The organism is Streptomyces sp. NPDC096193 (assembly GCF_040302905.1).
Taxonomy (GTDB): Bacteria; Actinomycetota; Actinomycetes; order Streptomycetales; family Streptomycetaceae; genus Streptomyces.
This window is the reverse complement of the sequence record NZ_JBEOSJ010000009.1, coordinates 144917-201071: the sequence shown is the minus strand read 5'-3', so window position 1 is coordinate 201071 and position 56155 is coordinate 144917. Positions and strand designations below refer to the sequence as shown.

50 protein-coding genes, 2 tRNA genes, 3 pseudogenes and 1 riboswitch (1 of these 56 only partly in view) are annotated in these 56155 nt (G+C 70.3%); of the genes and pseudogenes, 14 read left to right on the top strand and 41 right to left on the bottom strand.

What is annotated here, in order from left to right; translation table 11 throughout:
* From ABTX78_RS16295 to ABTX78_RS16270, 6 genes and pseudogenes are all read right to left on the bottom strand, one after another.
* A protein-coding gene (locus ABTX78_RS16295) for an amidohydrolase family protein (RefSeq protein ID WP_352207491.1) crosses the window boundary here: on the bottom strand, positions 1-1508 show its 5' end (the start). Its footprint begins 1642 nt before the window's first position; the window shows 1508 of its 3150 coding nt (coding positions 1-1508); its start codon is at positions 1506-1508; its stop codon lies beyond the left edge, outside the window.
* Between the two features lie 148 nt (positions 1509-1656).
* Positions 1657-2316 (bottom strand): response regulator, encoded by a 660-nt coding sequence (locus tag ABTX78_RS16290; protein WP_502993885.1) that lies wholly within the window; start codon positions 2314-2316, stop codon positions 1657-1659.
* Positions 2317-2644: 328 nt separating this feature from the next.
* Positions 2645-4315, bottom strand: coding sequence for an AMP-binding protein (locus tag ABTX78_RS16285; protein ID WP_352207438.1), 1671 nt, complete (start codon positions 4313-4315; stop codon positions 2645-2647).
* Between the two features lie 26 nt (positions 4316-4341).
* Entirely contained in the window at positions 4342-4929 is a 588-nt protein-coding gene (locus ABTX78_RS16280; protein WP_352207437.1) for a lytic polysaccharide monooxygenase auxiliary activity family 9 protein, read from the bottom strand.
* Positions 4930-5051: 122 nt separating this feature from the next.
* Positions 5052-6191, bottom strand: a pseudogene (locus ABTX78_RS16275) (SPFH domain-containing protein); the annotation flags it as partial.
* Between the two features lie 95 nt (positions 6192-6286).
* Positions 6287-7609: a peptidoglycan-binding protein gene (locus tag ABTX78_RS16270; RefSeq protein ID WP_352207436.1), complete on the bottom strand. Its 1323-nt coding sequence runs from the start codon at positions 7607-7609 to the stop codon at positions 6287-6289.
* 192 nt (positions 7610-7801) lie between these two features.
* Here ABTX78_RS16270 and ABTX78_RS16265 point away from each other — a divergent pair.
* A tRNA-Lys gene (locus ABTX78_RS16265) sits at positions 7802-7875 on the top strand.
* 55 nt (positions 7876-7930) lie between these two features.
* Here ABTX78_RS16265 and ABTX78_RS16260 read toward each other — a convergent pair.
* From ABTX78_RS16260 to ABTX78_RS16200, 13 genes are all read right to left on the bottom strand, one after another.
* Complete coding sequence (locus tag ABTX78_RS16260) at positions 7931-8629, bottom strand: class F sortase (RefSeq protein ID WP_352207435.1); 699 nt, start codon at positions 8627-8629, stop codon at positions 7931-7933.
* 1 nt (position 8630) lies between these two features.
* Positions 8631-9209, bottom strand: coding sequence for a hypothetical protein (locus ABTX78_RS16255; RefSeq protein ID WP_352207434.1), 579 nt, complete (start codon positions 9207-9209; stop codon positions 8631-8633).
* 128 nt (positions 9210-9337) lie between these two features.
* The gene (locus ABTX78_RS16250; protein WP_352207433.1) at positions 9338-10117 is read right to left on the bottom strand and encodes an HAD-IIA family hydrolase; all 780 of its coding nucleotides are present in this window, start codon (positions 10115-10117) and stop codon (positions 9338-9340) included.
* 79 nt (positions 10118-10196) lie between these two features.
* Entirely contained in the window at positions 10197-11735 is a 1539-nt protein-coding gene (locus ABTX78_RS16245) for an alkaline phosphatase family protein (RefSeq protein ID WP_352207432.1), read from the bottom strand.
* A gap of 133 nt (positions 11736-11868) precedes the next feature.
* Positions 11869-12927 (bottom strand): 2-aminoethylphosphonate ABC transporter substrate-binding protein, encoded by a 1059-nt coding sequence (locus ABTX78_RS16240; RefSeq protein WP_352207431.1) that lies wholly within the window; start codon positions 12925-12927, stop codon positions 11869-11871.
* 15 nt (positions 12928-12942) lie between these two features.
* On the bottom strand, positions 12943-13740 hold the full coding sequence (locus ABTX78_RS16235; protein ID WP_352207430.1) for an ABC transporter permease: 798 nt from the start codon (positions 13738-13740) through the stop codon (positions 12943-12945).
* Complete coding sequence (locus ABTX78_RS16230) at positions 13727-14614, bottom strand: 2-aminoethylphosphonate ABC transporter permease subunit (RefSeq protein WP_352207429.1); 888 nt, start codon at positions 14612-14614, stop codon at positions 13727-13729. Before ABTX78_RS16230 ends, ABTX78_RS16235 begins: the two co-directional genes overlap by 14 nt.
* Positions 14598-15671 carry an ABC transporter ATP-binding protein gene (locus ABTX78_RS16225; protein ID WP_352207428.1) on the bottom strand — a complete coding sequence of 358 codons (1074 nt, stop codon included), beginning with the start codon at positions 15669-15671 and terminating at the stop codon, positions 14598-14600. Before ABTX78_RS16225 ends, ABTX78_RS16230 begins: the two co-directional genes overlap by 17 nt.
* Positions 15668-16345, bottom strand: a complete 678-nt coding sequence (locus ABTX78_RS16220; RefSeq protein ID WP_352207427.1) for a phosphonatase-like hydrolase — start codon at positions 16343-16345, stop codon at positions 15668-15670. Before ABTX78_RS16220 ends, ABTX78_RS16225 begins: the two co-directional genes overlap by 4 nt.
* A gap of 5 nt (positions 16346-16350) precedes the next feature.
* The gene (locus tag ABTX78_RS16215; RefSeq protein WP_352207426.1) at positions 16351-17472 is read right to left on the bottom strand and encodes a TIGR03364 family FAD-dependent oxidoreductase; all 1122 of its coding nucleotides are present in this window, start codon (positions 17470-17472) and stop codon (positions 16351-16353) included.
* Positions 17473-17680: 208 nt separating this feature from the next.
* Positions 17681-18445 (bottom strand): GntR family transcriptional regulator, encoded by a 765-nt coding sequence (locus ABTX78_RS16210; protein ID WP_352207425.1) that lies wholly within the window; start codon positions 18443-18445, stop codon positions 17681-17683.
* Between the two features lie 30 nt (positions 18446-18475).
* On the bottom strand, positions 18476-19357 hold the full coding sequence (locus ABTX78_RS16205; protein WP_352207424.1) for a hypothetical protein: 882 nt from the start codon (positions 19355-19357) through the stop codon (positions 18476-18478).
* A 111-nt stretch (positions 19358-19468) separates the two neighbouring features.
* Positions 19469-20962, bottom strand: a complete 1494-nt coding sequence (locus ABTX78_RS16200) for an ROK family transcriptional regulator (protein ID WP_502993884.1) — start codon at positions 20960-20962, stop codon at positions 19469-19471.
* A 57-nt stretch (positions 20963-21019) separates the two neighbouring features.
* On the opposite strand from ABTX78_RS16200, the gene ABTX78_RS16195 reads away from it, so the two are divergent.
* Positions 21020-22105, top strand: a complete 1086-nt coding sequence (locus ABTX78_RS16195) for a Gfo/Idh/MocA family oxidoreductase (protein WP_352207488.1) — start codon at positions 21020-21022, stop codon at positions 22103-22105.
* Positions 22102-22584 (top strand): heme-degrading domain-containing protein, encoded by a 483-nt coding sequence (locus ABTX78_RS16190; protein WP_352207423.1) that lies wholly within the window; start codon positions 22102-22104, stop codon positions 22582-22584. The genes ABTX78_RS16195 and ABTX78_RS16190 overlap by 4 nt, the downstream gene beginning before the upstream one ends.
* Before the next feature lie 304 nt (positions 22585-22888).
* On the opposite strand, the gene ABTX78_RS16185 is transcribed toward ABTX78_RS16190, so the two are convergent.
* The 5 genes and pseudogenes from ABTX78_RS16185 to ABTX78_RS16165 all read right to left on the bottom strand — a co-directional run bounded on the left by ABTX78_RS16185 (position 22889) and on the right by ABTX78_RS16165 (position 26526).
* A complete protein-coding gene (locus tag ABTX78_RS16185) occupies positions 22889-23749 on the bottom strand; it encodes a fumarylacetoacetate hydrolase family protein (protein ID WP_352207422.1) in 861 nt (286 codons plus the stop codon).
* Between the two features lie 126 nt (positions 23750-23875).
* Entirely contained in the window at positions 23876-24613 is a 738-nt protein-coding gene (locus ABTX78_RS16180) for a YidC/Oxa1 family membrane protein insertase (RefSeq protein WP_352207421.1), read from the bottom strand.
* A 327-nt stretch (positions 24614-24940) separates the two neighbouring features.
* Positions 24941-25264: a DUF6412 domain-containing protein gene (locus ABTX78_RS16175; RefSeq protein WP_352207487.1), complete on the bottom strand. Its 324-nt coding sequence runs from the start codon at positions 25262-25264 to the stop codon at positions 24941-24943.
* Positions 25265-25504: 240 nt separating this feature from the next.
* Positions 25505-25663: pseudogene (locus ABTX78_RS16170) on the bottom strand (DUF3311 domain-containing protein); the annotation flags it as partial.
* Positions 25664-25722: 59 nt separating this feature from the next.
* A complete protein-coding gene (locus ABTX78_RS16165) occupies positions 25723-26526 on the bottom strand; it encodes a class E sortase (RefSeq protein WP_502993883.1) in 804 nt (267 codons plus the stop codon).
* Positions 26527-26637: 111 nt separating this feature from the next.
* Between ABTX78_RS16165 and ABTX78_RS16160 the strand changes: the two genes are divergently transcribed.
* Both ABTX78_RS16160 and ABTX78_RS16155 read left to right on the top strand, forming a co-directional pair.
* Positions 26638-27651: an SEC-C metal-binding domain-containing protein gene (locus ABTX78_RS16160; RefSeq protein WP_352207420.1), complete on the top strand. Its 1014-nt coding sequence runs from the start codon at positions 26638-26640 to the stop codon at positions 27649-27651.
* Between the two features lie 57 nt (positions 27652-27708).
* The gene (locus ABTX78_RS16155; RefSeq protein ID WP_352207419.1) at positions 27709-30849 is read left to right on the top strand and encodes a DEAD/DEAH box helicase; all 3141 of its coding nucleotides are present in this window, start codon (positions 27709-27711) and stop codon (positions 30847-30849) included.
* A 108-nt stretch (positions 30850-30957) separates the two neighbouring features.
* Here ABTX78_RS16155 and ABTX78_RS16150 read toward each other — a convergent pair whose 3' ends face one another.
* Both ABTX78_RS16150 and ABTX78_RS16145 read right to left on the bottom strand, forming a co-directional pair.
* Entirely contained in the window at positions 30958-31461 is a 504-nt protein-coding gene (locus ABTX78_RS16150) for an HNH endonuclease (RefSeq protein WP_352207485.1), read from the bottom strand.
* Positions 31462-31473: 12 nt separating this feature from the next.
* Positions 31474-31895 (bottom strand): annotated as a pseudogene (locus ABTX78_RS16145) (YDG/SRA domain-containing protein); the annotation flags it as partial.
* 260 nt (positions 31896-32155) lie between these two features.
* On the opposite strand from ABTX78_RS16145, the gene ABTX78_RS16140 reads away from it, so the two are divergent.
* The gene (locus tag ABTX78_RS16140; protein ID WP_352207418.1) at positions 32156-33010 is read left to right on the top strand and encodes an excalibur calcium-binding domain-containing protein; all 855 of its coding nucleotides are present in this window, start codon (positions 32156-32158) and stop codon (positions 33008-33010) included.
* A gap of 442 nt (positions 33011-33452) precedes the next feature.
* Here ABTX78_RS16140 and ABTX78_RS16135 read toward each other — a convergent pair whose 3' ends face one another.
* Positions 33453-34946: a DUF445 domain-containing protein gene (locus ABTX78_RS16135; RefSeq protein ID WP_502993882.1), complete on the bottom strand. Its 1494-nt coding sequence runs from the start codon at positions 34944-34946 to the stop codon at positions 33453-33455.
* A gap of 401 nt (positions 34947-35347) precedes the next feature.
* Between ABTX78_RS16135 and ABTX78_RS16130 the strand changes: the two genes are divergently transcribed.
* Complete coding sequence (locus ABTX78_RS16130; RefSeq protein ID WP_352207417.1) at positions 35348-36583, top strand: GDSL-type esterase/lipase family protein; 1236 nt, start codon at positions 35348-35350, stop codon at positions 36581-36583.
* A 208-nt stretch (positions 36584-36791) separates the two neighbouring features.
* On the opposite strand, the gene ABTX78_RS16125 is transcribed toward ABTX78_RS16130, so the two are convergent.
* The 4 genes from ABTX78_RS16125 to ABTX78_RS16110 form a co-directional block, all read right to left on the bottom strand.
* Positions 36792-37490, bottom strand: a complete 699-nt coding sequence (locus tag ABTX78_RS16125; RefSeq protein ID WP_352207483.1) for a DUF1707 SHOCT-like domain-containing protein — start codon at positions 37488-37490, stop codon at positions 36792-36794.
* 62 nt (positions 37491-37552) lie between these two features.
* Positions 37553-38527 carry an ABC transporter ATP-binding protein gene (locus ABTX78_RS16120; RefSeq protein ID WP_352207482.1) on the bottom strand — a complete coding sequence of 325 codons (975 nt, stop codon included), beginning with the start codon at positions 38525-38527 and terminating at the stop codon, positions 37553-37555.
* A gap of 149 nt (positions 38528-38676) precedes the next feature.
* Positions 38677-39453 (bottom strand): ABC transporter permease, encoded by a 777-nt coding sequence (locus ABTX78_RS16115; RefSeq protein WP_365938220.1) that lies wholly within the window; start codon positions 39451-39453, stop codon positions 38677-38679.
* A gap of 31 nt (positions 39454-39484) precedes the next feature.
* The gene (locus ABTX78_RS16110; protein ID WP_352207415.1) at positions 39485-40285 is read right to left on the bottom strand and encodes an ABC transporter permease; all 801 of its coding nucleotides are present in this window, start codon (positions 40283-40285) and stop codon (positions 39485-39487) included.
* Between the two features lie 227 nt (positions 40286-40512).
* Here ABTX78_RS16110 and ABTX78_RS16105 point away from each other — a divergent pair, with 227 nt between their 5' ends.
* Positions 40513-42915, top strand: coding sequence for a transglycosylase domain-containing protein (locus ABTX78_RS16105; RefSeq protein ID WP_352207414.1), 2403 nt, complete (start codon positions 40513-40515; stop codon positions 42913-42915).
* Positions 42916-42969: 54 nt separating this feature from the next.
* On the opposite strand, the gene ABTX78_RS16100 is transcribed toward ABTX78_RS16105, so the two are convergent.
* The 3 genes from ABTX78_RS16100 to ABTX78_RS16090 form a co-directional block, all read right to left on the bottom strand.
* Positions 42970-43290, bottom strand: a complete 321-nt coding sequence (locus ABTX78_RS16100) for a DMT family transporter (RefSeq protein ID WP_352207413.1) — start codon at positions 43288-43290, stop codon at positions 42970-42972.
* A 32-nt stretch (positions 43291-43322) separates the two neighbouring features.
* Positions 43323-43393: riboswitch (guanidine-III (ykkC-III) riboswitch) on the bottom strand.
* An 81-nt stretch (positions 43394-43474) separates the two neighbouring features.
* Positions 43475-43831, bottom strand: coding sequence for a GroES family chaperonin (locus ABTX78_RS16095; protein WP_313946124.1), 357 nt, complete (start codon positions 43829-43831; stop codon positions 43475-43477).
* Positions 43832-43874: 43 nt separating this feature from the next.
* The gene (locus tag ABTX78_RS16090; protein ID WP_352207412.1) at positions 43875-44195 is read right to left on the bottom strand and encodes a DUF3618 domain-containing protein; all 321 of its coding nucleotides are present in this window, start codon (positions 44193-44195) and stop codon (positions 43875-43877) included.
* A gap of 126 nt (positions 44196-44321) precedes the next feature.
* Here ABTX78_RS16090 and bcp point away from each other — a divergent pair, with 126 nt between their 5' ends.
* The 4 genes from bcp (at position 44322) to ABTX78_RS16070 (ending at position 47723) form a co-directional block, all read left to right on the top strand.
* Positions 44322-44789: a thioredoxin-dependent thiol peroxidase gene (gene bcp, locus ABTX78_RS16085; protein ID WP_352207411.1), complete on the top strand. Its 468-nt coding sequence runs from the start codon at positions 44322-44324 to the stop codon at positions 44787-44789.
* A gap of 138 nt (positions 44790-44927) precedes the next feature.
* A complete protein-coding gene (gene proP, locus ABTX78_RS16080) occupies positions 44928-46424 on the top strand; it encodes a glycine betaine/L-proline transporter ProP (RefSeq protein ID WP_352207410.1) in 1497 nt (498 codons plus the stop codon).
* A 164-nt stretch (positions 46425-46588) separates the two neighbouring features.
* Positions 46589-47590 carry an HNH endonuclease signature motif containing protein gene (locus ABTX78_RS16075; protein ID WP_352207409.1) on the top strand — a complete coding sequence of 334 codons (1002 nt, stop codon included), beginning with the start codon at positions 46589-46591 and terminating at the stop codon, positions 47588-47590.
* 49 nt (positions 47591-47639) lie between these two features.
* Positions 47640-47723 (top strand) — tRNA-Leu (locus ABTX78_RS16070).
* A gap of 72 nt (positions 47724-47795) precedes the next feature.
* Here the strand turns inward: ABTX78_RS16070 and rdgB are convergent.
* The 4 genes from rdgB to ABTX78_RS16050 all read right to left on the bottom strand — a co-directional run bounded on the left by rdgB (position 47796) and on the right by ABTX78_RS16050 (position 49994).
* Positions 47796-48398, bottom strand: a complete 603-nt coding sequence (rdgB, locus tag ABTX78_RS16065; protein ID WP_352207408.1) for an RdgB/HAM1 family non-canonical purine NTP pyrophosphatase — start codon at positions 48396-48398, stop codon at positions 47796-47798.
* Between the two features lie 8 nt (positions 48399-48406).
* Positions 48407-48793, bottom strand: coding sequence for a DUF8711 family protein (locus ABTX78_RS16060; RefSeq protein ID WP_352207407.1), 387 nt, complete (start codon positions 48791-48793; stop codon positions 48407-48409).
* A gap of 104 nt (positions 48794-48897) precedes the next feature.
* Entirely contained in the window at positions 48898-49632 is a 735-nt protein-coding gene (gene rph / locus ABTX78_RS16055; RefSeq protein ID WP_313946117.1) for a ribonuclease PH, read from the bottom strand.
* Positions 49633-49718: 86 nt separating this feature from the next.
* The gene (locus tag ABTX78_RS16050) at positions 49719-49994 is read right to left on the bottom strand and encodes a PTS sugar transporter subunit IIB (RefSeq protein WP_352207481.1); all 276 of its coding nucleotides are present in this window, start codon (positions 49992-49994) and stop codon (positions 49719-49721) included.
* A gap of 197 nt (positions 49995-50191) precedes the next feature.
* Here ABTX78_RS16050 and ABTX78_RS16045 point away from each other — a divergent pair, with 197 nt between their 5' ends.
* Both ABTX78_RS16045 and ABTX78_RS16040 read left to right on the top strand, forming a co-directional pair.
* Complete coding sequence (locus tag ABTX78_RS16045) at positions 50192-51451, top strand: PTS transporter subunit EIIC (RefSeq protein WP_352207406.1); 1260 nt, start codon at positions 50192-50194, stop codon at positions 51449-51451.
* A 259-nt stretch (positions 51452-51710) separates the two neighbouring features.
* Entirely contained in the window at positions 51711-52979 is a 1269-nt protein-coding gene (locus ABTX78_RS16040) for a PTS transporter subunit EIIC (protein WP_352207405.1), read from the top strand.
* 109 nt (positions 52980-53088) lie between these two features.
* Here the strand turns inward: ABTX78_RS16040 and ABTX78_RS16035 are convergent, their stop codons facing one another.
* The 3 genes from ABTX78_RS16035 to ABTX78_RS16025 form a co-directional block, all read right to left on the bottom strand.
* A complete protein-coding gene (locus tag ABTX78_RS16035; RefSeq protein ID WP_352207404.1) occupies positions 53089-53511 on the bottom strand; it encodes a universal stress protein in 423 nt (140 codons plus the stop codon).
* A gap of 1 nt (position 53512) precedes the next feature.
* Complete coding sequence (locus ABTX78_RS16030) at positions 53513-55021, bottom strand: APC family permease (RefSeq protein WP_352207403.1); 1509 nt, start codon at positions 55019-55021, stop codon at positions 53513-53515.
* A 113-nt stretch (positions 55022-55134) separates the two neighbouring features.
* A complete protein-coding gene (locus tag ABTX78_RS16025; RefSeq protein WP_352207402.1) occupies positions 55135-55887 on the bottom strand; it encodes an MBL fold metallo-hydrolase in 753 nt (250 codons plus the stop codon).
* Positions 55888-56155: the final 268 nt, after the last annotated feature.

Below are 56155 nucleotides of genomic sequence, written 5' to 3'. Positions count from 1 at the left end.
CGGTTGAGCCGGTTGCGGTCGCAGTAGGCGAGATGGCGGCCGTCGGGCGACCAGCTGGGAGGGCCGGGCAGTCCGCCGCCGCCCATCGGCGCGGCCAGCGTCTCCTCGGTGCCGGCGGCCAGGTCGCGGACGACGAGGTTGCCCGCGACGTCGAGGCAGGCGAGGCGTCCGCCGTCCGGGGAGAGGGCGGGATGCACCCGGCCGCCGCCCGCCAGCACGGTGTCCGCGCCGGACGCGAGGTCGTGGCGGCGGACGGTGTTCAGCCCGCCGTCGCGGTCGTCGACGTACACCAGCGAAGTGCCGTCGGGCGCCCAGGCCGGGCCCTGGAGGTAGGTGTTCGGGTCGGCCTGCACCACCTTGCGGGGCCGGGAGCCGGCCGAAGTCCCCTGGATCCACAGGGCGTTGAGCGAGACGAAGGCGACGGAACGCCCGTCCGGGGAGAGCTTGGGCAGATGGATGCCGCGTACGGGACGGGCGCCGCGGGGCTCGAAGTCGTACGCCTTGACCCGGTAATCGGGGCGGTCGACGGGGAGGGTGGCGCTGAATCCGATGTGTTCGGCGGGAGCGTCGCGGTGCGGCCGTACGACGGTGAAGCGGCCGCCGACCGTGAGGAGCAGCCGTTCGTCGTCCAGCCAGCGCGGCGGGACGCCCGCGATCTCGCCGTCCACGGCGGCCGGTCTGCCGTCCACCACGAGGACCATCCGCTCGTACCGCGTGGCGGAGCCGATGGCCCGCAGCCAGGCGCGGCGGCCTGCCGGGGAGACGGCGGGGGTGAGCAGGTTGCCCGGTTCGGTCTCGGTGTGTTCGACGGTCACCTCGCCGCCGGTGGCGGGGACGGCGGCGAGTGTGCGGGCTCGGAGGACACCGGAGTCGAGGCGGGCGCGGACGAAGACGACGCGGGCGACGTCCGGCGACCAGACGGGGTCGTAGTCCTCCCAGGGCACGTCGGGGTTGTCCTGGCCGGGCAGGCCGGTGAGCCGGGTGAGCCGTCCCGTGCGGACCTCGACGGACCAGATCCGGTACGGACTGCCGGTGACCGGGTCGCCGCCGCGTTCCGAGGAGAAGACGATCCGGGTGCCGTCCGGCGACCAGGAGGGGGCGCGGTCGTCCCACGGTCCTTCCGTGAGCTGCCGCAGGCCCGACCCGTCCGCGGCCATCGTCCAGATGTGGAATTGGCCCCCCTGGTAGCAGGCCATGGCGACCCGCCGGCCGTCCGGGGAGCAGACGGGACGGCCCGGCTCCAGGTCGGGCCGGGTGAGTGCGGTCGCCGGGGACCCGTCCGCGGGGACGGACCAGAGGATGTTCTGCACCTCGGCGACGAGACGTCCGCCGGACGCGGGTGCGGCGGCGCCGTTGGTGGCGGCCGTGAAGTGCAGCCCGGTCGTCGGGGCCGCCGTCGCCGTGCCGGCCGCCTGTACGACGGGTGCCGCGCCGGCGGTGTCGAGGGAACCCGCGGTCCCGGTCGCCGCCAGCACGGCGGCGGTCTGGAGGAACTGACGGCGGTGCATGGGCGGTACGGACGGATCGGCTGGCACGGGCGGCACGGCGGGCTCCCAGGTCTCGGAGATCTGGGACCTTCCCCGGGGCATCATCGGCCACTCCGGTATTACGCCAATGCGCCCTGAAACAGACGGGGCGCACGGTGTCGTACGGGGCTCATGAGCTCAGGAACGCGAGGACGGCGAGCACCTGGCGGTGGGTGTCCTCGGCCGGCGGCAGGTCGAGTTTGGCGAGAATGCTGCCGATGTGCTTGCCGACCGCCGCCTCGGTGACGACCAGCGCGCGGGCGATGGCCGCGTTCGACCTGCCCTCCGCCACCAGCGCGAGCACCTCGCGCTCGCGCGGTGTGAGCGCGGCCGGCGGGTCCCGGCGGCGGCGCAGCAAGTGCCGTACGACCTCGGGGTCGACGACCGTGCCGCCCTCGGCGACACGGGTGAGCGCGTCCAGGAACTCCTCGATCCGGCCGACCCGGTCCTTGAGGAGATACCCGATGCCGGTGCCGTCACCGCTGTCGAGCAGATCGGCCGCGTAAGCGCGCTGGACGTACTGGCCGAGCACCAGGACGGGCAGCGCGGGGTTGCGCTCGCGCAGCGCGACGGCGGCGCGCAGTCCCTCGTCCTGGAAGCCGGGCGGCATCCGGACGTCCGTGACCACGATGTCCGGTGTGTGCTCGGCGACGGCGACCCGCAGGGCGTCCGCGTCGCCCACTGCGGCGACGGTCTCGTGGCCGGAGCGGGCGAGCAGACCGGTCAGTCCCTCACGCAGCAGGACGCTGTCCTCGGCCAGAACTACCCGGAGCGGTCGGTCGATTCTCACGGACTCGCTTCCCGCGGGCCCGGTTCGCACGCTCTCGCTTCGCCCGGAGTCGGTTCGCCCGGAGTCGGTGCGCACGGGATCTTGAGCTGCACGGCTGAAGGCATGCGGCAACGGTAGGCCGCGGCGCACGGGCGAAGCCATCGGGCAAGAGGGTGTGACGGTGGTGGGGCAGGCACCACCGCGACGGGCGCGGCCGTTCGGGGCGGACGGGTGCGAATCTCCGGCCGCACCAGGCCGCCCGCCTGCGGGGCCCACTCACGTGCGGGGCCCCCGGACAAGGAGCGTCCATGGACGCCCCAACCCGTCCGGCACCTCCGCCCACCGTGTCTCACCTGCCCAGCAGATCCCCGCGCCCCTGCTCCGCACAGCGCCGCTCCAGGTCCGCCACGTCCTCCGCGGTCAGCAGCCGGTGCAGGCCTTCGCCGTCCGGCAGCCACCACACGGGGTCCGCACAGCGGAACCCCTCCCGCCGCAGCGCGACCCGGTGCACCTTGTTCGTCGCGGTCACCGGGAGCTTGGGCAGCACGCGTACGAAACGGGGCGTCATCTTCGTCCCCAGGTCCGGCTGGGACGCCAGAAAGACCGCGAAGGCCGCCGGGTCGAAGGGCCGTTCCTCGGGCAGGGCGAGCGCCGCCATCACCTGGTCGCCGGAGACCGGGTCGGGGACCGCGTAGACCGCCGCCCCCGTCGTGGCCGGCCAGCGCGCCAGGATGTTCTCGATCATCGACGCCGCCAGGTTCTCGCTGTCCACGCGCAGCCGGTCGTCGGTGCGGCCGGCGAAGTAGAGGTAGCCCTCCGCGTCGCGGAAGAACAGGTCGCCCGTCCAGTACCAGCCGCCGCGGCGTCGCGCCGCGTCCGCCTCCGGGTGACGCCAGTAGCCCTCGAAGGGGTTGGGGCCCCGGTTGACCAACTCCCCTATCGCCTCCTCCCCGTTGAGCAGCCGTCCGTCCGGACCGATCACGGCGGCCGGCCGCTCGTCGCCGGTCGCGGGGTCGACCACGGCCAGGTCGTCGCCCGCGGCCGCCCGCCCGATGGCACTCGCGGGGGTGCCGGGGGTGCGCTGGATGGCGGCCCCGCCCTCGGAGGAGCCGTACCCCTCGACCAGCCGCACCCCGAACCGCGTTCGGAAGCGGGCCGCGTCCACCGGTCCTGCTTCGGTGCCGAAGCCCAGGCGCAGCCGGTGCGAGTGGTCGTCGTCGTGTGCGGGGGTGGCCAGAATGTACTGCACGGCCCGACCCACATAGGTGAAGTAGGTGGCGCCGAAGTCCCGTACGTCGGTGAGGAATCCGGACGCGGAGAAGCGGTCGCGCAGTGCCACCGCCGCGCCGCCCGCCAGCGCGGGTGCCCAGTCGGCGATCACCGCGTTGCCGTGGAACATCGGCATGCAGATGTAATGGACGTCGTCCTCGCGGACGCCGAAGTGTGCCACCAGCGAAGCACCGGCCGCCGCCAGCCGGCCCTGTGAGCAGATCGCCGCCTTGGGCGCGCCCGTCGACCCGGACGTGAAGGACAGCAGCATTCTGCTGCGCGGCCCGACCGGCGCGACGACGGCGTCGCCGGGCTTCGCGGCGGCGTACGGGGCGAGAAGGTCGCCGTACGCGTCGGTGTCGGTCACCAGCACCCGTATCCCCGGCAGGCTCAGCCCGTCGAGGAGGGGAAGGTGGGCGCGTTCGGTGACCAGCACCCGGCAGTCGGTGTGCAGGATGTCGCGGGCGAGTTCCGCCCCGCGGCGAGTCGGGTTGATGCCCGCCACGGCGGCCCCGGCCAAGGCCGCCGCACTGAGCCACAGGGGAAACTCCGGGGTGTTGTCGAGCAGTACCCCGAGGTGCGGCTCCGCTCCGCGTGGCAGGAGATCCACGAGGAGCGCAGCGCGTGCGGCCGCGCCGGCGGCCACCTGATGGTGGCTGAGGACCCGGCTCCGGTCCCTCAGCCCCATCCGGTGATCACCCCACTGGCGCTGGACGAGCTCCGCGACGGTGCTCGTGCCCGTGATTCCCATGGCGCCGCACGGTAACTGACAACCCGTCAGAACTGAACGTCCGAGCAGGCATAGAAGGCATTCGCCGTGTCGTGGACGGTCCACACCGCGAGGATCAGGTGCTTGCCCGAGCGCGACGGCAGGTTGCCGCTGTGAGAAAGGGTCTCCGGCGGCTGGTTGCCGCCGTAGGGAACGGTCAGGAACGGCTGCGACTCAAGCGCCGACCTGGTCAGCGGCTGGCTGGGGTTCCAGCCGCTCTTGGTGATGTAGTACTTGAAATCGGTGGTGCGGTGCCGGGCGGTGAAGCGCCAGCTGAACGTGTAGTTCTGTCCCGACGAGACCTTCGTGGTGGGCCACGAGCCACCGCGCGGGTCGTCGAGCTGCGCGAACTGGCCGTTGCCGCCCGCGCATATCTTTCCGTCGGCGGGACCGGCGCCGGGGAACCCCTTGGGCCCCTCGACGCTCTGCGGTTCCCACTGGATGTTGCCGCAGTTCTGCACCGTGCCGTTGGCACAGAGCTTCTGGCGGCTGATGGGTGATTCGGTGTAACCGTGGCTGCTCGCGCTGCCGGTGGCGAGTACGGTCGCGCCCGTCACCAGCAGACCGACAGCGGCCGCAGTAATCCTCTTGCGCATGCTTCGCTCCAGGGAACGTGGGGGAGTTCAGTGAGCCGTGCTGCACGCGTGCGGTAGTGCGTGTTCCGGTCTAGACCAACACCCAATGTATTGACCAGAGTTCACCATGTCCAGACCAATAGCTAACCTTCCCTTGACCCGGAGCGGCCTGTGTAGAAGGCAACGGTGAGGTCCTTGACCAGAGCCTTGCGCTCGTAGTCGTCCAGCTCCACGAGTCCGCGCGAGGTCAGCCGGGTCACGGTGTCGTCCACCGCGTCCACCACCGACGTGAGCACACTGTCCCGGTGCCTGGCGTCGATCGCCGCGATCTGCCGGCGCTGCATCGCCGCCGCCACCTCGGGCGCGTACTCGATCCCCACCGGCTGGGCCGAGAAGACCTCGATCCCCACCGGAGCACACTCGGCCAGCAGCATGCGCGTCAGCGCGGCCCCCACGGCCTCCGCGTTGCGCAGCGTCGGAGCGTCCTCGTGGAACGCGTCCGCGGGAAGCTGCGAGAGCACCCTCGCCATCGCCGACTCCACCTGCTCGCTCAGATACTCCTCGTGGTCCTCCACACCGAGCGCCGCGCGCGCGGTGTCCTTGATCTGCCACACCACCAGCACGACGACACGCAGCGCGGTGCCGTCCGCGTCGACCGCCGGCATCGGCTCGCTGCGCCAGTGCCGCAGCCGCACGTCCACCCGATGGCGCAACAGCAGCGGGCTCATCCACACCAGCCCGGGGCGGCGCACACTCCCCCGGTACTCGCCGAACAGCGTCAGCACCCAGGCGTGGCCCACCTGTCCGCGGCCGAGCCCGCCGAGCGCGAAGAGGGCGAGGAGCACCCCGAGGGTGAGCAGGCACCACAGGCCGAGGCCGAGACCGTGGTACGGCTGCGCGGTCAGCCGGAACATCCGGGTCACCATCGCCGGCACCACCCCGGCGCCCCACAGCACCGTTCCGATCCCGGCGAGCGCGCACCCCCCGGCCACCATCCCCGTCCAGCCCGGCAGCACCGGCCCGGCCCGCTCGACGAGCTCCGGGTCGACGGGGGGCGGGGGCCGCAGCGGCGCGGGCCGGGGCGCCGATGTCCTGCGGCCGATCCTCGGCTGCTCCCCGGTGCCCTGGCGGCGTCCGACCACGGCGGGCCGCAGCGCGATCGGCGCGGAGCCCTCGTCGCGGAACAGCAGGTGCACCGGGATCTCGGTGGTGGCCTCCTGAGCGATGACCGGGGTGTGTCGCGGCCCGTCGAACGGGGCGCCGCCGTCGGCCTCCGGGGTCGTGGTGTTCATGACTGCCGCCTCCGCTGGTCGATCCGTCCTGCTGTCACGCCGGTCCTCGGCGCGCCGGGGTCCGGGTCCTGCCGTCACCTCGGCCCTCAGCGCGCCGCGGCGAAGAGCTTGCTCCAGGTGTGCGGCCCCGGGTAGCCGTCGGCCTCGGCGCCGCGCCAGCCCAGGGAACGCTGGAAGGCCTCGACATTGCGCCGGTCCGCCTCGGTCCAGCGCGGACCCGGCCCGGTCGTGTAGTGCTTGCCGAAGCCGCGCTTCACCAGCTGCTTGCCGAGCTGGGTGACGTACGCGTTGGACTGCCCCGGCCGGAAGTGGCCGCGCCCCGGGAAGGCGGGCGCGGTCACGGACCCCGGTCCGGCCACCCCCGCGGCCGGGATGTTCCTGCCCTGCCCGCCGGTGAGCAGCCGCCAGGTGTGCGCGCCCGGCAGTCCGTCCGCCTCCGCGCCCCGCCAGCCCTGGGCCAGCTGGAACGCCCGGGTGGCCCTGCGGTCCGCCTCGGTCCAGCGCGGCCCGGGGCCCTCGGTGTAGAACCGCTTGCCGCCCCGGGCCACCAGCATCCTGCCGAGGTCGGTGACGTGCTTGTTGTTCTTCCCGGGCCCGAAGGAGGCAGCCCCCGGAAAGGCATCGCCCGCCGAGGGGCCGGGTGTGGTCGTGACGCCGCTCAGGCCCTTGTAGCGGTAGGGGATGTACTTGTCGGAGTTGGTCCAGTACCCCATGGGCGTGGCCTGCTTGCGTGTGCTCGGCCTCGTCTGCTCGTACGCGACGTAGGACGTGTGCGTGTAGTCGGTCCAGCCGCCGAAGAGCGTGACGTGCGAGCCCTTGGTCGGATTGGCCGGGTTGTGGAAGAGCAGCATGTCCCCGGGCTGGAGCTCCTCGCGGGTGATGCGGGTGGCGAACTGGTGGAGGCTGCCGGTCCACTCGTTGCCGACGAGGTTCCACGCCATCGAGACATAGCCCGAGCAGTCCTGGCGGTAGCCGTCGGACCAGTACGCCTCCATGCTGTACGGGACCTTGGCGGCGAGCCATTTCTTGGCGCGGTTGATGATCTCGGCGCGGGTGGTCTTCCGGAGTTCGGGGGCGGTCGCCGGCTTGCCGGACGGACCGGCGAGCGGCCTGCCGTGCAGCGGACCCCTGCCGCCCTGTTCGCTGTCCGGATCGTCCGCGGGCGCCATCGCCGTATCGGGCCCGGAGATCCCCGGGTGGGCCCGGCCGGCCGCGGGCGCCGACGCGTGCGCGGCCCCCGCGCCCCCGCCGCCCAGCACCACGCCGGCGGCGGTGACGAGGACGAGCGCCTTCCGGCATCCGTGGGCCGCCGGGTGCTCACCGGCGGCGAGCGCTCGGCGCTGCTGGGCGCAGCCCGGGCAGTCGCAGTCCGGGGCGGGCTCGTACTCCTCGAACACCGGCACCGTCATACGTGGCCCCTCCGCACTACTAGTGAAGATGTTTCGGGACTGCCGCACAGGGGTGCGTCGGTGCCCCAACTGTCCTGACTAGTCGCATTTTGACGGACCAAAGGTAAAAAACGACCATCCGACAGGCCGGGAGTGATCAGATAATGGTCGGAGGCACTCGTCGCCATCCGGTAAAGTTCTCCAGGTCAGCAGGCGCCGCTAGCTCAGTTGGTTAGAGCAGCTGACTCTTAATCAGCGGGTCCGGGGTTCGAGTCCCTGGCGGCGCACGCACGGCGAAGGCCCCTCACCACCGGTGAGGGGCCTTCGCTCTGTCCGGACGTGTCAGGGCTGGTCGACGGCCCGTGCCGCGGCCGGACCCGTCGTCATCCCGGTCAGATAGGCCGAGACGACCACATTGGCCGTGTACGCCTTCGTCGCCGGGTCGAACGTGCCGCCGCAGGTGATCAGCCGCAGCTCGGCCCGCCCGTCCTGACGCGCGCCGTACACCTCCTGCGCGTCGAACCGCTCCCGGCCGAAGACCTGGACGTCGTCGATGGTGAAGACCGCGACCGACCCGTCCTCCCTGGTCACCCGCACCTTCTCACCCGGCTTCGCGGCACTCAGACCGTAGAAGACGGCCGGCTTGCTCTCGGTGTCCACATGTCCGACCAGCAGGGAAGGACCCGCGGCGCCGGGCTGGGCACCGCCGTCGAACCAGCCGACGGTCTGCGGCATGGCGTAGGGCGGCGGGTCCACGGCCCCGGTCGCGTCCAGGCCGCGGGGCACGACGGCGGCGCTGACCCCTATCGAGGGGATGTCCACGCGATGGGGCCTGGCGGGTTCCACCGGGTCATGGGCGGGAGGCAGGGGCACACCGAGAGGGCGCCCCACGGCCGCGACATCGCCGGTGGTGGGGGCCGAGCTCCCGCCGGGGCCGCCGGAGACCTCACGTCCCCAGAGCCACAGTCCGAGCAGCAGCACCGCCCAGGCCACGCCGGTGAGCATGCGGCCGGAACCCGCCGGCCGTTCGCCGGTCCCCATGTCACTCAGCACCCGGCCGGCGCCGCCGTGAGCCGCGGAAGGCCACCGCGACGGCCGCCGCACCCGCGAGCACCAGGCCGGTCACGGCGTGCCCGGTGCCCGGGCCCGCGCCGTCCCGCACCTCGACGTGCTCCTGGTCGGCGGCCAGGACCGCCGTACCGCCGCCGCCGGCGCGTACGGGCGCCACCGGGGTCGCCTCCGCCGACGCGGACGGCTTCGCCCGGCGCTCGACGACCTTCAGCACACCCGCGTCCGGGTGCTTGCGGCCGTCGCACGTCACACCGATCGTGTAGGTGCCGACTTTCACGGAGGACTTCACCCGCGTCTCCACGAACAGCCGGGAGCGCTGCCCGTCCTGCCAGGCGAGCTCGGCGGCGGAGACGAAGGCCACCGACGTCGCGGCACCCGCGGTGGTCTTGCAGCCCTTGACCAGGACCTCCACCTCGTCGCCCGGTACGGCGTCGGCCGGGGAGACCGTGACATCCACGGCATCGTCCGCGCGGGCCTCGGGGGCGAAGGGTGCGAGCACCAGGACAGCGGCCACACCAGCGGCACGGAGAGCAATCGAACTTGAACGCATTGTGAACCTCCTGACACCGAAAGATTCACGCGTCTGGCGCGTTTTCGCATCCGCAGGAGCGATCTTGCCCGACCCTTACACCCCTGACCTGTGTAAATACGCTGAGTGAGGGTGATGCGGGACGGGCCTCACACCCGGTCGACGAGGTCCGCGATCGAGTCGACAACCGTGGAGGCCCGGAAGGGATAGCGGTCGATGTGGTCCGGCGTCGTCACCCCGGTGAGCACCAGGAACGTCTCCATGCCCGCCTCCAGGCCCGCGAGCACGTCGGTGTCCATCCGGTCGCCGATCATCGCGCTGGTCTCGGAGTGGGCGCCGATGGCGTTCAGGCCGGTGCGCATCATCAGCGGGTTCGGCTTGCCCGCGAAGTACGGATCGCGGCCGGTCGCCTTGGTGATCAGCGCCGCGACGGACCCGGTGGCCGGCAGCGGGCCCTCGGCGGAGGGACCGGTCTCGTCCGGGTTGGTGCAGATGAACCGCGCCCCGGCGTTGATCAGCCGGATGGCCTTGGTGAGGGCCTCGAAGCTGTACGTCCGGGTCTCCCCCAGGACAACGTAGTCCGGCTCCTGGTCGGTGAGGATGTAGCCGATGTCGTGCAGCGCGGTGGTGAGCCCCGCCTCGCCGATGACGTACGCCGTGCCGCCGGGCCGCTGGTCGTCGAGGAACTGGGCGGTCGCGAGGGCCGAGGTCCAGATGTTCTCCACGGGCACGTCCAGCCCCATGCGGCCGAGCCGCGCGTGCAGGTCGCGTGCCGTGTAGATGGAGTTGTTCGTCAGCACCAGGAAGGGCTTTTCGGTCTCCCGCAGCTTCTTGATGAAGGCGTCCGCGCCGGGGATCGGCACACCCTCGTGGATGAGGACACCGTCCATGTCGGTGAGCCAGGACTCGATCGGCTTGCGCTCTGCCATGTGACGGGACTCCTGCCGTACGCAGTGTGCTGGTGGCGCCGGGGGCACGGCGCTGTGCCCCCCGGCGCCACCAGCCTAATCAGGATGCGGTGACCTTGACCCCGTCGATCACCCAGTACCAGTTGTTCGCCCCCGTGTAACGGAAGCGGAAGCTGACGCTGGAGGCCCCGGCGGGAACGCTCACGCTCAGCGACTGCGGCTTGGACACCACGTCCGCCGTGTAGCTCTTGATACGGGTCGGCGTGCCGCCGTTGAAGGAGGCGAGGACCTCGGCGCTCTGGCTGCCCTCCTGGCGGTAGAGGGTGGTGAAGTCCAGCCGCACGGTCGTCTTCCCGGACACCCCGTACGCCGGTGTCACCAGCGTCGATTCGTACGGCCCCGAGTTCGCCCTGTCGTCCCACTCGTCGGAGTCGGCGACGGCGCAGACACCTCGTGAGCGGACGTTGAGCTCGCGCCACTGGTCGCGCTGTGAGCGGGACCAGAACTCGTCGGTGGCGAAGGCCCAGCCGCGCCACTCCGTCATGCCGCCGGTGCCCATCGCGCTGTTGATGACGGACCAGCCGCTGGGCGCGGTGTGCGTGAAGCCGAGGACGCCCGCCGGGATGGCGGTCTCGTCCACCCGGCCGGTCAGGGACGGCAGCAGCGTGTCGAAGGGGTCCGTGGCGCGCTGCTGGATCGGCTTGCCGTCCAGGCCCCAGGACGGGTCGGGCACGATGCCGAGCTGGTGGAAGACGGTGGCGGCGACATCGACGAGCCGGGTGTCGGCGGGCCGGGCGCCGGCCGCGATGCCGGGTCCCTGCGCGAGGACGAAGGTCCGCCGCTCCTCGACGGAGCTGCCGCCGTGGCCGCCGGCGTCGATGTGGCCGTGGTCGGTGGAGACGATGACCGTCCAGCGCTCGGTGGCGTAGGACGGGCGGGCCTTGATCGCGGCGAGGAAACGGCCGAGGTAGCCGTCCTGGACGGCGATGGCGTCGAGGTAGCGCTGCCCGGTGCCCGAGCTGTGCGCGACGGCGTCGGTGTTGCCGAGGTAGACGAACAACACGTCCGGGTTCTGGGACCGCAGGATCGACTCGGTCTCGTTCGCGATGGTCGCGTCGTGGCCCGGGTAGCCGTCGCGGTCACCGTCGAGCACGAGCTTGCCGTCGGCGCCCGGGGTGACGGTGCCGTGGTCGTCGAGCGCCTTCCAGTCGACGGCCGCGTAGGTGGAGAGCCCGGGGCGCACCTGCGCCAGACGTGCCAGGAACCCGGGGTACGTGCCGTAGTTCTTGCCGGCGAAGGAGTTGTCCTTGACGCCGTGCTTGTCGGGCCAGACGCCGGTGGTGATCGTCGACCAGCCGGGGCCGGAGGAAGTGGCCGCCATCGGCGGCGCGTACAGCAGCGAGAGCCCGTACGTCCCGTTCGCCATCAGGGACTTCAGGTGCGGGGCGTTCGCCGCTTCGATCCGGTCGTGGCGCAGACCGTCCATGCCGATGACGAGCACCTTGTCCTTGCTGGTGCCGCTCGGCAGGGTGGGGGCCGCGTGGGCGGCGGGTGCTGCGAGGGTGCCGGTGGCGGCGACCGCGGCGGTCGCGGCTCCTGCGGCGAGTACCGAGCGGCGGGACATGCCGTTGATCGGCATCTGATCCTCCGTCAAGGGTGGGTACGAGGGTGAAGTGGGGCAGAGCGACGCCCCTGATGCGCCAGGGGCGTTGGTCCGTACCCGTTATCGTTTCGCGACAGTTCTGCACGGACCAGAGGGCCCGGGTGAACTCTCAGCTGCCGGTCGCGGACTTCCAGGCATCGATGTACGACTGGAGGTTCTTGTCGATGTCCTTCCAGTCCGGCTCGAAGATCTCGACGCCCTCCACCACTTTGGCGAGGGCGATGGCGTTGTCGTCGGTGGGCTTGATGTCGGAGCGTGCGGGGAAGCCGCCGCCGATCGCGCTGACCTGGCGCTGTGCCGTCTCGGTGAGCATGAAGTCGAGCAACTTGCGTCCGTTCGCGATGTGCGGGGCGTCGTGGACGAGCCCGGCCGCGTAGGGCAGCGCGAAGGTGGTGGGCCGGCCCCCGCTCTTCGCCGGGAACCAGATGCCGAGGTTCGGCATGGACGCGGACTGGGCGTAGTTCATCTGCACATCGCCGTTGGCGACGAGGATCTCGCCCTTGTCGACCTTGGGCGCCAGCTTGGAGGTGGACGAGGACGGGCCCACGTTGTTGGCCTGGAGCTTCTTCAGGTACTCCATCGCCGGCTCCTTGCCGCCGAAGTCGTGCATCGCCTTGATGACGACCGCGGTGCCGTCGCCCGCGACACCGGGCGTGGAGTACTGGAGCTTGTTCTTGAATGTGCCGTCCAGCAGCGCTTCCCAGGTCCCGGGGGCCTTCGGCAGCTGCTTCGTGTTGTGGATGAACCCGAAGTAGTTGTTGACGACCGAGGTCCAGGTGCCGTCGGCGGACTTGTCCGCGCCGTTCACCTTGTCCACGCCCTGCGGCTCGTACTTCTGGAGCAGTCCCTTGGAGCCGGCCTGCTGGATGAACGGCGGGAGGGTGACGAGGACATCGGCCTGGGTGTTGGACTTCTCGCGGACGGCGCGCTGCACCATCTCGCCGGATCCGCCCTCCACGTACTTGACCTTGATCCCGGTCTGCTTCTCGAAGTCCTTGAAGATGCGGTCGTACCAGCCGTCGCCGTTCTCGCCCTTGAGGCCGTCGGCGCTGTAGACGGTGACGACCTTCTCGTCGGCGGCGGCGGTGCCTCCGCAGGCGGTGAGGGAGGCGGCGAGGGCGAGGCTGCCGGCGACGGCGGCGACCGGCTTGAGGGTGTGCGTCAGCATGGCGTGGTGCGCTCCTTAGCGGAATGAGGCCTTGGTACGGATGCGGGAGAGGGCGAGCAGGACGAGCAGCGTGGTCGCCATGAGGACGACCGCCACGGCCGAGCCGGTGAAGAGGGACCCGCGGTCGGTGGCCGTGAAGATCAGCACCGGGAGCGGCATCCAGTCCGGCGGGTAGAGCATCATCGTGGCGCTCAACTCGCCCATGGACAGGGCGAAGCAGAGCCCTGCGGCCGCGTTGAGCGACGGCAGCAGAAGCGGCAGTCTCACGCGGAGCAGGACGTACAGGGGGCGGGCTCCGAGGCTGGCCGCGGCCTGCTCGTACATGGGGTCGAGGCGGGTGACGGCGGCGGCGACCGACTGGTACGCGAAGGCGGTGACCAGGACGGTGTGCGCGAGGATCACGATCCAGCGGGTGCCGTTGAGCAGCATCGGAGGCCGGGAGAAGGCGACCAGGACCGCGAGGCCGACGACGACGGAGGGGACGGCGACCGGCAGCACGAACAGCGCGTCGAGCAGCCTGCGTCCGCGCTTCTTCAGCCCGGCTGCGGCGAGTGCGGCCCAGCTGCCGACGGTCAGCGCGAGCAGGCTCGCGGTGACCGCGGTGACGAGACTGGTCGTCAGGGCCTGAAGCGACTCTCCCCGCACGGCCGACGTGTAGTGGGCGGCGGTCGGCCCGGAGGGGAAGGCGCCGGACCAGTTCGTGGAGAACGACGCGATGACGATGACGAGCAGCGGCAGGGCGAACAGCGGCACGAACAGGAGAAGGAAGAGTGCCCAGCAGGCCCACGTGCCCTTGCGGCTATGCACCAACACGACGGCTGACCATTCGGTAGAGGCTGTAGAGGCCGACGGAGATCGCGATGTTGACCACGGCGACCACACAGGCGGCGGGGTAGTCGGACTCGAGGATCGCCTTGCCGTAGACGAGCATCGGCAGCGTGGTGACGTCCTTGGCCCCGGTGAACAGGACGATCCCGAACTCGTTCAGGCACATGACGAGCACGAGGCTGCCGCCGGCGCCGAGCGCGGGCAGTGCCTCCGGCAGGATCACCTGCCGCACGATGCGGGCCGGCTTGGCACCGAGCGAGGAGGCGACCTCCAGCTGCGCGGTGTCGATCTGCGAGAACGCGGCGAGCAGCGGGCGCATCACGAAGGGCGTGAAGTACGTGATCTCCGCGAGGAGTACGCCCCAGGGTGTGGTGAGGAACTGGAACGGTCCGCTGCCGGCCCCGGTGACGTCCGTCCACACGCCGTTGGCCATCCCGACCGTGCCGTAGACGAACAGCAGCGCGAGCGTGATGAGGAAGGACGGGAAGGAGAGGAAGACGTCGATGAACTTGGCGACGGCCTTCCCGCCGGGGAACGGGACGAAGGCGATGATCAGCGCGAGGGCGAACCCGAGGACGAGACAGCCGACGGTGGCGCCGACGGCGAGCCACACCGTCGTGGAGAGGGCCTCGCGGAAGGCGTCGGAGCCGAAGACCCGTCCGTAGGCGCCCGGTTCGAGCGACTCCTGCACCACCAGCGCGAGGGGATACAGGAAGACGAGAGCGAGGACGGCGACGGGCGGCAGGCTCCACAGGGCCGCCGCGGGCACCCTGCGCGCCGGTGTGGTACGGGCGGGCACCGGGGCCGGGGCCAGGGCCGGGCGCTCCGCCACCGTCACGGACTCAGCCGGACCGGTCATGGCCGACCCCCGCTCCCAGCAGCACCGCATCCTCCGGCGCGAAGTGGACGGTCACGTCCGCGCCCAGCACCGGCACCGTCCGCAGCTCGCGGACATCGGCCGTGACCCGGTGCCCGTCGACCTCGACGTACAGCCGGTGGGTCGCACCCCGCCACTGCACCTCGGCGACGCGTCCGCGCAGGGCGTTGGGCCCCTCGCCCAGACCCACGAGATGCGGGCGTACGCACAGAGTGGCGCCCGCGCCGGGCGCGGCTGCCCCGACGGCCACGTCGAGTGCGGCGCCCTGGAAGGAGACCCCCCGGTCCCCCACGGTCACCGGCAGCAGGTTCGCGTTGCCGACGAACGACGCCGTGAACTCGGTCGTCGGCCGTCGGTAGAGGTCCTGCGGGGTGCCGCAGTCCTGGAGCCGCGCCCTGTCCAGCACCGCGATGCGGTCCGCCAGCGTCAGCGCCTCGACCTGGTCGTGGGTGACGTACAGGATGGAGACGTCGGGCAACTCGCGGTGCAGCCGCGCCAGTTCGGCCAGCATTCCGGACCTGAGCTGCGCGTCCAGCGCGGACAGCGGTTCGTCCAGGAGCAGCACCCCGGGCCGGATCGCCAGCGCCCGGGCGATCGCCACGCGCTGCTGCTGTCCGCCGGAGAGCTCCCGTGGATGGCGCTGGGCGTACGCCGCCATACCCGTCATCTCCAGCGCCTCGGCGACCCGTCCGGCGATCTCGCGCCGGGGTGTCCTGCGGGCCCTGAGCCCGAAGGCCACGTTGTCGGCGACCTTCATGTGCGGGAAGAGCGCGTACTGCTGGACCACCATCCCGATCCCGCGCCGGTGCGGCGGCAGGCCCGTGACATCGCGGTCGCCGCTGAGGATCCGCCCCGAGGACGGCTGCACGAAGCCCGCGACCGCCCGCAGGGCAGTGGTCTTGCCGGAGCCCGAGGGGCCGAGCAGGGCCATGACCTCGCCGGGTTCCACGGTGAGGTCGAACGAGTCCAGAACCGTGTTCCTGCCGCTGCCCGAGCCGTAGGCGACCGAGACGTTCTCGAAGCGGATGCCGCTGCTCATCGGTCGTCCACCCCGGCGAGCAGATCCGGCAACTCGGCCACCGACGCGAGCACATGGGTGGCTCCGTGGTCCAGCAGCTGCGTCCTGTCGTGCGCTCCCGTGAGCACACCCGCGACGACGCCCGCCCCGGACCGCACTCCGCTGAGCATGTCGTACGACGTGTCGCCCGCGACCGCGATGTCGCTGACGCCGTCCACCGCCCCCGTCCGCAGGAAGGCGGCGAGCACCATGTCCGGGTAGGGGCGTCCGCGGCCGCCGGCGTCGGCGGGGCAGAGCGTGAGTTCCACCAGGTCCTGCCAGCTGAGCGCGGCGAGGATCGCGTCCTGGGTCGTACGGGCGAACCCGGTGGTCAGCACCACGGTGCGGCCCTGGGACCGCAGCTTGTCGACGGCTTCGGCCGCGCCGGGGACGGGGGCGATCCGTCCGGCGCCGACCAGTTCTCCGTACGCCTCCTCGAAGGCGCGGTTGGCCTGCTGTGCGCGCTCCTCGCTGTCGAAGAGGTGCCGGAACACGGAGATCTTCGACTCGCCCATGGTGGCGCGGACATGGCCGATCATCGCTTCGGGCGCCTCACCGAGGCGTTCGGCGGCTGCGGCGAAGGCCTGCTCGACCAGTCCGCCGTCGGCGACCGTCGTACCGGCCATGTCCAGGACGACGAGGTTCGTTCGGGTCATCACCATCACCAGCCCAGTTCGTTCGCGGTCTTCTCGGCGATCGCCGGCGAGCAGGTCATGCCGCGCCCGCCGGGACCGGTCACCAGCCACACGCCGTCGCGCACCTGCTCCCGGTGGACGACTCGGCCCGTGTCGGTGCACTGCGCGTACACCCCGGCCCACCGGCGGCGGACCCTCGGCAGCGGCCGGCCGAGGAAGGACTCGACCACGCCGGTGAGGTGCTCGTAGGGATCGTCGAGGGTGTCGAAGGCGAAGGGGTGCTCGTACTCGTGGGTGTCGCCGATGGTCAGCCCGCCGTCGCGGCGCTGCACCATCAGCAGCTGCATCTTGTGCTCGGCGGCCGTGGGAGCCTGCGCCTCCCCGGCGTTGAGGGCGTCCAGCGCCTGGCTCGCGTAGGCGGGGTAGTAGCGGAAGCTGTCCGCGTCGGCGACGGAGGTGGTCAGCGGCTCGCCCAGCGGGTCGGTCTGCATCATCTGGAGCCGGACGCGGCGTACGGGGAGGGCGGGAGCCAGTTCGCGGACGAGCCCGGAGAGAGAGGCCCCCGGGCACAGCACGACGGCGTCGCCGGTGTGCACATCGCCGTGGTCGTCGCGGACGGATGCCTCGCCCTCCACGTCACGGACCTCACGCCCGCCGAGGTAGGTGTACCGGCCGGACTCCAGCAGCGCCTTCTTCAGTGCCAGCTGGGCGGGCCGCGGCTCCACCGCCGCGTCCCGCTCGCACCACAGGGCGGCGATGAACCGGCCCCGGAGCGCCGGGTTGATGTCCCGCGCCTCGGCGGCGGTGACGAGCTTGTAGCCGCGATCGGCGGCGTCGGGGCGGGCGACCGCCGCTTCGGCGACGGCCAGTTCCAGTTCGTTGCGCACGGGAGTGAGCGAACCGATGGCCCGGAATCCGAGCTCCGGCACGCGTTGCCCGATGGACTGCCACAACTCACGGGCGCGCAGGGCGGTTTCGAGCTCCTCTCCGCCCGCGCGGCCGCTCACCCAGATCTGTCCGAAGTTGCGCAGACTCGCGCCCCGGGCCTCCTGCTCCCGCTCGATCTGTACGACCTCGTGGCCGCGTTCCACTGCGTGCCAGGCGTGCATGGTTCCCACCACGCCGGCTCCTACGACGATGACTCTCACGGCCGCAACGCTCCTCGCGGCCGGTGTCCCGTTCGGGGACGACCGGCAACGGGACGGTGAACGGGCCATCAAGCTTGGACTAGACCCGTTATGTTTCTGTGACCTTTCTGGGTGTCCGGTACCGGCGACGTGCGGGCGGCGTACCGGCGGCGCTGGTCCGCCTACGATCGCCTGCGTGGTTGCGGGCTGCGGGCGGGTGCGCGGCCGGTCAGCCGCCGTTGCCGAGATGGGTGGTGAAGCTGAAGCGGTCGCCCCGGTACAGCGTGCGTACGCGCTCCAGCGGACTGCCGTCGGGGTCGCGCGACAGACGGTGCAGCAGCAGCATCGGCAGCGCCGGCGGCGTACCGATCAGCAACGCCTCGCGCGGTGTCGCGAGCACCGTCTCGATCCGCTCGTCGGCGTCACCGAAGGCGATGGACAGCCGCTCCCGCAGATAGGCGTAGAAGGAGGAGTCGGGGTCGAAGTCGACGTCCAGGAGCGGCACCCGGGCAACGGTGACGTACGTGCTCTCCAGCCCGACGCGCTCGTCGTCCGCGAGCAGCACCCGCTCCATGTGCCACACCGGCTCACCGACGCTCGCGCCGATCTCCGCCGCCAGCACGGCCGAGCAGGGAAAGCGGTCCAGGCCGATGAGGTTACGGCCCGGTCTGCGACCCTGCCTGCGCACGCCCTCGGTGTAGCTCGCGAGCGAGAGCGGCTGCTCCAGTTTGGGGCCGGCGACGACGGTGCCGCGGCCCTGCCGGCGCAGCCTCCCCTCCAACAGGAGTTCGCGCAGCGCCTGGCGCACGGTCTCGCGCGACACCGCGAACCGCAGGGCGAGATCGCGTTCGGTGGGCAGCGGATCGCCCTCGGCCGACTCGTCGAGCAGCGCGGAGATACGGGCCTTGACGGCGTAGTACTTGGGGATGCGTCCGTGCTCCGGAATGCCGGAGCGGACAGGGGCGCCGGGCGCCTGGTCGTTCGGGTAGTCCACCGCCCGATGCTCGCAGACGCATATGAACGATCAGCGGCGGCCCGTCCGCAGCTTCCTGGAGGCCAGCACCACCACGGCACTTCCCAGCAGGATGGTGCCGAGGGCCATACCGAGGCGGGCCAGTGCCCCGGTGCCGGTGGTGGCGAGCTCGTCGCGGGTGACCGAGAGGCCGGAGCCGTCGTCGTCCTGGACGGCGAAGCGGTAGTCGCCCGACTCGCCGACCCAGTCGCCGTCGTCGCCGCGCCGCTGGACGACGGCGGCGTTGACGGTGACCTGGTTGGGCGGGGTGTCGGCGGTCAGCGCGAACCGGACCCGGACGGTGACGGTCGCACGGGCGGGCACCGCGAAACCGGCGAACGCGCCGTCGTCGAGTACGGCGACGACCTCGTCCTGTGCGGTCGTCTCCAGTGACGCGGACCGCCAGCGCGAGGCGTCCTCGTCGTAGAACTCGAGTGTGACCCTGGGCGGGGTCAGCCCGCGGTCCCGCGCGGCGAAGACGATCACCGGATGGATGTTGCGGCAGGCCTCCGCGGTGGTGTTGGCGAGGTCGACGGACCATTGCTCGAAACCGCCGCCGGGGTGGTGCACGGGCGGACCGCCGTGGATACGGGAGTCGATCGGGAAGCTCTTGGCGGCGACCGCGCCGCAGGTGGGCTCGTCACCGGGGGCACGGACGGCGGTGACGGCGGTGACGGCGGCATCGTGCGCTGTGGCCTTGCGCGCTGTGGCGTTGCTTGTGCTGGTGCTGGTGCCGTTTGTGTCGGCTTTGCTTACGCCGGCCTGGTTGGCGGCGGTGTCGGAGACGGCGGCCCGCACGGCCGGGTCGGCGGAGGCGGCCGCCGGGGCCGCGAGGGCGGTGGGGACGACGGTGGCCGCGGCGGCGCCGGCGGCGAGGACATTGCGCAGTCGCATGGCTGACCTTTGCTGTTCGGCCGGTGCGGGCAGGGGACGTGGGCGCGACCCTGCCACGCGGGCGCCCGGGGACCCGGGAGGCACGTCCCCGTACGGCCGAACTCCGCCCTATCAGCGTATTTTCGGTCCGGTACGCGAGGGCGGGAGCGGTGACGAGAAGGTGGCCTCGGCCCGCCCGAAGACCGGTGCGAGCACCAGCTGTGCCGCACCCTGCGCGACCGTGTGCGGACCACCGTTCGCCAGCTCCACCGGCACGGGCGCCTGCTCACCCACTCCGCGGACGAAGGTGGCGGCCGCGGCCTCGACGACCCGGCCGCCGAGCAGGACGCGGTCGATGTCCAGCAGCTCCACGAGGTTGGCGGCGCCGACGCCGAGAATCCGCGCCGCCGCCGCGAGGTCCCCGTCGGCCACGGCCGCCAGACAGAGCGCCTCGATGCACCCTCGCCGACCGCACCCGCACGGCGGCCCGTCGAGCTGCACGACCTGATGCCCGAACTCCCCCGCCCCGGTCCGCGCCCCGCGGTAGAGCCCTCCACCGAGCACGAGCCCCGCCCCCAGCCCGGTCCCCAGATGCAGATAGGCGAACGAGTCCCCGCTCCCCTGCAGAGCGAGCCCGAGGGCTGCGACATTGGTCTGGAGGGCGAGGCCGAGAGCGGCGGCGTTGGTGTCCTTGTCGAGCGCGACGGGCAGCCCGAGCCGCTCGGCGAGGGCGTCCCGCAGGGGAAAGCCGTCCCACTGCGGGAACCCGGTGACGCGATGGGGAACGCCGGAGGCGTGATCGAGCGGCCCGGGCATGGCGACGCCGACACCGAGAACGCGGTGGGAGGGGTGGGTGTCGGGGTCGGGGTCGGGGTCGGGGTCGGGGTCGGGCGCGACGGGCTGCGGGACCGATCCGGTTCCGCCGAGCCAAGAACCCGGTCCGGTTCCGGCGGCGGGTTCGAGAGCCGCGCCCGGCCCGGCAGCTCCGTGGTCCGGCCCGGCAGCTCCGTGGCCCGGGAACGGACCGGCGACGGACCCGGCAGGTCCGAGAGCGGGGCCCAGACGGGCGGCAGGACCCGCAGGTCCGTAAGCGGGACCCGGTCCCGCAGGTCCGGGACCCGGTCCGGCGGCGGTCAGCAGCGACTCCACCTCGACCGCCACCGCCTCCACCACCGCGTCCGCGCCGGCCCCCAGATCCAGCGGCACCACACGCCGGGCGACGAGGACGCCCGCCAGGTCCAGCAGCACCACGGTCAGCTCGTCACGGTCCAGGTGCAGCCCCACGGCGTGCGCCGCCGGAGGGACCAGGCGCAGGACCGTACGAGGCTTCCCTCCGGTCGAGGCGCGGTAACCCGCTTCCGCCACCAGCCCGCTTGCCCTCAGCCGCGCCGTGATCTTGCTGACCGCCTGGGGGGTGAGCCCGGTGCCCTCCGCCAGTTCGAGACGGCTGATCCCGCCTTCGCCCGCCACACGCAACAGCTCCAGCACGCGGGCCGCGTTCGCGCTGCGCAGCCCGGACAGGCTGGGCAGTTCGGGCAGCTCGCCCCCGGACGGTCCCCCACTGCCGGGGACGCGCCCACCGCCCTGCCCGCTTCCGCGCCCGTACCTGCTCCCGTTGGTGTTCACGCCACCTATTCTCCCCCTCGCTTGCACTTTGGCAACACCGTTGCTTAAGTGGGACGCATGACTGGCACCGGCACACCCCTCCGCGTCGGACTCGTCGGCTACGGCCTGGCGGGCTCCGTCTTCCACGCCCCGCTGATCGCGGCCACCGAGGGCCTCGTCCTCGACACGATCGTCACGTCCAGCCCGGAGCGGCAGGAGCAGGCCCGCGCCGAGTTCCCGGACGTGCGCTTCGTGGCCACGCCCGACGAGCTGTGGGCCCACGCCGGCGAACTCGACCTCGTCGTGATCGCCTCCCCGAACAAGACCCACGTCCCCGTCGCCACCGCCGCCCTCGAAGCGGGCCTCTCGGTGGTCGTGGACAAGCCGATCGCCGGCACCGCCGCCGAGGCGCGTGAGCTCGCCGCGCTCGCGAAGGCCCGCGGTCTGCTGCTCTCCGTGTTCCAGAACCGCCGCTGGGACAACGACTTCCTCACCCTCCGCAAGCTGATCGCGGACGGTGCGCTCGGGGAGGTCCAGCGCTTCGAGTCCCGTTTCGAGCGGTGGCGCCCACAGCTCAAGGGCGGCTGGCGCGAGTCCGGCGACCCGCAGGAGATCGGCGGTCTGCTGTACGACCTCGGCAGCCACCTCGTCGACCAGGCGCTGACGCTGTTCGGCCCGGTCACCCGGGTGTACGCGGAGTCCGACGTACGCCGCCCGGGCGCCCAGGCCGACGACGACACCTTCTTCGCGCTCACCCACGCGAACGGCGTCCGCTCACACCTCTACGCCAGTGCCACCACCGCCCAACTCGGCCCGCGCTTCCGCGTCCTCGGCTCGGCCGCCGGGTATGTGAAGTACGGCCTGGACCCGCAGGAGGCGGACCTCCGCGACGGCAAGCGCCCGGAGTCCCACAAGCCGTGGGGCGTGGAGGACGAATCGCTGTGGGGCCGGCTCGGCGCGGGAGAGTCGCCTCTCACGGGCGGCGGCGACCCGGTGGAGACGCTCCCGGGCGACTACCCTGCGTACTATGCGGGCGTTGCCGAGGCCCTGCGCAACGGCACTCCACCGCCCGTCACCGCCGAGCAGGCGGCCGCCGCGCTGGACATCCTGGAGGCCGCGCGCCGCTCCGCCCGCGAGGGCGTCACCGTGGAGGTGTCCGTATGACCACGCCCCCCACCATCCATGAGCTGGTCGACCAGGAACGCCGTCTGACCCTGCGCCGGTTCACCTACGCCGACGCGTGGGCCCTCGGCAGCATGCTGGTCGAGATGGCGCACCTGCGGGAGGCACCGGTGGCCATCGACATCCGCCGAGGCGCGCAGCAACTGTTCCACTGCGCGCTGCCGGGTTCGAGCGCCGACAACGACGCCTGGATCGACCGCAAGCGGCGGGTCGTCGAGCGCTACGGCGAGAGCTCGTTCCTGGTCGGTACGCGGCACCGGGAGAAGGGCACGACGTTCGAGGAGTCGTCGCGCCTGGACCCGGACACATACGCGGCGCACGGCGGTTCGTTCCCGATCACGGTCGAGGGCGCGGGGGTGATCGGCACGGTCACGGTCTCGGGCCTCCCCCAGGCAGAGGACCACGCGATGGTGGTGGACGCCCTCTCCCGCTTCCTGGCCTCGACCCCACCGGGCACGTAACGACCGCCCACCCAGCCCTTCCGGCGCGCGAGGACAACGGCCGCAGGCCGTACCCACCTCCGAGCCGAACCCCCCGCACGAAGGCGGCCAAACCGAGCCCGTCCGGCGCTTGAGGCGGCTGCAAGCCGCGCCTGCAACAAGCCGAACCCGCCTCACCAACCCGGCCGAACCCAGCCCGTCCGACGCTTGAGGACACGACCGCAGGCCGTGCCCACCCCGGGCGGGGGCCGACCCGGACCCCCGCCCAGCACGCCCCGGCCCGGGGGCCGACCGCACCCCCAAAAACCCCGCGCCGCCAGGCGCGCTACGCGTTCTTGAGGTCCTGGCGCTGCCTCCCCAGCCCCTCGACCTCCAGCTCCACCACGTCCCCCGCCCGCAGATACGGCTTCGGCTCGGGCTGCCCCATCGCCACCCCCGCCGGCGTACCCGTGTTGATCACGTCTCCCGGGTACAGCGTCATGAACTGGCTGACGTACCGCACCACCTCGGCCACCGGGAAGATCTGGTCGGCCGTCGAGCCGTTCTGCTTCAGTCCGCCGTTCACCCACAGCCGCAGGCTCAGCGCCTGCGGGTCCGGTACCTCGTCCGCCGTCACCAGCCAGGGGCCCAGTGGGTTGAACGTCTCGCAGTTCTTGCCCTTGTCCCACGTACCGCCGCGCTCGATCTGGAACTCGCGCTCGGACACGTCGTGCGAGATCGCGTATCCGGCGACGTACGACAGCGGGTCCTCGTCGTCCTCCAGATAGCGGGCCGTACGCCCGATGACGACCGCGAGCTCGACCTCCCAGTCGGTCTTGCGGCTGCGGCGGGGCACGAGCACCGTGTCGTTCGGCCCGACGACCGTGTCCGCCGCCTTGAAGAAGACGACCGGCTCCGCGGGAGCGTCCGCCCCCGTCTCGGCCGCGTGGTCGTGGTAGTTCAGCCCGATGCACACGACCTTGCCGATCCGGGCGAGCGGCGGGCCGACGCGCAGCCCGTCGGCGGCGAGCGCGGGCAGCTCGCCGGCCTGCGCCGCGGCCCGGATCCGGGCGAGGGCGGAGGCGTCGGCGAGCAGCGCCCCGTCGATGTCCGTGACAAGGCCGGACAGGTCGCGCAGGGTCGTCCCGTCCTCGTCGAGCAGGGCCGGGCGCTCGGCGCCCGAGGTGCCGACACGCAGCAGCTTCATGGTCTGTCTCCCCTGGTTCGGTGCGAGCCCGGACGATGGGTAGCGGCCATCGGAGGGGTTCGGAGGATTGGCTGATCCTCCAAGACATCGGATCACTCCGCAAGACCCCGTTCACAACCTGGACTGTTACGCGGCGGTAGCCAGCGCGCCGGCCGCCGGCGTGTCCCGGTAGAGGACCGTGCGCTCGACCGCGGTCCAGGCCGTACTGGTGACGACGTACAGCGCGGCGGCGAGCGGCACCACAGCCACCGTGATCAGCGTCGCGAAGGACATCAGCGGCATGATCTTCATCATCGCGCCCATGCCCGGGGTGTCTCCCTGCGGCAGCGGTGAGGCCGCCATCTGGCGCTTCGTACGCCGGAAGTTGAAGATCGCGACGCCCGTGACGACCGCGAAGAGCACGAGGTACACAAGCCCCGCACCTCCGAACACCCCGCCGTGTGCGAGGGCGTCCGCCCAGCGGTCGCCGAGGGGGGCGTCGAAGAGGGTGTGGCCGAGCAGACCGTTGGGCTCCCCGCCGATCCGGCTGCTGGAGAACAGGTGGTACATCAGGAAGAACGCCGGCAGCTGCAACAGGCTCGGCAGGCACCCGGAGAGCGGCGAGACCTTCTCCTTCTTGTGCAGCTCCATCATCGCCTTCTGCAGGCGCTCGGGGTTCTTGCCGTGCTTCTTGCGCAGCTCGGCGATCTGCGGCGAGAGCCGGGCCTTGGCCTTCTGCCCGCGGGCGGCGGCACGTGAGAGGGGGTGCACGGAGAGCCGTACGAGCGCGGTGAACAGGACGATCGCGGCGGCTGTCGCCGATGCGTGGAAGAGCGGCTGGAGCAGGTCGGCGAGCTGCTCGACCAGATTGGCGAATACGGACATGGGTGAGCCCTCCGTGGGTCTCGTCGTGCCGGGATGCGGTCATGGCGGCATGACGACCTGCGAGGGGTGCGGAGGCTGCGGCATCGCCGGGCCGGCGCGAGCGGTCCAGGATCGAGCGGTCCAGCTTCGAGCGGTCCAGGATCGGGCGATCCGGCACCCACGATCCGTCGCACGCAAGCGGTCCGGCGCATGCAAGCGGTCCGGCGCCCGATCCGTCGCACGCGATCAGACCCGCAAGCGGTCAGTCCGCAAGCGAGGGATACGGCAGCGAGGTTTCTGCGGCGTGCGGGCCGGCGGCCGGCGGGCCGACGGCGTGCGGTTGCGCCCCTACGCGGTCGTCAGGACGAGACGCCCGGGAGCCCTGGGCCTGGTGCGGCCCCGTGCGTCCGGGTCCCGCTGCGGCAGGAACGCGGTGCGCCGCCGCCGGTCACGAAGAGCGGTACGCACCCGGGTGACGGGCACGGTGGGCACGCAGCGCGCGCTGATCAGGGCGCAGACGACCAGTGCCGAACCGGCCGAGGCCGTGGCGGTCGCGGCGAGCGCGACGGCGGCGGAGAGGCTGCTGCTGCCGTCGGCGATCAGGATCTCGATGAGCAGGAACAGCGCGAGCACGGCGGGTTGCACCCATCGCGACAGCCGGCGGCCGTCCATGTGGTCCCACCTCGCTTCCTCGCTCTGCTGCCCCGAACACCTTCGAGACACCTTCCAGCCGTTATACAGGATGCGTCTCGCGGGAGGGATCGGCCGCAGGAAGGACGACGCAACCGGTGGCGTAGCCGCAGGACATGTACGCCACCACATACAGCACGGGCGAGCCGTAGTTGTAGCCCCAGCCCACGGCAGAGCATGAACAGGCCGAGGATCGAGGTGGCGACGGCGGCGTTCACTGCGGTCGCCCCGCCGGGCGAGCCAGACGACGAGCGGAGTGAGCAGCGTCGCCCCGAGCAGCATCGCCCCGAGCAGCCGGACGAAGAGGAACGGCAATCCCAGCAGGACGGGCCGGACACGATTGACCAGCGGCAGCGCACCGACGAACAGGACGTACGGCACGAGCAACCACAGCAGTTGAGGACGACGCTTGAGCACGTCAGGACCCTGGACCCGGTGCCCTACCGCGGCCGCATCGACGTGAGCTTCCCCCACACGATCAACCGGTACCGGGAGCTGTACTCCGGGGTGCAGGTGGTGAGGGTCAGGTAGTACCCGGGCGCGCTGTACCCGGCGGAGGGCGTGACGAGGCTGCGGGGGACGGGCCGGATGACCCCGGTGTCCCGGGGGCTGGTGCGCGTGAGGGCCCGGTCGACGGCGTACACGTACACCGCGCTGCGTGTCTCGACCCGTATCTCGTCCCCCTTGCGCAGCCGGTCGATGTGCCGGAAGGGCTCGCCGTGGGTGTTGCGATGCCCGGCGACGGCGAAGTTGCCGCCGCCTCCGGGGTGGGCGGTGCCGGGATAGTGCCCGATGTACCCCTTGTCCAGGACACCTTGTTTGCTGATCCCCTGGGCGACGGGGGCGACGACACCGAGTCGCGGGATACGCAGGACGGCGTACGCCTGGTCCCAGCGGGGCGTGGGCGGGCGTACGGACTCCTGTCCCCGGGATGCGGCGTCACGTCCCCCACCTTCGACGGCCGGCGGGTCCTCGCCATCCGGCGGATCGTCGGACGGCGCGGCCTGCGGGACCTGCGGGGCATCGCCGACGGAGGCGTCCCACTCCCGCTCCAGGGCGTGCACGCGGCGCTCGGCCCCCTCGCGAGCCTGCCGGTTGGTCCACCACAACTGGTGCACCACCAGCAGAAGCACCACGACGCCGAGTGTGACGGTGATCTCAGCGACGGCCCACAGCGCACCCGCAAACCGGGCCCGCCTCCGCGAGCCGCGCCCCTGCACCACGACCGGTATCCGCTCCCGCACGGGCGCAGGTTAGGCGCTGATCGCCGAAGTCACCAGAGTGGTACACAGCACGTCCGCCATCACGCGAACGTGCCCCCCGCCGAACCCCCGTACGGCAGTACCGTGTCCCCCATGCGCCCCGACACGCCTGCCGACCACAACGCCGAAGCCGAGCGCCTGCTGCGTACCGCGACGCAGTACCCCGAGGACAACGAGTCGCTGCTGCTCCAGGCCGCGGCCCACCTCGAACTGGCCGGCGACCGCGAAAGCGCCTCCAGCCTCTACGACCGCCTCCTCGCCGACAGTCCCGAGCGCCCCCTGCTCGTCAAGGCTCTCCAGGCGGCGAACCTGTGGGAGTACGGCCACGAGGCCGAGGCCCGCGCCCTGATCACCGGCATCCGCACGGCGGCCCCCGCGGACCCGGCCCCGTGGGAGATCATCGCCGAGACGCTGGAGTCCCACGACGAGCTCGAGGCGTCCCACGACTGCTTCACCACGGCGATCACGCTGCTCCTCACCCCCGGCGACGACGACGTCCCCTACGAGACCCAGTCCCTGCTGACCGGCCGCCACCGCGTGCGCCGCATGCTGGGCCGCGCCCACGACAACTGGGACGCGCTCGCGGACAAGGTCCACACGGCCCACGCGTCGATCTCCCTGGACGAACTCCACGACCCGAACCGCCTGTGGGCCCTGGGCTCGAACAACCCGGCCGAACTCCAGGCCGAAATCGCCCGCCTCCGCTCGGAACTGGGCTCCTACCGCTCGGCCCTGTCCCGCCCCTTCCCGGTGGCGGTGCTCCACTGGCCGGAGGGCGAACTGTCGGAACTGCTCACGGCGTACCCCGAACTCGAATCGGAGTACCCGACCCACACGGCCCACCTGACGGACATCGAGGCCTCGCTCCGCGACCTGTCCTCCACGGGCACGGCCAACCTGGGCATCGTGACGGCGACGGTCCCGTCCTACGAGGCTTTCGCCGCCTCGGAACAGTCCTCCCCGTCGAACGCGGACCTGCTCCCGCAGTACGCGACGACACTGGCGGCCAGGGGCAAGGCGGTGGCTTGGCCACCGGCGAAGGGGGCGGACTGCTGGTGCGGGTCGGGGAGGGCGTACAGGGAGTGTCACGGGGCGGACCAGATCTGACCTCACTGTCAGCGCCCTCTGATAGTTCTTGCCGCATCAAGCAGGAAGAGGGGCACGATGACCGGGTCTGTCGATGCCAACCAGCCGATCGCAGGGCTGTATGAGCAACTGATCACTTTGCGTCTTGAGAAGCAGCTCAAGGCGCTCAGCTCTAACGGCGGCTGGCACGCCATCGACGATGAGGTGGGACCCGAGTCGTCGCCCCAGGTCATCGCACGTCATGTCGCCGAGGCGATGAAGCGCGTGCTGGAAAGACTGCCGGCGGCAGAACGCGTCCACGCTGCCAATCACATCCTTGAGTCGATGAACACCATCAAGGGAGCTCAGGAGTGGGTGGACCTCGTTGCTGACGGCCCACGTCAATTGCTGGCCATCGCGGAGCAACAGGCTAAGGGGGTCTATGCGATCCGCCCGGCGACTCCCCTGTCGGAAACCGCGCTCATCACCAATTCACCGGATGATCCGAGTCTCGGTTTCGAACTGCGCGCCGAGCTAGCAACCGCAGATCGCGTAGATTTGCTCTGCGCCTTTGTCAAGTGGCACGGACTGCGCATCATCGAGCAATCTCTTGAAGCCGCTCATGCCCGCGGCGTGCCTATCCGTGTCATCACGACCACCTACATCGGCGCAACCGAGCGGCGAGCGTTGGACAGGTTGGTCCAGAAGTTCCAGGCCGAGGTGAAGGTCAACTACGAACTGCGGTCTACGCGTCTCCACGCTAAAGCCTGGCTCTTCCGACGTAACAGCGGATACGACACTGCTTATGTGGGAAGCTCCAATCTATCGAGGGCTGCGCTCCTCGACGGCTTGGAGTGGAACGTCCGCCTTTCCTCCGTCGCCACACCCGATGTGCTGCGAAAGTTTGAAGCTACTTTCGACTCTTACTGGAGCGAATCAGCGTTTGAGCTCTACGACCCCGAGCGGGACTCCAGCCGTCTCGATGAAGCCCTGCACGTGGCAAGCCGAGGGACTAGCACGCCGGCAGGGCGCCGGATCACCCTCTCTGGACTCGAAGTCCGCCCCTACCCTCACCAGCGCGACATGCTGGAGCGCCTTGAGGTGGAACGCACGGTCCACGATCGGCACCGCAATCTCTTGGTCGCCGCCACAGGGACAGGCAAGACCGTCATGGCCGCCCTCGACTTCAAGCACCTGCGCCGCAAGCACGGACGAGATCTGCGTCTCCTCTTCGTCGCGCACCGGCAAGAGATTTTGCGACAGTCCCTGCGCACCTACCAAGACGTGTTGATCGATGCCAATTTCGGTGAAGAGCTGCATAGCAGCATCGTCCCCGAGCAGTGGAAGCATGTCTTCGCAAGCATTCAGTCATTGAACTCTCGCTCCCTGGAGAGCCTTCCTCCCGATCACTTCGACGTGGTCGTCATTGATGAGTTCCACCATGGCGTCTCTCCTACCTACCGAAAGATCATCGATCACTTCCAGCCTGCCGAACTCCTCGGTCTGACAGCGACTCCAGAACGCATGGACGGCCACAACGTCCAAGACGAGTTCTTTGATGGCCGCATCGCAGCAGAGATGCGGCTCTGGGAGGCACTGGAGAACGAACTCTTGAGTCCCTTCCACTACTTCGGCGTCACCGACAACACCGACATGAGCTCGCTGGCGTGGAAGCGTGGGGCATACGATGCTTCGGCGCTCAGCAACCTGGTGACGGGGAACGATGCTCGCGCTCGCCTCATCGTGCAGGCGGTGTTGGACAAGGTCACCGACCCTGGAGCAATGAGGGCGCTGGGGTTTTGTGTGTCGGTCCAGCACGCTCACTTCATGGCGGACTATTTCCGCCGAGCCGGCCTCAACGCCATCGCGCTCTCCGGAGAGACTTCGCACGACGACCGCCGAACAGCACTCGATGCTCTACGGTCCGGCGAGTTGCAGGTCATCTTCTCGGTTGATCTCTTCAACGAGGGGCTCGACATCCCGGACGTCGACACGCTGCTCTTGCTGCGGCCCACGTCCAGTGCCACGGTCTTCCTCCAGCAACTGGGACGAGGACTTCGTCGGAGCGAGGGCAAGGCCGTGCTCACAGTCCTGGACTTCATCGGCCAGCATCGCAAAGAGTTCCGCTTCGAAGAGCAGTTCCGCGCTCTGACCAACCTGACGCGCAACCGCCTGCTCGCCAACCTGGAGCAGGACTTCCCGCAGCTCCCCTCTGGTTGCCAGATCGTCCTGGAGCCCAAGGCCAAGGATCTGATCCTCGACAACATTCGTAGCCAAATCAGCGTGAATGTCACCCAGCTCGCCCGGGAGGTCCGTCAATACGGCGAGTTGCACCTAGCGGCCTACCTCAAGGAGAGCGGACGCGAGCTGAAAGAGATCTATCGCGGAAACGGCAACTCCTGGACGGGACTCTTGCGACGTTCCGGACTGTTGGATGGCATACCGCCAGAAGGCGAGGAAGGGCTCCTCAAGCGAGTCCCCGCCTTCCTCCACGTCGATGATCCAGAGCGGGTCGCGGCCTACTCTCAACTCCTCGTGGACAATGCCCCACGCTACGACGACCTCAGGGCACGGGACCAGGCGTACGCCCGCATGCTCTACTTCTCTCTCTGGCCTCTTGGCGGACATGCCACCTACCAGGATGCGCTGGACGAGTTGGAGCCCCAGCACTCAGTCCGGAACGAGCTGCGCCAACTGCTCGCGTACGCCCTGGACAGAGTGGACCACATGCCTGTCCCTCTGGTCGATGATCTCGCCAGGCTCCCGCTAACGGTGCACGCTTCCTATAGCCGCGAGGAGATCCTGCCGGCCCTAGGACAGTCATCCATCGGCGGGTTTATGCCGGGACACTTCCGCGAGGGAGTGAAGTGGTGCGAGAGCATCCAGACGGACGCGCTACTGATCACCTTGGAGAAGGACGAGAAGGACTTCTCCCCGCAGACGCGGTACCGGGACTACGCCAAGAACGACTTCCTCTTTCACTGGGAGTCCCAGAACCAAACCTCCAGCACCTCCCCCACAGGCCTGCGCTACCAGGCACACAAGGCGCAGGGCACTCACGTCATGCTTTTCGTTCGCCGGTACAAGAAGACGGACGTTGGCGGCCCTCAGCCCTGGATGTTGCTGGGACCCGCGGACTACGTCAGCCACGAAGGCAGCAAGCCGATGGGGATTACCTGGAAGCTACGTTACGAGATGCCGGCCGATGTGTGGACGTACTCGACTATATCGGCGAGCTAAGGGCTGTCCCGTAGTCCCTAACGGGCACACGACGACAGCTACGGCACCTGCACCTCACTACCGCATCTGACGCCGCGCGCTGATCCACCGGAGAGCACGTAATAGCCCTTAGGCTCCCGCGCAATCGATCCCCCAGAAGCGCCGATGCGCACGAAGGAACTTTGCCTGGATGCGATGTTCCTCCACCGTCAGCAACGCCACGGCATGGGCAGCTGAGGCATCAGTGAACCGATCCACGACCTCCAGACGGTCGGTCAAGTACATCGCTCCCCGATCGAAGCGGATGTGGCAGTTCGGACAGAGGCAGAGAACGTTACCCTCCACATCAGGACCATTACTGGGCCGTCCCAGCGCTTGGATGTGAGCGCCCTCCGCATAGCTCACTCCTGCGCCGACAACGAGGGGGGTCCTGCATATCTGGCACGTGTGGTCGTACCACCGCTTCACCTTGCGCGCTACCGCCGTATCCCGGACGACACGCTCGACGGTGCTCGTCGCTCGAGGCGGTGCTCCGTCCAAAAGCTCTTTGACTTGCTGCTCAAGGGGAGTCAGCTCCTGCCTTTCCTCCGGAAGCCGGCGCAGGGAGAACCGACAGATCTGGAAGCCAGACATCCCCTCCTCGCGCGCCTCCCCGGTGACTTCGTACAACCCGTCGTATCGATAGCCGCTACTAGGCGCGTAACTGAGGTCCTTGGCACGACCACGAATGACCCGAACCGGGTACTTTTGATACGACTCCGGCGTAGACCGGCGTTGCCGTTGTTCTCCCAGTCCTGGTCGGAGCCCTGCCGTCCGGTGTTGGCATCACGACCACCGGCGCCTGTATAGAGGATCTCGTCCCAGTCATCGCGGTCGTCCTCGTAGCCCTCGCTGAGGATGATGGCGTCGGCCGCGCGCTGCCCCTCTGCGTCACGCCCCCAGGAGATCCCGGCACGCTGCTCCTTGTGCAGCTTCGCGTCCTTGACCTCTTGGCGGGACTCGAAGGTCGTACCGGGAAGGACGCTTCCCACGTGCCCGAAGACAGCTCTATAGGGTTCTGCAGCCATGCGAACATGCTGCCGATGCGGCGATCACGTTCGATCTGATCAGTAGCTTTACGACCAAGGGTGTCCGCAGTCGATCGATAAGTGGCCCGATCGCGAGGTTAGTCGAACGCCAGGGGCCCTCGTGTCCCCGCTGCCCAGGTCCTGGATCCACGCACTCTCATCACAACTCAGCCACAAACATCCTTACTTGCACTATCACCGGTTAACCGGAATGAAATGCTCAGCCCCCTCAGTCCGGATCCGTCAGCCTTGGGGGGCACATGACTCGGATACGTACGCAGGGGCGCATCGCCGTGGCCGCAGTTGGTGTCGTGATGGCGGTGGTGGGGGTCACCGGGTGTGGGGGCGAGAGCGCTCAGGACGCCAAGCCCGCCGCCGAGCAGGTCGCGAGCGCGTCCGCGGCCGCGAAGCCGGCGCCTTCCGCCAAGGCTCTGCTCGAACTCGTCGATGACCAGGAGAGCGCCGACAGCGGGGAGGAGATCGTCGTTCAGGTGCTCCAGAACGACACCGTCACCCTCGGGAGCGGGACCAGCGGCAATGTGCAGATGGTCCTCGACGACGAGACCTTCGCTGTCACCGTCGACTCGCCTCCCTCCCACGGCACCGCGACCGTCGACGGCAACACCGTGGTGTACAAGCCGGTTGCGGGGTACGACGGCGAGGACACCTTCACGTACAAGGTGGAGGTGACAGGCAGCGACGCCGTGTCCGGGACCGCCGAGGTGCGGATCACCGTGGACGCACCCGCGCCGCCGGAGAAGCCCGCCGCGCCCAAGGAGCCGGTCGCGCCCAAGGAGCCTGCCGCGCCCGCGAAGTTGTATGCGAACTGCGCCGCCGCCGAGGCCGCCGGTGCCGCGCCCGTCGAGGTCGGTGACCCGGGCTACGGGCGCCATCTGGACCGGGACGGTGACGGCGTGGGGTGTGAGCCGTACTCCGGCGGGGGCGGTTCGTCCGGCGGGAGTTCCGGGGGCGGATCCACGAGCGGTGGAGGCGGGAGCGTGTCGTACGCCAACTGCTCCGAGGTGCGGGCCGCGGGTGCCGCGCCCATCCGGGCCGGTGACCCCGGCTACGGACGCCACCTCGACCGGGACGGCGACGGCGTCGCCTGCGAGTGAGGACGAGCGTCGCGCCGCATTCCCGTGACCGTCAGCCGCTGCGCACGCAGGTCTCGCGTCACCGGGAACGGGCACGGCCGTGGCGGCGGCCGGGAGGGACGACCCGGCCGCCGCAGGTATGCGACTACTTCAACCGGCCGTGCCGGGCTGGGTCTTCGCCGTCTCCGGCAGGCTCACGGGCCCGAGCCCGGACGTCGTCCGGCGCGTCCGCGCAGTTACTGCTCCAACATCCACACCGCCGAGTTCGCCGACCGCGCGGTCCGCAGACCGCTCGTCCACTGACTGAGGGTCTTCGGCGCACATCTTGGAGAGGTGCGGCCGGGCGGACGGCGGTCCGGTCGCGGAGTCGTCCGGCCGGTGTTGAACACATCCGCGCCGCCGCCCGTACTACATCACACCTCCCCTGAGTGTCTGGGCGGGTGACGGGTCAGGAAGGGGCCCGTCACCCGCCCAGCGCGTGTGCCACGGTGTAGATCAGCAGACCGGCGAGCGCACCGACGACCGTGCCGTTGATCCGGATGAACTGCAGGTCCCGTCCGATGTGAGCCTCGATCTTGCGCGAGGTGTGCTCGGCGTCCCAGCTCGCGACAGTTTCCGAGATCAGCGAGGTGATCTCGGCGCGGTAGGTCGTCACCACGTAGACCGCGGCGTCCTCGATCCACCCCTCCAGCTTCGCCTGGAGCCGGCCGTCGGTCGCGAGGCGCGCCCCCAGGGACAGCAGCGAGGAGCGGGCCCGCAGCCGCAGTTCGCTGCGGTCGTCCTCGGCCGCCGACATGATCATGGCGCGTACGGAGGACCACGCGGACGCGATCACGTCCTGGACCTCGGAGCGGGCCAGCAGGTCCGACTTCATTCGCTCCACACGGGCGCGGGTGTCCGTGTCCGACTGGAGGTCGGCGGCGAAGTCCGTCAGGAAGCGGTCGATCGCGCCGCGGGCCGGATGGGCGGGCATGTCCCGCATCTCGGTCACGAACCGCAGCAGTTCCCGGTACACCCGCTCGCCGACCTTCCGGTCCACGAACCGCGGGGTCCAGCCCGGGGCACCGCCCTCGACGGCGTCCATCACGGAGTCCGAGTGCAGGACCAGCCAGTCGTGCGCACGGGCGCAGACGAGGTCGACGGCCCGGTGGTGGGCGCCGTCCGCCACCACCTTCTGCAGGGTCTTGCCGACGCCGGGCGCGATCTCGGCGTTGTCCGCGCGCCGGGTGATCGCCTCGCCGACGACGGCCTGGACGTCGGAGTCCCGCAGCACGGTGAGCGCGCCGCGCAGCGCGGTGGAAAGCTCGGCGGTGACGCGGTCGGCATGGGCGGGCTCGGCGAGCCAGGCGCCGAGGCGGCCGCCGATACCGAGGGCGCTGAGACGGGCGCGTACGACGTCCCCGGAGAGGAAGTTCTCGCCGACGAAGGAACCGAGCGAGGCGCCCAGCTGGTCCTTCTTGTTGGGGATGATCGCGGTGTGCGGGATGGGGATGCCCAGCGGGTGGCGGAACAGCGCGGTGACGGCGAACCAGTCGGCGAGGGCGCCGACCATGCCGGCCTCCGCCGCGGCGGCGACATAACCGGTCCAGGGGCCGGCGCCGGCGTTGCCCGCCCAGGTGGCGAGGGCGAAGACGACGGCGACGAAGACGAGCAGCCCCAGCGCGGTGAGCTTCATGCGCCGTACGCCGCGCTGCTTCTCCTCGTCGGCCTCGGTGTACGCGAATCCGGGGAGCGAGGTCCGGGTACGGGCGCCCAGGGCCGCACGGCCCGGCGCGGCCCCCGCCCCCGAGGTCGCCCCCGAGGTCGCTCCGGAGGCCCGCCCGGAGGCCGCCGCGCCGCCCGGGGAACCCGTCGCGGAGCCCTGCGAGCCCGGCCGGGCGTCCCGGGAGCCCGGCGCCGAGCCCGCGGAACCCACCGCACCGTCCGCCGAGCCCGCCGCACCGCCGGAGCCCGTCACCCCATCCGCCGAGGCCGCGGAACCCGCCACACCGTCCGCCGAACCCACCGCACCGCCGGAGCCCGTCGCCCCATCGGCCGAGCCCGCCGCACCGCCGGAACCCGCCGCCGAGCCCCGGGAGGCCTGTGCGCCCCCCGTCGCGCCGCCCGCGCCCGCCGGACGCTCCTTTCGCCCCGCGCCGCCCCCCTCCCCCGGCCCGGCAGCCCGGCCCGGCCGCCGCGCGTGGGCGTCCTCCCCACCCGCAGCCGCCGTGGCCTGCGTCTTCTCCGGATCTTCCGGTCCATCTCGGTCTGTGTGGTTCATCCGCTCCACCCGTCCGCGCGCACCCGTACGCATAGTCCCTACCCCAGGTACTCCTGGGGCGCATCACGAGTTCCCGTGCCATATCGGATGATGTGTTCATGAACATGCGTCGCGGATACGCGACTCTCGCCGGCGTCACCGCCGTCATCGTCCTCATCTGCAGCGCGATATACCTCGGAGTCGAGGCGGCCCGGGGCCGCACCGCCGTCCGCACGGCCGTCGGCTCACCCGCCGTCTGGGTCGGGACCTGGGCCGCCGCGCCCGTGCAGGCCGACCTCCAGGACTCCGCCCGCGGCGACCGGTCCGTACGCAACGTCGTACACACCAGTATCGGCGGGTCGGCCGCCCGCCTCACGCTCTCCAACCTCGCCGGACGGGAGCCGCTGCACATCGCCCGCGTCTCCCTGGCGCTGCGCGCGGGGACGACCGCCGCGGCCGTGCCCGGCACCCTGCGGCGGGTGACGTTCCGCAAGGCGGAAGCCGTCACGATCGCCCCGGGCGGGCAGTTCGTCAGCGACCCCGTCACGCTGGGGATCCCGTACGACGGCGATCTGCTGGTCAGCATCCACACGCCGGCCGGCAGGCCGGTCACCCTCCACCCGCGGGCTCGGCAGACCTCGTACCTCGCCGACGGCGACCGTACGGATGACGTCTCCGGGGACTCCTACACCGAGCAGACCTTCGCCTGGCGGCATCTGACCGCCGTCGACGTGCTGACCCAGGACGTCCGGGGCGCCGTGGTCACCATCGGGGACTCGATCACCGACGGAGTGACCTCCACGATCGACGCCAACCGCCGCTGGCCGGACAGGCTCTTCGAGAGGCTGAACGCCCACGGCACCGAGCAGTTCGCCGTGCTCAACCAGGGCATCAGCGGCAACCGGCTGCTGCTCGAAGGCCGCGGCCCCAGCGCACTCGCCCGCTTCGACCGCGATGTGCTCGCGCGGCCCGGCGTACGGACCGTGATCGTCGCGATCGGCATCAACGATCTGCTGCGCGCCTCGTACGAGCCGGACGCCGCCTCGGTCACGGCAGGGCTCACCCAGCTGGCCCGCCGGGCGCAGGCGCGCGATCTGCGTGTCCTGGGGGCGACCCTGCTGCCCTGCGCGGGGCACGAGCGTTGCACCCGCGCCGTCCAGGAGGCGCGGCAGGACATCAACGCCGCCGTCCGCAGCGGGCGGATCTTCGACGCGGTCGTGGACTTCGACCGGGCGCTGCGGGACCCGTACGCACCGGGCCGGCTGCTGCCCCGGTACGACTCGGGGGACCATCTGCACCCGAGCGACGCGGGCTTCGCGCGCATGGCGAGGGCGGTGGACCCGGCTCGGCTGTGAGGCGCCGGGCTGTACGAGTGGACGGGGGCGCGTCACGACGGTGGACGCGCCCGGCCCCCGGCCCCGGAACCCGCAGGCGCACGGCCTGAACCCGCAGGCGCACGGCCCGGAAACCCGCGGGCGCACGGCGGGAACCCGCCTCAGCCCGCGTCCCAGCTCTCAGGACGAGCCGGACCCGGCCCCCGCCGGATCCCAACTCCTGCAGGGATCAGCCCAGTTCCTTGCGGTCGCCCCCGTCGCCCTTCTTCAGCCGGCCGCTCTCTCCGCCCTTCTCCAGGCGCTCGCGCTCCGCCGCGCGTTCCGCCTTGAGCCGCTGCTTCTCGGCCTTGCGGAGCTTGCGCTCGACGCCCACGCCGCCCATCAGCGCGAAACCGGTGATCCGTACGCGAGGTGCCGTCGGGTCGGGCTCCGACTCGCCGTCGCCCTCCTCGCCGAAACCGCCCATGAAGCCGATGCCGTTGACCTCGACGTTCAGGTCGGGCGGTACGACGATGTGGACCCCGCCCATGATGGCGAAGCAGCGGATCACCGTCTCCCGGTCCTCGAACCGCGCCTCACGCAGGTCGAGTTCACCGCCGCCCATCATCGTGAAGCTGGTGAACAGCCGCGGGACCGTCCAGGTCCCCTTGCGGCTGAAGCCGCCCCAGAACGCGAACGCGCCCTTGGAGGTGCCCGGCCCGCCGATACGGTCGGCCCACCGTCCGGAGCCCGCCGCCGACACCGGAGCCGCCGTGGGGGCGCCCGTCAGCGGGAGATCGCTGACCAGGGGTACCAACTCACCGTGCGTACGCGCCTTGTAGGTGGCGTCGAGACGTTCCTCGAACTCCTCCATGTCCAGCCGACCCTCCGCCACCGCGTCTCGGAGCCGTTCGGCAATCCGTTCGCGCTCGGCGTCGGAGGCGCGCATCTCAGGGAGTTCGCTCATGCGGCCAGAATATCCAGCGCGGCGCCCGGCTCCCAGCGGTGGGGCTACAAGCCCGGGCGCTCGGCATACATGGTGGCGATCACGGCCTCGATGTCCGGCTCGCGGACCGACAGATCGACCACGGGGTACGCGGCGGCGAGCGCGGCCACCAACGGCGCGGCCGACTGGGACGCGGGGAAGGCGAGCCACTGGCGGGGCCCCTCGACCTTGACCGTACGCGCCGATTCCAGTACCACCGGGGGCAGTTCGCGCTCCAGGTCGACCACCAGCGTCCGTTCGCTCTCGCCGATCTCGTGCAGCCCGGCGAGTGCTCCGTCGTACATCAGCCGGCCGTGGTCGATGACCATCACGCGCTTGCACAGCTGCTCGATGTCGGTCAGATCGTGGGTGGTCAGCAGGACGGTGGTGCCCTGTTCGGCGTTCAGGTCGAGCAGGAACGCACGGACCTTCGCCTTGGAGATCACGTCGAGTCCGATGGTCGGCTCGTCGAGGTAGAGCACCTCGGGATCGTGCAGCAGAGCGGCGGCGATGTCGCCGCGCATGCGCTGTCCGAGCGAGAGCTGGCGTACGGGGACGTCCAGGAGGTCGGCCAGGTCGAGGAGTTCGACGCAGCGTTCGAGATTGTCCCGAAAGCGCCGGTCGGGTACGCGGTACATCCGGTGCACGAGCCGGTACGAGTCCTTCAGCGGAAGGTCCCACCACAGGGTGGTGCGCTGGCCGAAGACGACGCCGATCCGCTGGGCGAGCCGGGTGCGCTCGCGTGAGGGGTCGATGCCGGCGACCCGCAGCCGTCCGGCACTGGGAGTGAGGATGCCGGTGAGCATCTTGATGGTGGTGGACTTGCCGGCGCCGTTCGGTCCGATGTAGCCGACCATCTCGCCGCGCGACACCCGGAAGCTGATCCCGTCGACGGCCCGCACCTGGTGCTTCTCGCGACGCAGCCGACCGGCCTTGCGGCGTACGTCGAAGACCTTCTCGATGCCGTCGAGTTCGATGAAGGCCTCGGCCTCGGCGCTCACCGCGGTAGCGGCCGTCTCGGCGGTGTCGGCCGTGTCGGCGGTCACCGCGGTAGCGGCGCTCTCGGCAGTCTCCGTCCTCGCCCCGCCGCCCGTGCTCCCCACACCGCCCGTGCTCTCCGTGGTCCGCGTGCTCTCCGTGTTCTCCACAGTCAGCTCCCTGTGCTCCGGTACGAACGGAGCCCGACCCGCCACGCGAACCCCGCCAGCCGGCAGCACACGGCGGCGACCACCGGCGGCAGGAAGGCGAGCCAGTGGGGCAGGTCGAGCGGATAGGGCCGCCCCAGCACGTACAGCGCGGGCAGCCAGTTGACGAAGGCGAGGGGCACCACGAAGGTCACCCCGCGCACCAGGTCCTTGGCGAAGAGCGTCGGCGGATACTGCAGAAGGGTGTTGCCGCCGTACGTGAACGAGTTCTGCACCTCGGACGCGTCCTGCGCCCAGAACTGGAAGGCACCCCCCGCCACGAAGACCGAGGAGAAGATCGCCGCGCCGCTGAGCAGCATCATCGGCACCATCAGGACCCGCAGAGGCGTCCAGTCGACGTCCACGGTCAGCAGCCCGTAACCGAGGACCAGCAGCCCCTGGGTGATCCGGCCGAGGCGGCGCAGCGCGAACCGGTCGGCCGCGACCTGGGCGAGCACCGGCGCGGGGCGCACCAGGAGGACGTCGAGCGTGCCGTCACGCACCCGTCGGCCGAGGCGGTCCATGGAGCCCATGACGAGGTCGGCGATGCCGAAGGCGGTGCCGGTCGCCCCGTACAGCAGGGCGATCTCGCCCAGGGAGTAGCCGCCCAGCGCGTCGACGTGCGAGAACATCAGCAGAATTGTGACGAAGTCGAAGGCGGTGGCCGCGAGGTTCCCGAAGACGGTCAGCAGGAAGGACGTGCGGTAGGTCATCGTGGAGCGGATCCACATCGCGGCGATCATGCGGTAGGTCCGCAGACCGGCGGTGAGCGTCTCAACCACCCTGGACCACCACCCTGCGGGTCGCGACGGACTGGAGAGCGCGCCCCGCGCCGAGCAGCGCCACGGCCCAGCCGCACTGGAAGGCGTAGGCGCCCAGCAGTCCCCAGCCGGTGTGCTTGCCGAGGAAGATGTCGGCGGGAACCTGGAGGAGCGAGGACCAGGGCAGCGCCCGGGCGATGTCGCCGAGCGTGCCGGGGAAGAGGTTGAGCGGCAAAAGCATCCCGGAGAAGAACAGGCCCGCGAGCCAGCAGATCTGGACGACGCCGGCACCGTCCATCAGCCAGAAGGCCGACAGAGCGACCAGGAAGCGCAGGGCGAAGCTCACGACCACGCCGAGCGTCACCGAGATCAGGAAGGCGATCCAGGTCAGCGGGGACCCCGGCAGCGCCAGGTCGAAGGCGAACGCGCCGAGGACCATGGGGACGATGCCACGGCCCATCAGATGGAAGGCGGCCCGGCCCAGGTCGCCCGCGAGCCACCACAGTTGGAGGTCGGCGGGCCGGTAGAGGTCGATCGCGATGTCGCCGGTGCGAATGCGTTCCATCAGCTCGTCCTCGAAGCCGCCGCCCATCATGGCGCAGGTCATCAGCAGGGCCTGGCCGAGCCACACAAAGGTCAGCGCCTCGGAGACGTCGTATCCGCCGAGGTGGGGGCGCTGATCCCAGAGAGCCATATAGGTGTACGCCATGATGAAGCCGAAGACGGTGTTGGTGAACACTCCTGCCGCCGTCGCCACCCGGTACGTCGCATAGCGCCGGAACCCACCGACGGCAACGACCGCATACAGCCGCACGTCTCCCCCTTCGCCCGGTGCTTCACAATGCGCCACCCATCGCGCGACACCAGATCGCGGCACCAAAGCGTCACCGGAGCGCGACACCAAAGCGCCCGACCCTAGCCTGGCCGCGAGACCCGTCGCGAGCCCTTTTCCGGGCGCGGGGTCCGAAAGCTGTCCCCCGGAGAGATGCAGCGTTCTGTCGGATCCGAGGGATATGCGCGCGAAAAGGGCAGTATGGCCGTATGAGCGAGCCGCAGCACGGCTGGAACCCCAGGGACGTGACCGCCATCGGGCCGGCACCCCTCCCGGCGACGAAGAACCGCAGGCGTACCGGCTTCCGTCGGCTCCTCCCCACCTGGCGGATGCTGCTCGGCGGAATCCTTCTCGTCGCCCTGCTGCTGATCGGCGGCTTCCTCGCCGGCTATCTCCTCGTCGACATCCCGCCCGCGAACGCCGCGGCCACCTCGCAGTCCAACGTCTACCTCTACGAGGACGGCACCCAGATCGCCCGCGACGGCGAGGTCAACCGCGAGAACGTGAAACTCGCGCAGGTCCCGCTGACGGTCCAGCGGGCCGTACTGGCCGCCGAGGACCGGGACTTCTACTCCGAACGCGCCGTCGACCCGAAGGCCATGGTCCGCGCCGCCTGGAACACCGTCACCGGCAAGGGCCGGCAGTCCGGCTCCACGATCACCCAGCAGTACGTCAAGAACTATTACCTGGGCCAGGAACAGACGGTCTCGCGGAAGTGGAAGGAGTTCTTCATCGCGATCAAGCTCGGCCGCGAGCAGAGCAAGAGCGAGATCCTGGAGGGCTACCTCAACACCAGCTACTTCGGGCGCAACGCGTACGGCATCCAGGCCGCCGCCCAGGCCTACTACGGCACGGACATCGAGGAGATCGACACCGCCCGCGGCGCCTATCTCGCCTCGCTGCTCAACGCCCCGAGCGCCTACGACATCGCCACCCACCCCGAGAACCGGGCCGCAGCCCTCGGCCGCTGGAACTACACGCTGGGCGGCATGGTCAAGAAGAGGTGGCTGAGCCCGGCCGACCGCGCCGCGCTCACCTTCCCCGTCCCCGAGCGGGCCAAGCCCGCGACCGGCCTGTCCGGGCAGCGCGGCTACATCGTCCAGGCCGTCGAGGACTACCTGACCGGCAACGACATCATCGACGAGAAGACGCTCGCCGTCGGCGGCTACCGGATCACCACCACACTGGAACGCGCCAAGCAGACCGCCCTCACCGAGGCGGTCGACGACCAGGTGACGTCCAAGCTGAGCGACACCCGCAAGGCCGACCGCAACGTCCGCGTCGGCGGCGCGTCGATCGACCCCGCCTCCGGCAAGGTCGTCGCCCTGTACGGCGGAGTCGACTACACCCGCCAGTACGTCAACAACGCGACCCGCCGCGACTACCAAGTCGGCTCCACCTTCAAGCCGTTCGTCTTCACCTCGGCCGTCGAGAACGGCTCGGTCACCCAGGACGACCGCCCCATCACCCCCAACACCGTCTACGACGGCACCGACCGGCGCACGGTCCAGGGCTGGAGCGGCAAGCCGTACGCCCCCGAGAACGAGGACGGCCACTCCTACGGCCCCATCACCGTCCGCACCGCCACCGACAAGTCGGTCAACGCGGTCTACGCGCAGATGGCCATGGACGTCGGCCCGGCCAGGGTCAAACAGACCGCGATCGATCTCGGCATCCCCGCGAGCACCCCGGACCTCACCGCCTCGCCGTCCATCGCCCTCGGTCCCGCGACGGCCGGCGTGCTCGACATGACGAAGGCGTACGCCACACTCGCCAATCACGGCCGGCACGGCGCCTACACCCTGGTCCAGCGGGTCACCAAGGACGGACAGCAGGTGCGGCTGCCGAAGGAAGACGCCGCACAGGTCGTCAGCCGGGAAGCCGCCGACACGACCACCTCGATCCTGCAGAGCGTGGTCGAGGGCGGCACCGGGACGGCGGCACAGTCCGCCGGCCGCCCGGCTGCGGGCAAGACCGGGACCGCCGAGGAGGACAAGGCCGCCTGGTTCGCGGGCTACACCCCGCAACTGGCGACCGTGGTCGCGGTGATGGGCCAGGATCCCGTGACCGGCGCGCAGAAACCGCTCTACGGGGCGCTGGGACTGCCTCGGATCAACGGCGGCGGGGCGCCGGCGAAGATCTGGGGCCAGTACACCGGGGCCGCTCTGGAGGACTCCGAGATCGTGGAGTTCGACCTGCAGCTGGAGGAGGGCGCGCAGGAGGAACTGCCGCCGTCCGAGGCGGAGTCCCCCGCCGAGTCCTCACCCGCGTCGCAGTCCCCCGGGCAGACACCGTCGCCCGGCGGAAGCCCGAGCACGACACCGGGGCCGGGGATCGGCGAACCGACGGGCGCCGGGCAGACGGCGGGTCAGACAGTAGGTCAGACCGCGGGAACGCCCACCGGGGGTGACACCCGCGGCAGCACCGGCGGCGACGAAGGCACCGCGGGACGGCCCGGCGGGCAGACGGGAGGAGGCGGGACCGGCGAGGGGACCGGAGGAGCGGCGACCGGCGGAGCCGGGGACAGCCGGCCCACCGGAGCCGGCGGCGACACGGACGGTGCCGGTGGCGGCGCGGGCAGCACCCCCAGCCGACTCGTCCGGCCTCGGTGACCCGGCTGGAGGGCTGCCCGGACTCAGTGACCCGAGGTCGCCATCGGCCCGGACTCAGTGACCCGAGGTCGCCTTCAGTCCGACCACCGCGACCAGCAGCAGACAGACGAAGAAGATCCGGGCAGCGGTCACCGGCTCATTGAGCACGAACATGCCGACCACGGCGGCTCCCGCCGCGCCGATGCCGACCCACACCCCGTACGCCGTGCCGATGGGCAGCGTCCGGGCGGCGTGCGAGAGCAGCAGCATGCTGGCGACGATCCCGAGACCGGTGAACACGCTCGGCCACAGCCGGGTGAACCCATCGGTGAACTTCATCCCGATCGACCAGCCGACTTCGAGCAGACCGGCGACAACGAGCAGGACCCAGGCCATGACGGCACCTCCGAGACGCGGAACTTCAACGGGGTGCGTCGTCTTTGCCAACCCGGTACGGCGCGTCTCGTCGGGGTGTCCCCACCGTAGCAAAGGGCAGACGGAAGGGCCGGTGACCTCGGTCACCGGCCCTTCCGTCGCCACAGACCCGTGCGGCTCGGCAGAGTTACAGGTCTCGGCGGAGTTACAGGTAGAGCCCGGTGGAGTCCTCGGAGCCCTGGAAGCGGTCGGCCGCCACCGCGTGCAGGTCCCGCTCACGCATCAGCACGTACGCCACACCCCGCACCTCGACCTCGGCACGGTCCTCGGGGTCGTACAGCACCCGGTCACCCGGCTCCACGGTCCGTACGTTCTGCCCGACCGTCACCACTTCGGCCCACGCGAGGCGCCGGCCGACCGCTGCGGTCGCCGGGATGACGATGCCACCGCTGGAACGCCGCTCGCCCTCCGGGATGTCGGTCCGCACCAGTACGCGGTCGTGCAGCATCCGGATGGGCAGCTTGTCGTGCTGCTGGCTGGGCTCATGGCTGTTGGCGCTCACACCTCGAACCTACCTGCCCGGAGGCGGTTCGTACGCCCGAGGGTCACCCCCGGCGCCTGCGCGCGGACACGGCGAGGAGCCCCACCAGGCCCACGACCACCACGGCAACCGGAACGAGCCGCTCCAGGCGCGGTGCGCCGTCCTCGCGGACGAACTGCGCCCGGACATCGAACACCGTACGGTTCACCGCCACGAAGGCGCGTCCCGCGGTCCGGTCCACCGTGGAGGCAACCTTCGCCTTCGCGTCGCCGATGACCGTCTTCGGGTGCACTCGCACACCGATCTCGTCCAGCGTCTCGGCAAGCTGGTCGCGCCGGCGGACGATGTCCGCCTCGATCTGCGCAGGGGTCCTCGCGTCCGACACCGCGCTGCCTCCGTCGTCGTGTCCGGTAGTCCTTCCTCGACAGTCTGTCAGCTCGGCGGCCCCCGCACCCCACGGCACCCCCATTACGCTCGACGGCGTACATCCGCACGCCTTCCGAGGAGAACCATGAGCGAGCGACTCCAGCCCGGCGACCCCGCACCCGACTTCACCCTGCCCGACGCCGACGGCAACGAGGTCTCGCTCGCGGCGCACAAGGGCCGGAAAGTGATCGTCTACTTCTACCCGGCGGCGCTCACCCCCGGCTGCACCAAGCAGGCCTGCGACTTCACGGACAACCTGGAGCTGCTGGCGGGCGCGGGATACGAGGTCATCGGCGTGTCGCCGGACAAGCCGGAGAAGCTCGCGAAGTTCCGCGAGAAGGAGAGCCTGAAGGTCACGCTGGTGGGCGATCCCTCGAAGGAGACTCTGGAGGCCTACGGCGCCTTCGGCGAGAAGAAGCTGTACGGCAAGACCGTGACCGGGGTCATCCGCTCGACGATCGTCGTCGACGAGGAGGGCAAGGTCGAGCGGGCGCTCTACAACGTCAAGGCCACCGGCCATGTCGCAAAGATCATCAAGGATCTCGGCATCTGAGGCACCCGCTCCCGCCGGCACCGGTGTGACCGAGGTCCCCGTCACAGGGGACCTCGGTTTCGGGCGGCCCCGGTTTGCAGGCGCCACGATCGAGAAGGTGTTCTTCTGGACTTCAGCACCCAGGAGAGGAACCCGTTCATGGCGGCCACCGGCCCGGAGACACCGGTCGATCCCCAGGCGGTCAGACGCCACCGGATACTCTTCCGCACCATCGCCCAGCGGAAGAACCCCAAGCTCAGGCGTACGGACATCACCGTCACCGACGAGGCGGCGGTCAAGCGGGCCACGAAAGCGGCATCGCTCGGTAACGCCATGGAGTGGTTCGACTTCGGGATCTACAGCTATCTGGCAGTGACCCTGGGGCATGTCTTCTTCCCCTCCGAGAACGACACCGCGCAGCTGCTGTCCTCCTTCGCGACCTTCGCCGTCGCCTTCCTCGTCCGGCCGCTGGGCGGTATGTTCTTCGGCCCGATGGGCGACAGGATCGGCCGCAAGAAGGTCCTCGCGCTGACGATGATCCTCATGGCGATCGGCACGCTCGCGATCGGCCTGATCCCCTCGTACGCCTCGATCGGCGTCTGGGCCCCCGCCCTGCTGATCTTCTTCCGCCTGGTCCAGGGCTTCTCCACCGGCGGTGAGTACGGCGGCGCCTCCACGTTCATCGCGGAGTACGCGCCCGACAAGCGCCGGGGGTACTTCGGCAGCTTCCTGGAATTCGGCACGCTCGCCGGCTACGTGGGCGCGGCCGGCCTGGTGACGCTCCTGACGGCCTGGCTCGGCCCCGACACCATGGAGGCCTGGGGCTGGCGCGTCCCGTTCCTGGTCGCGGGCCCGCTCGGTCTGGTCGGTCTGTATCTGCGGCTGAAGCTGGACGAGACACCGGCGTTCAAGAAGCTGGAGGAGGAGAGCGCGCACGCGTCGGAGGCCGCGGACACGATCGAGACCTCGACGAAGGGCGACCTCGCCAAGATCTTCAGGAACTACTGGCCGACGCTGATCCTGTGCATCGCGCTGGTCGGCGCGTACAACGTCACGGACTACATGCTTCTGTCGTACATGCCGACGTATCTGTCGGACGAACTCGGCTACAGCGAGACCCACGGTCTGCTGATCCTGCTGGGCGTGATGGTCCTGCTGATGCTGCTGATCAACCAGGTGGGCAGGCTGAGCGACCGCGTCGGCCGGAAGCCGCTGCTGATGGCGGGCATGCTCGGCTTCCTCGTCCTCTCGCTCCCCGCGTTCCTGCTGATCCGCCAGGGCAGCATCCCGGCGATCGTCGCGGGCATGCTGATGCTGGGCCTGTCACTGCTCTGCCTGCTCGGCACGATGTCCGCGGCCCTCCCCGCGCTGTTCCCCACTCCGGTCCGCTACGGCTCCCTGTCGGTCGGCTACAACCTGTCGGCGTCCCTCTTCGGCGGTACGACCCCGCTGGTGATCACGGCGCTGATCAGTGTCACGGGCAGCAATCTGATGCCGGCGTACTACTCGATGGCGGCGGCGCTGGTGGGTGTGATCGCGGTGGCGTGCATGAAGGAGACGGCGCAGAAGCCCCTGGACGGCTCACCTCCGGCGGTGGGCACGAAGGAGGAGGCGGCGGAACTGGTCCACGCGCAGGCGACGGAACCGAAGTTCTGACCTGCTGACGGGGACGACACGGCCGGGGAAGGGCCCGCACCGGACGAACGGGGTGCGGGCCTTCTGCGTGCCCGTCGCTCGCCCGCGACCGGGTGTGACTGTCCGGCGGGCGGTTCGTTGGTTCAGTGCGAGGGGCGAACGGGCGGCCGGACCGGGGAGGGGCGATGGCAGCGAGGTATACGCGGGAACCGCTCGCCGAGGCGGTCGCCGTGACACACGGCTGGGCGTCGCTGATACGGCATCTGGGGCTCAAGGAGAGCGGCGGTCAGCGGCGGGTCCTTCAGGAAAAGGTCGCGGAACTGGGCCTGGACATCAGCCACTTCAGGCGGCGCAGCCCCTGGCGCAAGTACCCGGACGAAGCGATAGCCGCGGCGGTGGCGTCGTCGGGCACGCTGCGTGAGGTGGTCCGCAAGCTCGGCATCACTCCCGCCCCCGGCGCGATGACGCACATCGGACGGCGTATCGGCGCCGCCGGGATCGACATCAGTCACTTCAAGGGCGTGGGCCGCCGGCCGGTGGACCTGCCCTGCACGTTCGACGAAGTGGCCGTCGCGGCCCGCGGCAGCGTAAGCATCCGCGACCTGATCCGGGAGCTGGGCCTACCGGACGACCGCCGGACCCGCACGGCACTGGGGCGCGTGCTCAGGGAAGGGGGCATCGACACCGGCCACTTCCGCCATGCCCGCGTCGTCGTCCCGGACGAGGCGCTGCGGACGGCTGTGCCGGAAGCGACCGGCTATGCCGAGGTGATGCGCCTGTTGGGGCTGCCTGTGAACGCCGCGAACCATCGCCGGATACGGCGCTCGGTCGCCCGACTCGGGCTCGACACGTCCCACTTCGTACGGCGTCCTCGGGCTTCGGCACGTCCGGCGGAGCCGCGCCGTGTGGCGCCCGACGTGCTGCGTGTCGGTGCGGCCGGTTCCGCGCGGGTGACCAGGGACCGGCTGCACCGGGCGCTGCAGGAGATCGGTGTCCCCTACCGATGTGCGTCGTGCGGCAACCCGGGCGAGTGGCTCGGGCGGCCGGTCACCCTCCAGATCGATCACATCAGCGGGGACTGGCTGGACAACCGTGCCGCGAATCTCCGCTACCTCTGCCCGAACTGCCACGCCCAGACCGACACATGGTGCCGCGGCCGCGGGAAGAAACGCCCGGTCCGCGCCTGAATCTCGGTGTCCCGTGAAGCCGTCGGCCGGTTACCATGGCTGGCGGCTCGCGGCGGTGGCGCAGTGGTGACGCAGCAGACTTAGGATCTGTGGCCCGTGAAACGGCTTGAGGGTTCGAATCCCTTCCGCCGCACCCGTGAACGGCCTGTGAATCACGAAGATTCACAGGCCGTTTCTGTGTCCGGTCTGTTCGGCGGCGGGGCGGTCAGCCCAGCAGCTCCCGCACCACCGGCACCAGTGCCCGGAACGCCTTGCCCCGGTGGCTGATCGCGTTCTTCTCGGCCGGGGTCAGTTCCGCGCACGTGCGCGTCTCGCCCTCCGGCTGGAGGATCGGGTCGTAGCCGAAGCCGCCCGTGCCCTGCGGGGTGTAGCGCAGCGTGCCGCGCAGTTGGCCCTCGACCACCCGTTCCCTGCCGTCGGGCAGGGCGAGCGCCGCCGCGCAGGCGAAGTGGGCGCCCCGGTGCGCGGGGGCGATGTCGGAGAGCTGGGCCAGGAGCAGGCGGAGGTTGGCGGCGTCGTCGCCGTGGGTGCCCGCCCAGCGGGCGGAGAGGATGCCGGGGGCGCCGCCGAGGACGTCGACGCAGAGGCCCGAGTCGTCGGCTACCGCCGGCAGGCCGGTGGCCCGCGCCAGTGCATGGGCCTTGAGCAGGGCGTTCTCGGCGAAGGTGATGCCGGTTTCCCTGACGTCCGGGATGTCGGGGTACGCATCCGCGCCGACGAGGTCGTGTGGCAGGCCCGCGTCGGCGAGGATGGCCCTGAGTTCGGTGATCTTCCCGGCGTTGCGGGTGGCGAGGATGAGACGGGTCATGCCCCCGATTATCCGGGCGTGCAGACCTTGCCGATCTCGGCGGCCGCGTCGGTGACCGGTGTGATGTCCGGAGTGGCGTCGCCGCCCTCGATCGCCTTGCGGACGTTGCCGACCCCGGTGCCGAGGTCGTCGACGGCCTTGCTCAGGTCGGCGTTGTCCGTCTTGTCGCCGAGGCTGTCGAGTTCCCTGTCGATGTCGTCGAGTGCCTCACGCGCCTGGGTGGGGTCGTCGGCGGCGGTGGAGACGGCCTGCTGGAGCTTGTCCACGCTGGTGGCGATGGCGTCGGCCGTCTCGACGCAGTCGAGGGCCTTGTCGAGTGCGCTGCAGCCGACGGTGATCGGTATGACCAGTGCGGCGGTGGCGAATGTGAGTGCGATGCGGCGGCGCGCAAGCATGGAACGGTCCCTCCCCGGATACGGCCGGGCGCACGGTTCGGCCCGTGCGCCCGTGACTTCAACGACGCCCGGGAGGGCGTCCTTGGTTGCTTCTTTACTCTGCTTTACCCAGCGGTCCGGTCGAGCGCCGTGCGCTGGAGCGCGGCGAGGTCGGCGCAGCCGCCGGTGGCGAGGTCGAGCAGGGCGTTGAGTTCCTTGCGGTCGAACGGTTCGGCCTCGGCGGTGCCCTGCACCTCGACGAAGCGGCCGTCGCCGGTGCAGACCACGTTCATGTCGGTCTCGGCGCGCACGTCCTCCTCGTAGCAGAGGTCGAGGAGCGGGGTGCCGTCCACGATGCCGACGCTGACGGCGGCGACGGTTCCGGTGAGCGGCTGCCGGCCGGCCTTGACCAGCTTCTTGCCCTGGGCCCAGGTGACGGCGTCGGCGAGGGCGACGTACGCCCCGGTGATCGCCGCGGTGCGGGTGCCGCCGTCGGCCTGGAGGACGTCGCAGTCGAGGACGATGGTGTTCTCGCCGAGGGCCTTGTAGTCGATGACGGCGCGCAGCGAGCGGCCGATGAGCCGGCTGATCTCGTGGGTGCGGCCGCCGATCTTGCCGCGTACGGATTCGCGGTCGCCGCGGGTGTTGGTGGAGCGCGGCAGCATCGAGTACTCGGCGGTGACCCAGCCTTCGCCGCTGCCCTTGCGCCAGCGGGGCACGCCTTCGGTGACGGAGGCGGTGCAGAAGACCTTGGTGTCGCCGAAGGAGACGAGGACGGAGCCCTCGGCGTGCTTGCTCCAGCCACGCTCGATGGTGACCGGGCGGAGCTGTTCGGGGGTGCGGCCGTCGATTCGAGACATGCCACTGAGCCTATCGGTCGCGCGGGAGGGCCCCGTTCCGGGCGGAACGGGGCCCTCTGCGTGCGGTGCCGACCGGGGTCAGCGGGTCACATCATGTCTTCGATGTCGGCGGCGATGGGGTCGGCGTCGGTGCCGATGACGACCTGGATCGCGGTGCCCATCTTGACGACACCGTGTGCGCCGGCGGCCTTGAGCGCGACCTCGTCGACCTTGGCCGGGTCGATGACCTCGGTGCGGAGTCGGGTGATGCAGCCCTCGATCTCCTCGATGTTCTCGATCCCGCCGAGCCCGGCGACGATCTTCTCAGCCTTGCTGGCCATGTTTTCTCCCTGCGTTCGAAGAGCGCCCGCACAGGCGCTCAGCGCTGCCCCGGCCCGCCATCGGTCCGTTTCGTCACGGTAACGCACGGTTGGCCCATCTTCACGGGCGGGTAACCGTGACGTACCGAAGGATGACGATCACCGGCGCCCTGTCCCGAGACCGGGCGCCGGGTCGTACGCGACTGGTCTACACCAGTCTGCAACACCTGCCAAATACAGCATGTTCCAGGAGGACGCCGATGAGCACCGGGAGTGCGGCAGCACCTCAGCGCAACTGGTGGAACGGACTGTTCCAGGGCCTCCAGAAGGTCGGCCGGAGCCTCCAGCTCCCGGTGGCCGTGCTGCCCGCGGCCGGCCTGCTCGTCAGTCTCGGCAACCTCTTCGGCGCCTACCTGCACGGCGACTTCTGGGTGAAGACGGCCAAGGTGCTCACCCTCGGCGGCACCGCGATCCTGGACGGCGCCTTCGGCCTGCCGCTGTTGTTCTGCATCGGTGTGGCCATCGGCTTCGCGAAGAAGGCCGACGGCTCGACGGCGCTGGCCGCGGTCGCCGGGTTCCTCGTCTACTTCGGTGTCCTGAAGGCGTTCCCGATCGAGGGCTCGGTCACCGAGCTGCTCCCGGACGGCAGGCCGCAGAACCCCGGCGTCCTCGGCGGCATCCTGATCGGTCTGCTGACCGCGGTGATCTGGCAGCGCTATCACCGCAAGAAACTCGTCGACTGGCTCGGGTTCTTCAACGGCCGCCGGCTCGTGCCGATCATCATGGCCTTCATCTGCTGCATCCTGGGCGTGCTGTTCGGTCTGCTGTGGGAGCCCGTCGGTGACGCGCTCACGGCGTTCGCGAAACAGCTGATCGACCTCGGCGCCTGGGGCGCCGGCATCTTCGGTGTCGCCAACCGGCTGCTGATCCCGATCGGCATGCACCAGTTCCTGAACACGTTCTTCTGGTTCCAGGCCGGTGAGTTCACCAAGCCGGACGGCACGGTGGTGCAGGGCGACCTGACGCGCTTCTTCGCCGAGGACCCGTCGGCGGGCCAGTTCATGTCGGGCTTCTTCCCGATCATGATGTTCGGTCTGCCGGCCGCGGCGCTCGCGATGACCCACTGCGCCAAGCCGGAGCACCGCAAACGGGTGGCGGGCCTGATGTTCTCGGTCGGACTCACCTCGTTCGTCACGGGCGTGACCGAGCCGATCGAGTTCTCCTTCATGTTCGCCGCGCCACTGCTCTACGGCCTGCACGCGCTGCTGACCGGTGCGTCCATGGCGATCACCTGGGCGCTCGGGGTGCATGCCGGCTTCAGCTTCTCGGCGGGTCTGATCGACTACATCGTCAACTGGCATCTGGACACGAAACCCTGGCTCATCCTGCCGATCGGCGCCTGCTTCGCGGTCGTCTACTACGTCGTCTTCCGGGTGGTGATCACGGTCTTCAACATCCCGACTCCGGGACGTGAGCCGGAGGAGCTCCAAGAGGAGATGGAGCAGGAGACGACCAAGTAGCTCGGCCGGAGGGCGCGAGCCCTGGCGGGAATTGACACAGAAGGCCCCTGGACCACCCGGTCCGGGGGCCTTTGCCGTGAGTTCCCGCGGTATGAACCTGGCCACAGAATTCGCAGGTTCCTTATCTATCCTTCACGTGCTACAACAGGTCTACACCACTCAGTGGTGTAGACCACGCGGCGGTCGCCGCGTCCCCTCGAGACGCCGTCCATCCCCGTTTTTCATGCCCGGCGGCGCCTTGCTCTCCTGGAGGAAGTTGATGTCCACGGCTAGCGCCGCCCCCGAGGCGGACAAGAAGAAACTGGGCGCCGGCGCGATGGCGGTCATGCAGCGCATCGGCCGCAGCCTTATGCTACCGGTCGCGGTCCTGCCCGCGGCGGCGCTCCTGGTCCGGTTCGGCCAGCCCGACATGCTCGGCAGGGAGTCCTTCCCGACCTTCATCACCAAGATCGCCGGCTATATGTCGGCCGGCGGTGGCGCCCTGCTCGACAACATGCCGCTGCTCTTCGCCGTCGGCATCGCGATCGGTTTCGCCAAGAAGTCGGACGGCTCCACGGCGCTGGCCGCCGTCGTCGGTTACCTCGTCTTCAAGAACGTGCTGGCCACGTTCACCGACCCGAACCTCGACAAGGTCGCGAAGGTCGTCGAGGGCAAGATAGTCATGACCGAGGCTCCCGTGGACGCCAAGGTTCTCGGCGGCGTGGTCATGGGCATCGTTGTCGCGCTGCTCTACCAGCGCTTCTACCGCACCAAGCTGCCCGACTGGGCGGGCTTCTTCGGCGGCCGCCGCCTCGTCCCGATCCTGTCCGCCTTCGCGGGTCTCGTCGTCGGCATCCTCTTCGGTCTCATCTGGCCGGTCCTCGGCACCGGTCTGCACAACTTCGGTGAGTGGCTGGTCGGTTCGGGCGCGGTCGGCGCGGGCATCTTCGGTGTCGCCAACCGTGCGCTGATCCCGATCGGCATGCACCACCTGCTCAATTCCTTCCCGTGGTTCCAGGCCGGTACGTACGAGGGCAAGAGCGGTGACATCGCGCGCTTCCTCGCCGGCGACCCGAGCGCCGGACAGTTCATGACCGGCTTCTTCCCGATCATGATGTTCGCCCTCCCGGCGGCCTGTCTCGCGATCGTGCACTGTGCCCGCCCGGAGCGGCGCAAGGTCGTCGGCGGCATGATGTTCTCGCTCGCGCTCACCTCGTTCGTCACCGGTGTCACCGAGCCGATCGAGTTCACCTTCATGTTCATCGCCCCGGTGCTGTACGCACTCCACGCGGTGCTCACCGGCGTCTCCATGGCGCTGACCTGGGCGCTCGGCATGAAGGACGGTTTCGGCTTCTCGGCCGGCGCGGTCGACTTCTTCCTGAACCTCGGCATCGCGTCCAACCCGTGGGGTCTGGCCCTGGTGGGCCTCGTCTTCGCGGCGGTCTACTACGTGCTCTTCCGCTTCGCGATCACCAAGTTCAATCTGCCGACGCCGGGCCGTGAGTCCGACGAGGAGCTGGCCGAACTCCAGAAGGCCGAGGCGAAGTAGCCCGCATGTGCCGGCCCGTCACGCGCCGGCACCTCACGCGCGAACAGCGGGTCTGACACGGCGGAGCCCGTGCCCTCCAGGAGAGGGCACGGGCTCCGCCGCGCCCGCCTCAACCCGCCGCCGGCGCCGGTACGCACAGCACCGGGACCGACGACAGGTGCAGCAGCTTGTGCGGTGTCGAGCCGAGCAGCGCGCCGCGCATGGGGCTCTCGGCGTAGGTGCCGACCACGATCACCCGCGCCTCGTGCCTCGCCGCCGCCTCCAGCAGCGCCTGGGAGGGTTTGGCGTCGATGATCTCGACGGTGGTGGGCACTCCGGCCTCGTCCGCCGCCTCCACCGCGTGCGCGAGCGCCGTACGGCCCAGTTCCCGCAGCGCGTCCCGGTGGGCCCGGTACTCGTCCCCCATGTGGCCCGGCACCGCGGCGCCGTAGACCAGGACGAGGGATTCACCGAACGCCGCCGACACCTCGATCGCCACGTTCAGCGCGCGGACCGCGCCCGGCGACTCGTCGTAGCCCAGGACGACAGACATGTCACGACTCCTTGCCTGCGCGCACCACGGCCGGGTCCGCCACGCCGGGCCGCTCGCGCCAGAACTCCGCGGACGTCAGACGTCGCGCGACCATGATGAGCAGGCCGACGAGCACGATGCCGATGCCGATGACCAGCGGCGGGCCCAGCCCGAACCAGGAGACGCCGCTGTAGGAGTTCGCCGGGTCGGCCATGTCGCCGATCGACTCCACGAGCAGCCAGGTCAGCAGGGCGGCACCGACCAGCGGGCCCACGCCGATGAGGAAGAAGTTGCGGACGCTCTCGGTGAGGTGGCGGCGGTAGTAGACGGCGCAGGCCACTCCGGTCAGGGCGTAGTAGAACGCGATGAGCAGCGACAGCGCCGTGAGCGAGTCGAAGAGTGCGTTCTCGCTGATCAGGTTGACGACGACGTACCAGAGGGCGGCCACGACGGCGACGGCCCAGGTGGCCACGTGCGGGGTGCGGAAGCGCGGGTGGATACGCGCGAACACGGACGGCAGCGCATGCCTGCGGGCCATCGACAGGGCCGTGCGGGACGAGGGGATGATCGTCGTCTGCGTGGAGGCGAGGGCGGAGGTGGCGACCGCCAGGAGCACGATCCAGTCCCAGCCGCCCATGACCTCGCCGGCGAGCAGGCCGAAGATGAACTCCTCCTCGCCGGCGTTCTCGGCGAGGAAGGCCGGGCCCGCGTAGGCCACGACCGCGATGCCGACGGACAGGTACGACACCAGCAGCACGATCGTCGACCAGATGCCCGCCCGGCCCGGGGCGCTGGCGGAGTCCTCGACCTCTTCGGTGAGGTTGACCGCCGACTCCCAGCCCCAGTACATGAAGACGCCCAGCAGCAGACCGCCGGTCAGCGCGGCGCCGCCCGCCCCGAAGGGATCGAGCCAGGAGAATTTCGGTTCGATGGAGGGCAGGGAGGGGGTGCCGGCGTAGACGCGGTAGATGGCGACGATCGCGAAGACGAGCAGACAGGCGATCTGGGCGAGGATCAGGACGTTCTGCACACGCGCGGACGCCTCGGTGCCGATGACGCAGACGGCCGTCATCACGAGGATCAGCAGCACGGTGAGCAGTTGGCGTACGACGTCGTTCTCCGCCCAGCTGTCGAGTCCGACGGCGAGCAGTCCGAAGCCGATGGCGACGTCGGCGAGCGATCCGACGACCAGCACGCCGGTCATCATGATCGCCCAGCCACCGATCCAGCCTGCCCACGGGCCCATGGCGCGGGTGACCCAGGAGAAGGTGGTGCCGCAGTCCTGGTCGACCTTGTTGAGATAGAAGAATGCCGATGCGATCAGCAGCATCGGCACGAAGGACGCGAGGATCACGCCGGGGGCGTAGATGCCCACGAGGGCCACCACGGGCCCGATGACGGCCGCGAGCGAGTAAGCCGGCGAGGTGGAGTTGATTCCGATGACGAGCGCGTCGACGAAGCCGATCGCGTTGTGCTTCAGGTCAGCTTCCGGGCTGGGCTGCGGGCGTCTGTCCGCGACGTCATCGGCCATGTTTCCTCACAGATCAGGCGATGTGTCCGGTCATAGGCGATTTTAAGGCGTAGGCCCAGGATCGACCTGTCGGCCGGATCTCGTGCACGCCGGAACGTCCACGAGACAGCTCCCTACAGGTGGTAGACGGCGCCGGGCACCGCGATCTCGCTCGGGCCGCTGAAGACCGCGCGAGCGTCGGCCAGATTCCGCTCGCCGTCCGTCCACGGAGGAATGTGCGTCAGGACCAGCCGGCCCACGTTCGCCCGCTGCGCGTGCGCGCCCGCCTCACGGCCGTTGAGATGGAGGTCGGGGACGTCCTCCTTGCCATGCGTGAAGGAGGCCTCGCACAGGAACAGGTCCACGCCGTCGGCGAGTTGGTGCAGCGGCTCGCAGACTCCGGTGTCGCCGGAGTACGCCAGCGTCTTGCCCTCGTGCTCCAGCCGGACGCCGTACGCCTCGACCGGATGGGCCACGCGTTCCGTACGGACGGAGAACGGTCCCAGCTCGAAGGTGCCCGCCTTGAGCGTGTGGAAGTGGAAGACCTCACTCATCGAGGAGGTCGACGGGGTGTCGGCGTAGGCGGTGGTCAGACGCTGCTCGGTGCCTTCGGGGCCGTAGACGGGGATGGCCTCGCAGCGACCGCCCTCGTGCCGGTAGTACCGGGCCACGAAGTACCCGCACATGTCGATGCAGTGGTCGGCGTGGAGGTGGCTGAGGAAGATGGCATCGAGGTCGTACAGACCGATGTGGCGCTGCAACTCGCCGAGGGCGCCGTTGCCCATGTCGAGGAGCAGCCGGAAGCCGTCGGCCTCTACGAGGTAGCTCGAGCAGGCCGATTCCGCGGACGGGAACGACCCCGAGCAGCCGACGACGGTGAGCTTCATGGAGCTTGAACCTCCGTTGACGAGGAGGGCTGGGGGGCGGGTCGTGCGGTCTGTCGAGCGTAAGGCGCAAAAGGGCGGGTCGCTCCTCCAGAGAGGGGGGTTGTGGGGGAACTCACCTGCGCTGTCACCGGTTCGGGGGTGCGGGGCCCTGTGGCTGGGGTGGGCCGGGGGCGTTGGTGGTACCGGCCGGTGACCACACGGCACGGACGGACCGCCGGGTGCGGCACCATGTGGCCGGGGTGGACCGGGGGCGTTGGTGGTACCAGCC

What these genes read in the sequence shown, in the direction of transcription:
- ABTX78_RS16075 (WP_352207409.1), top strand. Translation starts at nt 46,589, where the DNA reads ATGGCAGCGAGGTATACGCGGGAACCGCTCGCCGAGGCGGTCGCCGTG.
- ABTX78_RS16150 (WP_352207485.1), bottom strand. Translation starts at nt 31,461, where the DNA reads ATGTCTGGCTTCCAGATCTGTCGGTTCTCCCTGCGCCGGCTTCCGGAG.
- rdgB (WP_352207408.1), bottom strand. Translation starts at nt 48,398, where the DNA reads ATGACCCGTCTCATCCTCGCCACCCGCAACGCCGGGAAGATCACCGAA.
- ABTX78_RS16195 (WP_352207488.1), top strand. Translation starts at nt 21,020, where the DNA reads ATGACTGGCACCGGCACACCCCTCCGCGTCGGACTCGTCGGCTACGGC.
- ABTX78_RS16105 (WP_352207414.1), top strand. Translation starts at nt 40,513, where the DNA reads ATGAGCGAGCCGCAGCACGGCTGGAACCCCAGGGACGTGACCGCCATC.
- ABTX78_RS16190 (WP_352207423.1), top strand. Translation starts at nt 22,102, where the DNA reads ATGACCACGCCCCCCACCATCCATGAGCTGGTCGACCAGGAACGCCGT.
- ABTX78_RS16100 (WP_352207413.1), bottom strand. Translation starts at nt 43,290, where the DNA reads ATGGCCTGGGTCCTGCTCGTTGTCGCCGGTCTGCTCGAAGTCGGCTGG.
- ABTX78_RS16180 (WP_352207421.1), bottom strand. Translation starts at nt 24,613, where the DNA reads ATGTCCGTATTCGCCAATCTGGTCGAGCAGCTCGCCGACCTGCTCCAG.
- ABTX78_RS16285 (WP_352207438.1), bottom strand. Translation starts at nt 4,315, where the DNA reads ATGGGAATCACGGGCACGAGCACCGTCGCGGAGCTCGTCCAGCGCCAG.
- ABTX78_RS16250 (WP_352207433.1), bottom strand. Translation starts at nt 10,117, where the DNA reads ATGGCAGAGCGCAAGCCGATCGAGTCCTGGCTCACCGACATGGACGGT.
- ABTX78_RS16260 (WP_352207435.1), bottom strand. Translation starts at nt 8,629, where the DNA reads ATGGGGACCGGCGAACGGCCGGCGGGTTCCGGCCGCATGCTCACCGGC.
- ABTX78_RS16115 (WP_365938220.1), bottom strand. Translation starts at nt 39,453, where the DNA reads ATGATCGCCGCGATGTGGATCCGCTCCACGATGACCTACCGCACGTCC.
- ABTX78_RS16205 (WP_352207424.1), bottom strand. Translation starts at nt 19,357, where the DNA reads ATGCGACTGCGCAATGTCCTCGCCGCCGGCGCCGCCGCGGCCACCGTC.
- ABTX78_RS16280 (WP_352207437.1), bottom strand. Translation starts at nt 4,929, where the DNA reads ATGCGCAAGAGGATTACTGCGGCCGCTGTCGGTCTGCTGGTGACGGGC.
- ABTX78_RS16270 (WP_352207436.1), bottom strand. Translation starts at nt 7,609, where the DNA reads ATGACGGTGCCGGTGTTCGAGGAGTACGAGCCCGCCCCGGACTGCGAC.
- ABTX78_RS16240 (WP_352207431.1), bottom strand. Translation starts at nt 12,927, where the DNA reads ATGCTGACGCACACCCTCAAGCCGGTCGCCGCCGTCGCCGGCAGCCTC.
- ABTX78_RS16175 (WP_352207487.1), bottom strand. Translation starts at nt 25,264, where the DNA reads ATGGACGGCCGCCGGCTGTCGCGATGGGTGCAACCCGCCGTGCTCGCG.
- ABTX78_RS16225 (WP_352207428.1), bottom strand. Translation starts at nt 15,671, where the DNA reads ATGAGCAGCGGCATCCGCTTCGAGAACGTCTCGGTCGCCTACGGCTCG.
- ABTX78_RS16030 (WP_352207403.1), bottom strand. Translation starts at nt 55,021, where the DNA reads ATGGCCGATGACGTCGCGGACAGACGCCCGCAGCCCAGCCCGGAAGCT.
- ABTX78_RS16185 (WP_352207422.1), bottom strand. Translation starts at nt 23,749, where the DNA reads ATGAAGCTGCTGCGTGTCGGCACCTCGGGCGCCGAGCGCCCGGCCCTG.
- ABTX78_RS16045 (WP_352207406.1), top strand. Translation starts at nt 50,192, where the DNA reads ATGAGCACCGGGAGTGCGGCAGCACCTCAGCGCAACTGGTGGAACGGA.
- ABTX78_RS16140 (WP_352207418.1), top strand. Translation starts at nt 32,156, where the DNA reads ATGACTCGGATACGTACGCAGGGGCGCATCGCCGTGGCCGCAGTTGGT.
- ABTX78_RS16130 (WP_352207417.1), top strand. Translation starts at nt 35,348, where the DNA reads ATGAACATGCGTCGCGGATACGCGACTCTCGCCGGCGTCACCGCCGTC.
- ABTX78_RS16035 (WP_352207404.1), bottom strand. Translation starts at nt 53,511, where the DNA reads ATGTCTGTCGTCCTGGGCTACGACGAGTCGCCGGGCGCGGTCCGCGCG.
- ABTX78_RS16245 (WP_352207432.1), bottom strand. Translation starts at nt 11,735, where the DNA reads ATGCCGATCAACGGCATGTCCCGCCGCTCGGTACTCGCCGCAGGAGCC.
- rph (WP_313946117.1), bottom strand. Translation starts at nt 49,632, where the DNA reads ATGTCTCGAATCGACGGCCGCACCCCCGAACAGCTCCGCCCGGTCACC.
- ABTX78_RS16040 (WP_352207405.1), top strand. Translation starts at nt 51,711, where the DNA reads ATGTCCACGGCTAGCGCCGCCCCCGAGGCGGACAAGAAGAAACTGGGC.
- ABTX78_RS16160 (WP_352207420.1), top strand. Translation starts at nt 26,638, where the DNA reads ATGCGCCCCGACACGCCTGCCGACCACAACGCCGAAGCCGAGCGCCTG.
- bcp (WP_352207411.1), top strand. Translation starts at nt 44,322, where the DNA reads ATGAGCGAGCGACTCCAGCCCGGCGACCCCGCACCCGACTTCACCCTG.
- ABTX78_RS16125 (WP_352207483.1), bottom strand. Translation starts at nt 37,490, where the DNA reads ATGCGCGCCTCCGACGCCGAGCGCGAACGGATTGCCGAACGGCTCCGA.
- ABTX78_RS16255 (WP_352207434.1), bottom strand. Translation starts at nt 9,209, where the DNA reads ATGCGTTCAAGTTCGATTGCTCTCCGTGCCGCTGGTGTGGCCGCTGTC.
- ABTX78_RS16060 (WP_352207407.1), bottom strand. Translation starts at nt 48,793, where the DNA reads ATGCTTGCGCGCCGCCGCATCGCACTCACATTCGCCACCGCCGCACTG.
- ABTX78_RS16220 (WP_352207427.1), bottom strand. Translation starts at nt 16,345, where the DNA reads ATGACCCGAACGAACCTCGTCGTCCTGGACATGGCCGGTACGACGGTC.
- ABTX78_RS16230 (WP_352207429.1), bottom strand. Translation starts at nt 14,614, where the DNA reads ATGACCGGTCCGGCTGAGTCCGTGACGGTGGCGGAGCGCCCGGCCCTG.
- proP (WP_352207410.1), top strand. Translation starts at nt 44,928, where the DNA reads ATGGCGGCCACCGGCCCGGAGACACCGGTCGATCCCCAGGCGGTCAGA.
- ABTX78_RS16155 (WP_352207419.1), top strand. Translation starts at nt 27,709, where the DNA reads ATGACCGGGTCTGTCGATGCCAACCAGCCGATCGCAGGGCTGTATGAG.
- ABTX78_RS16025 (WP_352207402.1), bottom strand. Translation starts at nt 55,887, where the DNA reads ATGAAGCTCACCGTCGTCGGCTGCTCGGGGTCGTTCCCGTCCGCGGAA.